This is a genomic window from Synechococcus sp. W55.1, from assembly GCF_047461655.1.
Taxonomy (GTDB): Bacteria; Cyanobacteriota; Cyanobacteriia; order Thermostichales; family Thermostichaceae; genus Thermostichus.
Genome location: NZ_JANSHN010000025.1, coordinates 1 through 54,199, shown reverse-complemented (window position 1 = coordinate 54,199; position 54,199 = coordinate 1). Strand labels below are relative to the sequence as shown.

Below are 54,199 nucleotides of genomic sequence, written 5' to 3'. Positions count from 1 at the left end.
CATCATAGGTAGCAAAGCCACCCTTGAACGCTTTGACCGGGCGGTTTTTCTGTTGTGCCACCTTGCGGGCAGACGCTACCCGTCTGCATATCTGTTGAGCCAAATTACTGGACAAGCCGAAACGGGCACGGATTTCGTAGTAGCACAGGGATTGGAGTTTCAGTGGGTTGACGACTTTCTCGGGTGTGTTTTGGTTGACCCAGTTCAAGGCTTGGCCGAAAGCAGCCAAGGTCTCGTCCAATTTGGCGGCTTGCGACTGGGACACCTTGAGCTTGCAAGAAACGGTCAGGACTTGGGTCATAGCCTTATTGCATTTTACTCACATTCCTCCCGACCCTTGCCCTGTGGGCAGAGAGCGGGGCTCCTGCGGTTTCTAGCTGACGGGCCAGCCAGGCAGTTAAATCCTCCAAGCTGTTGAAGTCCAACAGAGCTTCCCCCAGCGCCTCCAGTTGTGACGTTGACAAAGCCCAAATCTTATTCTCAAGGGCCGGGTCAAGGGATCCCAACTTCCGCCTGAGCAGCCGCAAAACCAGCGTTGCTTCCCCGTGTTGCAATCCCTGTTGTAATCCTTGTTGCAATCCTTGTTGTAGCCCTTGTTGCAGGCCCAGTTGTAGTCCTTCTCTGCGTCCTTCTTTGCGCCCTTCTTCCAGCCCCTCTCGCAGAGCTTCTGCCCGCCACTCTTGGTAGATCACCGATTCCCTCATATCCAAAGACCTCATGATTTGTCGAATCAAACCCCGATCCAATGCTAGTCCCGCCAAGACGGCTGTTGCGGCTGCCAATTCCCTTCTCTCACTGGGGTCTGCCAAGCTCTCTAGCTCACTGACCACCTCTCGCAAGGTTTCTGCTGGATCTTCCACCTGGCTTAGAACCCGAAACGGTAGCAGGGCTTGCCGATCCGCTCCGGCCCTCAAATCGCATTCCCACAGGCGGACAACATCAAACTCATGGCTCAGCCTCTCTAGACGAAAAGAGGTCTGGAAAACTCGCTCCGACCCCGTTTTGCGCAAGTCAATGACCACCTGCTGCACCGATAGGTGAGGATACCTCCGATAGAGTCGGAGCCGAGCCACTTCTCCCATGAGCCAGCGGGCAAACTGCTCTGGGAAACGCTCGGCCAGATATTTGCAGACGTTGTCATAGGCCATGTCGAGGTGGATCCCTGGAATTAGCGACCGCCCACGGTAATGGAATCTACCTTGATGTGAGGCTGCCCGACGGTGACGTAAATGCTGCCACTTACAGAGCCACAGAACCCAGCTGCCAAGCTGAGGTCCTTAGAACACATGGAAATTTTGGTCAAGATGTCTTTGGCTTCTCCGATCAGAGTGGCTCCCTTGAGGGGTTTGGTAATCTTGCCGTTTTCGATGAGATAGGCTTCTTCGACGGCGAAGTTAAATTGCCCAGTGGGGCCGACGCTCCCTCCCCCCATACGCTTGCAGTAAATGCCTTTGTCGATAGAAGCAAAAAGATCGTCCAATTCTGCATCTCCGGGGGCAATGTAGGTATTGCGCATACGGCTGGCGGGGGCAAAGGTGTAGTTTTGGCGGCGACCGCTGCCGGTGCGAGGGTGGCCGGTGCGCATTGAGCCAGCCCGATCCGCCAAGAAGTTTTTCAAAATGCCCTTCTCGATCAGCAGAGTGCGCTGGACGGGCATCCCCTCGTCATCCACATCCAGGCTGCCAAAGGCCCCTTCAGAGAGACCTTCATCCCAGGCGGTAAGGTTTTTGTGGGCAATCTTCTGGCCTTTTTTGTCGGCAAAGGGCGTGGTTTTGCGCTCAATTTGGGTGGTTTCCAACAAGTGGCCGCAGGCTTCGTGGAAAATGACGCCGCCAAAGGCGTTGGACATCACAATCGGGTAGGTGCCGGATTCCACATAGTCGGCATAGAGCATCTGGCCGGCGGCTTCTGCCAGTTCCCGGCTGTGGGCCTCCAGATCCCAACGGCGCAAAAAGTTGGGATCCCCCGTACCGCCGGAGCGTTGACTGACAGAGGCGCGATGGGATCCATCGGCACAGAGCAGCGTAGAGCTCACGGATTGGGTGAGGCGCACATCCCGCACAAAGGTGCCATCGCTGCAGGCCACCAGAATCTCTTGCCAATCGCGGAAATAGGTGGTGCGGCGGGACTGCACATGGCGGGCTTGGCGACCCAGTTGCTCGTTGGCTTTGAGCAGGATCTCCCCCATCTCCGCAATGGGGCTACATTCCTTCAACCAGCCATCTTTGCGGCGACGCTCGGCGTAGTCCTGCAGCATCTCCAGGTTGATGGCAGAAACCAGCGCTGTGGGGCCAGGAGGGGTGAAGCCCATCAGCGAAAGGCCCTTCTCCAGAGCAGCCTTGAGACCGGCAAAGGACAGATCGTTGGTGCTGACGTAGCAGTCGGCCAAGCCGCGAAACACCCGCACGCCGGCCCCGGTGGAGAGCCGTGGGGTGATGCTGGTGATGGCGTCATCTTCGGCCAGGCAACTGATGGAATTGCCCCGTTCTAGAAAAATCTCCACCAAATCGGCACCGGCAGCGCGCCCCCAGCCCAACAGGGCAGAGAGGGGATCCCGCCAATCCTCGTCGAAGCGCTGTAGAGTATGACGGTAGTTCAGGTTGGGCAGTTCTTTGGACAAAAGCAGCATGGCAGGCTCAGGGAGTAGAGACGAGCTAAGGCCGGCGCAAGTTTTCGTTTTCTCAGTTTAACAAGGAGTAAAGGTTCTCCCCTGCCGGCAGGTTGGCCTTGAGCTTGACAAGGGCGGGGGAGCAATCGAAGATCGCTGCACAAGGAAACCTCGACTTGCAATGGCTGCCAAGAAAAAACCGCCGGAGCTTCAGCCCAGCCTGTTTGACGATCCCATCGAGCCGCCAGCCCCGGCGGAGGAGACACTCCCCCAGTGGGATCAGATCCCCCTGTCGGCCCAGGTGCCCATCCCCCCCGGCACTTACAGGGATTTGGAGCAACTGAAGCAGCATTGTTTGGTATGCCAGCGCTGCGACTTGGCAGCCAGCCGTACCCATGTGGTGGTGCATCGGGGCAACCCCAAGGCAAGGATTTTAATCATCGGAGAGGGGCCAGGGGAAAGCGAAGACCTGCAGGGGCTGCCTTTTGTGGGCAAGTCGGGACAATTGCTGGATAAAATCCTGGCTTCGGTGGGGCTGGATCCCGAGCAGGACACCTACATCTGTAATGTGGTCAAGTGCCGCCCCCCTAACAACCGCGTGCCCACCCAGGAGGAGATGGACGCCTGCCGTCCCTATCTGTTGGAGCAGATTCGCCTGGTGGATCCCTGGATTATTCTGCTCACGGGGGCCACCTCGGTGCGCTCCCTTTTGGGCGAGAAGCGAGGGATCACCAAGATCCGCGGGGAATGGATCCAGTGGCAGGGACGCTGGTGTATGCCCATTTTTCACCCGGCCTATCTGCTGCGCAACCCAGACCGCACCCCTGGCAGCCCCAAGTGGTTGATGTGGCAGGATATTCAGGCGGTGAAGCAAAAGTATCTGGAACTCACCGGCACAGCACCGCCCCAGCCCAACTTTTGAGCCCATTTCCCCAAGCGCCCCTCCTCCCAAAGGAGAGCAAGGGATCCCTACCTTGGCTGATCCCCAGGTTTGAACCCAGTCAAGAGGCCAAAGCGGAGCAAGCCGGTGGCATAAGCCTGACGCATCAGGCCCAGCCCCAGCGCCCCGCGAACGGTAACCCAGCCGCTGCGCAGCAAAGCCGGGATCCAGCGCCAGTCGCGGGCGGAAGCGATCACCTCATCCCAGAAGGGGGCCACCCGCTCCGACCAGTCAGCACTGCGCAACTGCTCAAAGCCCACCTGTTGGGCCAGAACCTCGTAGCCGGAGAGGCTGATCACATAGGGTAGGCAGTACACCTCGTAGATTTTCTGCAAAAGCTGTTGATCCTGCCGACTCAGGGATCCCTCGCGGTGGCACCAGGTTACCACCATCACCTGCCCGCCCGGTTGCAAGACCCGCCAGCCCTCGGCCAGAAACTGCCGCTTATCCGGCATGTGCTCGCCGCTTTCCAGAGACCACACCAGATCAAAGGTGTTGTCTGCAAAGGGCATCTCCAGGGCATCGGCCACCTGAAATCGCACCTTGTTGCTCAGGCCGGCCTCTTGGGCGCGCTCCGTAGCCCGCTTGGCTTGGACGGGGCTGAGGGTAATGCCCGTAACCTGTGCCCCAAAGCGCCGGGCTAACTCCAAGCTGCTTCCCCCAATGCCACAGCCAAGATCAAGAATGTGCTGGGGAGGGCAGGGATCCCCGATCTGGCCCCACTGGATAACCCTATCAATCAAGTCAATCTGAGCTTGGCGGCGATCCTTACCGGTTTGGCCCGGCTCGTAATAGCCATGGTGCATGTGCTCCCCCCACACCCGCTCCCAGAGGCCGGAGGAGGCATCGTAGAAGTGGCGAATGCGTTGGTTGAGGGTGGAGGTCATGGCAACAGATCTCCATGGCTTTTTTATTTTGGATTTATTTTGGATCCTCTCGCCCGGTGAAATCTGATGGGGAACCCTTGTAACCCAACTCGCGCCAGCCGGACGGAGCCATAGTAACAGACCCTTTCCGGGCTCACCTTGGAGCAGAAAGCGATCCCAGCGCCCAAACCAACCGCTGCACAGCACTCAAGAGCACCAGAATCGCCATCAGCCCAAACAAGCCCACCATGTACTCCGGGAAAAGGAAAAACAAGCCGTAGAAAAAGATGGTTTCGCTGCCCTCGATAAGCCCCGACGGCATACTTAAGCTGGTCAGTTCATCCAGGGATCCCGCCCCGACAGTGCCATCCGTCCTTGTTGCTCCGCAACGCTGTCGCGAACGCCGTTTTTCCAACAGCCCTGCCAAATACATCCAGGAGCAAAGGTTGATGTAAAAGCTGGCCAGCATCAGAGCCAGAGAAGCATAGCCCAGCAGGGATCCCTGGTGAAAGGCCAGCCCCAGGGGAACGACTGCGTAGACCACCACGTCCAGCAGCATATCCAGGTAGCCCCCCAGATCGCTTTGCCGTCCCTGCAGACGAGCCAACGTGCCGTCCAGCCCGTCCATAAACCGGTTCAGCAACCACAGGCCCAGCCCCCACCTGTAGGCCCCGTAAGCTGCCGCTGTCCCAGAGGCCAGGCCCATGGCAAACCCCGACAGGGTAATGGCTAGGGGATGCACCTGTTGGAGAGGGGTTTGCAGCACTGGAGCCAACAGCCGCTCCTTCCACTGCCTAAGCACCTTATCCAGCAAGAAACACTCCTTTCTTATTGCTCTGCAACGCTGTTGCCGATGATCACCACCGGCTGGGATCCCAGAGGCCAGAGGCACAAAACCTCTGGATTCAATTTTCTTGCTCCGCACCGCCAACGCGATGGAAATCATCATCCCAGAATCATCCCAGATGATGAGAATGCTACTGAAGGGAGGTCAGAGCAAAGTGCTGTGCCTACGGCAAAGGAACCGCACCGCTGTTGCGAATGAAGCGGATACCTACGCGGAGTATGTTTGCTCTGGCCCCTTTCCTCTACTGGAAGTGCTGCGGCAAGCCTAGGCTGGGACAAAGCCTGTGGGTAAACTAAAGGTTAGGCTGGGTAGCCTATCGCCTGGCGGACTGTGTGCTCCTTAACTCGGTGTTCGCGGCACCTTTTTCTCCCTCAACTCCAACATACCTACGAGCGAGTCCATGAGCGAGACCCCCACTTCCCCAGCAGAAGCGTTCGCGGCACCAGAGCCGGTCATTGCCATCACCGGCCTGACCAAAACCTATCGCACAGGATTTTGGCTGAACAAGGTGGTCAGCCCCCTCAAAGATTTTTCTCTGACTGTGGCCCGCGGAGAAACCTTTGGGCTGCTGGGGCCCAACGGGGCCGGGAAAACCACCACCATCAAATGCCTACTGGGCATTGTGGAGCCCACCCGCGGCAGCGGCACTTTGCTGGGCAAACCCCTGGGGGATCGCTCCATCAAGCAACAGGTGGGATATTTGCCGGAGAACCCCTATTTTTACGATTACTTGACGGCATGGGAGTTTCTCCAGTTTGCCGGCAAGGTGTTTGGTCTGCCCAATAGCCTGTTGAAGGAGCGGATCCCGCAACTGCTGGAGCTGGTGGGGCTTTCTATAGATACGGCCCGCAAAAAACAACTGCGCACCTACTCCAAGGGCATGCTGCAGCGCACTGGCATGGCCCAAGCGCTGATCAACGACCCAGAGCTGGTGTTTCTGGATGAGCCGATGTCGGGACTGGATCCCATGGGCCGCTATCAAATGCGCGAGATCATTCTGTCCCTCAAGCAGCAGGGCAAAACGGTGTTTTTCAACAGCCATATCCTGGCGGATGTGGAAGTTATCTGCAACCGAGTCGGCCTGATCATCGGCGGCAAATTGGTGCATCAGGGAACTTTGGATGACTTGCTGGGAGAGAGCAAAAGCTATCGGGTACAGGGGCACGGTGGCGCCGTCGAACAGTTCCGCGACCGCCTAGAGCACTTCTCGATTCAGGGATCCCATTGGTCGGGGGAATGGAGTGGATCCCTACCGGAGTTGCTGAGCCTTTTGAACCAAGCGGGGGCACTGGTCACCGACTTGCATTGGCAACGGCAATCCCTAGAAGAATTCTTTGTGGAGCAAGTGCGGGCCATTGAAGGGGATCATCCGGTCTCTGCCTAGGCTGGCCGTTCGCACTGGTGCTATGGAGAACCCCGAGAGCAGGACGGAGTTCTGCCCTGAGTATTTCCCAGTAGGGGACTCTGTGCTCCGCACCGCTAATCGGCGGCAATAACAGCCCGGTAGTAGCCTTCCAACTGTTGGGTGGCTGCCGACCAGCTCCAACGTTCTGCCTCTTGGCGAGCTTGCTGTCGGAAGAGCTGCCGCTGCCCGACGCTGCTCAGGAGTTGCTGGGTAACCTGGACAAAGTCGCTATCCGAATTGGGATCGAACAGAAAGCCATTGCGCCCACTGTCCACCACATCGGTAATGCCGCCGCAGCGGGGGGCGATCACCGGACAACCGGCAGCCATGGCTTCCAACAGAACCAGCCCCAAGGTCTCGGTGCGGGAGGGGAACACGAACAAATCCGCCGAAGCAAAGGCCGCTGCCAGAGACTCCCCCTGCAGATAGCCCGTAAACACCACATCGTAGCCGGCAAAATGTTGCTCCAGGGATCCCCGCTCTGGCCCATCTCCCACAATAGCCAAGCGGGCTTGGGGGATCTGCTCCAACAAGACCCGGATCCGCCCCACTTCCTTCTCAGCCGAAAGCCGCCCCACATAGAGCAAAAGAGGCCGTTCCGGTTGCCCTGCGGTGAGCCGAGCCCGCATCTCTGGACTGGCAGCCTGGGGATGAAACAACTCCGTATCCACTCCCCGCTGCCACAGTTGCACCCGCTCAATGCCGTGGGCGCTCAGCTCCTGCATCATGGCCGTTGAGGTGCAAAGATTGACCCGCGCCAAATTGTGCCCCAGCTTCAGGAGATTCCACAAAACCCCTTCCAGAAAGCCCAGCCCATAATGCTTCAGATACTTCGGCAGATGGGTATGGTAGGACGCCACCAGTGGGATCCCCATCGTCTGGCTGTAGTAGAGGCCCCCCAATCCCAAAACCGCCGGGTTCACCACGTGGATCACATCCGGTCGGAAACGGCTGAGCAACTTACCGATGGCCGGGCCAGGGGCGGCCAGCTTCAACTCTGGATACAAAGGCAGTGGCATCCCCGGGATCCCGTAGACCCGTGCCCGTGCAAACCGCCGGGGGGCTCCCCGGGGCGCGACGATGAGCACCGAGTTGCCTCGAGCGGTTAGGTGACGCACCGTGTGGCAGAGGCGGGTAACGATGCCATCCACCTTGGGCAGAAACGTCTCCGTAAATAGGGCTATGCGCATCAGGGATCCCAAGCCTACCGTTCGCGCTACTCGGACGGAGCCCTTAAAGACTCTAGAATGAGTGTTGCACAAAACGGCAACGCTGCTACAACCTCCGTCAGCAGACTCAAGTACCTCATTCCACCGGTGCAGAGTAGGGCATCGGCTCAGGTTCGGTGAAAGTCTGCACCTGGCTTTGGCCCAGCGTGTCTGCGGCGGTTTTGCTGATCAACAGTAGGGTCGCCGCCAGGGCCAGCCCGATAATATCCCGCCACATGCTCCACTCCTCAGCTCCTCACTCCTCTTGCCCATTACTGTAGCGGCGGTTTTCTCGACTGGGCAGTGATGGAGGACGGATTTTTGCGTGACACAAATCACTGCCAAAATTGCGGCTTTGCCCCCCGCCGGTTAGTCTCGGAACGTCAGTTGCAAGCTGGTTATCAGCAGCACCAAAGAAGATACCGCCATCACCCCTCCCCAAAACCAGTAGGGCAAGAACAAGTTTTGGGCAATTTGGCTGGAATCGGAGTGGATCACCTGCCCATTGATCACGGCAGAGGCCGTAAACAAGTAGTCGAGCTGGTGGTAGGTGCTCACACAGGCCTGCACCCCCAAAAACTGTGCGGCAAAGCCCCGCAACCAAGGGGAAGCCCAGCAGCCCACCGCCAAGATCCCCAGCCCAATAGCCGGGATCAGCAACAGGCCAAATAGAGAGCGCACCCAGAGCACCGCCGACAGCAACAGCAGGGATCCCAAAGCCAACAACCCCAACTGGGCCGTACCTTGACGACGAGAAGCCAGGATAAAAACCGCCCCGGCCATTGGGGGCCCCATTGGCCCACCGGCGGCCACCAAAGCTCGACCCACCGGCCCCAAAAACAAGTGCCCACTGTGAAAGGCCAACCCCGACCCGTCGGGATAGATCTCCAGACGATGAAACTCCCCACCCAACAGCACTGCCGTCAAGCCGTGGCCCATCTCATGAAACCAGGTGGCCAGAATCGTAAAGGGGTAGAGGATATAGTTGCCCCAGGGGAGCTGCCAGAGCAAGACCGTCAGACCTGCAGCAGCCACCAACCAAACCAAGCTGTGCCGGCCAGGTTTCTCGGAAGGGGAGGGAGGCAGCTCAAACTGAGTCATAGAGCAGCAGTGGGTAGACAGAAAAAAGCCTAAAACGCCTCGTCTTCTTAGACGACTGCCGGCAGAGGAGAGTTCCAAGCCAACCCCGAGAAAATCCAGAAAAACATATGTCTCAAACCAGTTTGCAATGGATGTAGGTCAGGTAGGCTGAAAAAGACTCTGAGGGATCCCTGGCGATGGCCACCTTCCTGCGGGATTGGAGCTATCAATTTCCTTGGCTTTACCGCAGCATCAGTCGCGGGGCTGCCCTGGCAGTGGGCGGATATGAGCGGTTGCGGAGATTGCCCATGCAAGGGATCCAGATTCATCCCCAGGATCGGGTGTTGGATCTCTGCTGTGGCCCGGCTGAAGTGACCCCACTGTTGGCGGAGCTGAGCCAGCAGGTTATTGGGTTGGATGCTTCACCAAGAGCCCTGGCAGCGGCCCGCAAACGCCTCCCCAAGGTGGAATTTGTGGAAGCCTTTGCCCAGGATATGCCCTTTCCCAATGCCAGCTTTGATTGGGTGCATACCAGCTTGGCTCTGCACGAATTGTCCTTCGCAGATTTGGAGCAGGTGCTGCGGGAAGTGTGGCGGGTGCTCAAGCCGGGGGGAGGACTCTTGATTCTGGATCTGCACGCGCCTCGACAACCCTTGATCTGGCCTGGGCTGGCCCTCTTTTTGGCCCTGTTTGAAACCGAGACCGCCTGGGAGCTACTCAAGCTGGACTTGCCCGAGCATTTGCAGCAGCAGGGTTGGCAATCCATCCGGCAGACCCTCCACGCTGGGGGAGCTCTACAGGTTATCCAGGCGCGAAAGCCTGCCGCCTGAGCTGCACCCCTGAGAGCGACAGTCAGCCCTGGTGCCAAAAGGGAGTGCCGAGGACAGGCGTACTGGGCTGAGCTGTTTCCTGAGGGATCATGGCCCCGGCCAGGTAGGCTCGGCGGCCTGAGCGCACCGCTTCTGCAAAGGCCTCGGCCATGGCCACCGGATCCCGGGCCAAGGCCACCGCCGTGTTTAGCAGCACCCCGTCGAAGCCCCACTCCATCACCTGGCAGGCATGGGAGGGCAGGCCCAAGCCGGCATCCACGATCAGCGGCGCCTCGATCCGCTCCCGCAGCAGGCGCAAGTTGTAGGGGTTGAGGGGGCCTTTGCCGGTGCCGATGGGGGCCGCCCAGGGCATCACCACCTCACAGCCAGCATCCAAAAGCCGCTGGCAGAGCACCAGGTCGTCGGTGCTATAGGGCAGCACCTTAAAGCCGCGCCGGACCAGCTCAGCAGCAGCAGTGGGCAGTTGCACGGGATCCGGCTGCAGCGTGTAGTCATCCCCGATCAACTCCAGCTTGATCCAGTCGGTGCCGAACACCTCCCGCGCCATCTCCGCCGTCGTGATCACCTCCTGCAGGCTGTGACAACCGGCGGTGTTGGGCAGAACCGGGATCCCCATCTTCTGCAACAGGGCCCAAAACCTCTGGGAAGTTTCTGGCCCCAGTGCCCCTTGACGCCGCAGAGAAACCGTCAACAAACAGGGCTGCGCGCGAGCCACCGCCTGCTCCAAGATGGCCGGCGAAGGGTAGCGAGCCGTACCCAACATCAGACGGCTGGGCAATGGTTGGCCGTAGAGAACCAAAGGATCCTCATCGGCCAGAGTTGAGGGAGAGCAATGGAGAAGGGTGGACATGGCTGAGGCAGATAGAAAAGCGGACTTGAGCGCTAGCCGCCGGCAACCGGAGCGACGATCTCCACCTGGTCGCCTTCTTGCAGACGAGTTTGCTCGTATTGGGCACGCGGCACAAACTTCAGATTAACCGCTACCGCAAAAGGGCCGCTGGCCCCCACCTGAGCCACTGCTTCGGACAAAGTGGTGCCTTCCGGCAAATCGTAAGGCTTCTGGTTGATCAAGACACGCATGGCGACAGGGACTCACCGGAAAGAGGGGCAGCCTGCACCTGAAAGGGGATCCCAAGCTGCTGAGCCAAGCGACAACTGCCCTGGTGAAGATACTCCAAGACAGCATCGTGGATGGCCGGGGAGATCAGAAAGCCATGGCGATAGAGGCCGTTGATCTGCAACAGGCGAGGTGAGCGCTCCACCACGGCTGGCAGGTTATCCGCCAAGGTGGGACGACATTGGCTGCCCAATTCCAGGATACGCGCTTCTGCAAAGGCAGGATGTACGGCGTAGGCGGCGCTGAGCAACTCCAAAGCCGAGCGAACGCTCACCGGCGAGCGATCCTCAGATTCGATCTCGGTGGCTCCCACTACGAACAGGTGTCCCGGCTTGGGAGCGATGTAGATCGGATAGCGAGGATGCAACAGCCGGGTTGGGCGCCGCAAAGAGACTTCCGGGGCATACAGGCGCACCACCTCACCCCGAACTCCGCGCAGCAGTCTTGGCCCGCCCCATTCTTTTTGGGCCCCCAGGCCGCGGCAATCCAAAACCCAGCCTCCGGTTTGTTGCTGCCAGGCTTGGGCCTGCTTCAGATCCCAGGGGCAACCCCACTCCACCTCCACCTCGTGCTGCCGCAGCTTGGCCAGTAAAGCTGCCAACAGTTGGCGGTTGTCCAGTTGGCCCTCTTGGGGAAGATACAGACCCTGCACAAATCGCCCGGCTACCGACGGCTCCAGCTCGGCCAGAGCCTGAGCATCCAGAGGCTGGGGCTTAGGGAGAGCGGGAAGGCGCTCCACCACAGCGGCCAGCAGGGACGAGAAACGTCTGGCTTCCCCGGCATCTTGGCGGTGCCAGAGGATCAGAGTGCCTTCTTGCTGAAAGAAAACCGGCTGCGGCAAGCTGGCCAAAAGAGAGGGCCAACGAGAAAGGGCGTAGTATCCCTGGGCCACCACACTGGCTTCGGCGATGGCAGACTCGGCTAGGGGAGCCAGCATAGCAGCGGCAAAATGGGCAGCACTGCTCTCAACAGCAGCAGCAGGAGCCGCCTCCACAATGCGGACGGGATGCCCAACCTCGACAAGGCTGGCGGCCAACAAACGCCCCATCAGCCCAGCCCCGAGGACAAGGATGGGATCCCGCTGCGCTGCCCAAGGCAAAGTGATCCCTACTGCTGACGCAGCAGCGGATGGGCCCGTCAGGCTGGCTGCCGGATTTGTCAGAGAAGAGGAGGGTGGAAGGGTTAAAGTGCCCCGCACCACTGGCACGATGGATTCCATACTGGATCCCATGATAGGCTCTCGGGTTCTGCGATGAATCTGTTCCCACAGCATCCCAGGGGTGGGCACAGTGTTGTTCGACCACGACCCGACGGTCTACTTGAGTGGGCTGTGCGATAAAGCAAAAGCCGCTCTACTAGCTTGCTAAGGCCTACGGCCCACCAAGGGGAACCGCGTAGCGGTAGGGCGGAGCTTGTTCGCTTTAGCGGCGCGGAGCGCCAAACCCAGTTTTCTTGGTCACACCACCAGCAAAGAGAGATCCAAAGCCTTGGCCGAGTGGGTGAGAGCCCCGACGCTGACGTAATTCACGCCTGCCTCGGCCACTTGCCTGGCCCGTTCCGGGGTCATGTTGCCGCTGGCCTCGAGGGGAACTCTTCCTCCCACCCGTTGGACGGCTGTCTGGATTTCTTCCAGGGTGAAGTTATCCAAAAGGATGAGATCGGCTCCTGCTGCCAAAGCCTCTTCCAGTTCCTGGAGATCCCGCACCTCCACCTCCACCTTGAGGTGGTGGGGAGCGCCTTCCTTGGCCCGCTTGACGGCTGCCAAAACGCCTCCCGTGCCGCGGTCGCGACAGTGTTGCGTAGCAATAATGTGGTTTTCCTTAATCAAGATGCCGTCGAACAGCCCAAAGCGGTGGTTTTTGCCGCCCCCTACCCGTACTGCATACTTCTCCAGGGCGCGCAGGCCGGGAGTGGTCTTGCGGGTGTCCAGGAGCTGGGTTGAGGTTCCCCGGAGAGCCTCTACATAAGTGCGAGTGAGGGTGGCAATGCCGGACAGCCTTTGGAGAAGGTTGAGGGCCAGCCGCTCTCCTGCCAAGATGCCCCGCAGGGATCCCTTGAGGTGGGCCACTTCTTGACCGACAGCCACCCTGGCCCCTTCCTCCACCCCAGGGGTGAACTCTACCTGGGGATCCACCAGCCGAAAAACCCGCTTGGCAATCTCCAGACCGGCCAGGATCCCTGTCTCCTTGGCCAGGATTACCGCTTCACCCTCCAGTCCTGGGGGTAGGGTCAGCTCTGTGGTGAGGTCGCCGTGCCCCAGGTCTTCCCACAGCCAAGCGCGAAGGGTCTCCTCAGGTATGTAAACTTCTTCCATTTTCGGTTTGGTTTTAGGCTCCAGGATAAGCCCTACTTCTCAGCCTGAACAAGCAACAGGATCCCTCGCCTGCCCTGGCACCGCCTGTGGATTTTTCTCCCACCGGCAGGAATCTTCATCAACTGGGCAACTTGAAAGCCAATCTTGCCACTTGGATGCGGTTGGAATCTCTGCGCAATCCCTATCGAGTTCAAGTTTGGGGCAACCGTCTCGCGGCTTTGGAGATGACGCTGCGCTATGGAGAACAAACCCTGCTGAGGACATGAAGCTCCCCCCTTGCGCGACCCCATCCCATCTATCCCCAAAACTTCCCCAAAGCCGGAAAAAGCGGCTACGGGGTGTCTTTCGGCCTCTCCTCTGCTGGTTCGGGCGCTGTGTCCGGCTCCTGAGCAAGAGCAGAGTCCTCAAGGTTAGGCAAGGACTCCGTCCCGCTGGCGCGAACGGCTTCCGGGGAGGTTTCTGGCTCCTCGTTATCGCCAGGCGACGCTTCTGTGAGCACGTCGGCGGTGTGTGGCACTGAAGCAGGCTGGGCGGCAACAGGTTCCGGAGCAGAAGGAGGAGGGGCAGTTGGGATCCCGGCTTCTTCTTCAGGAACGACCGCAGGTGGTTGAGCAGCTTCTCTTTCTTCTTTTTCTTCCTTTTGCTGTTCGTAGCGGCGGCGTTTGTTGCCCTCGTCCACCAGCACGTACACCAGGCTGAGGAGAGAGAGCCCCGCTGTTCCAATCAAAACCCAAAGTAAATTGTTGTCTATGGTCATGGGGTGAGCTCCGTCAAACGCTGCTGGCGGTGGAGGGATGTTGCTCCTTAAGGCTTGATCTTACCGTTGAAGCCGCTCTGCCAAATCTTTCTGCCAAATCTTAAAGATTGGAAAGATTGGGTTCACCAGTTTTGTCATTTTGTGTGTCATGCGCTATCTCAAGTTTTACAAACCCTATGGCGTGCTCACCCAATTCACCGACCAAGCGGGACGGCCTACCCTCAAGTCTTTTATTCCGGTGCCCAAAGTTTATCCGGTGGGGCGGTTGGATCGCGACAGCGAAGGGCTGCTCCTGCTGACCGATGATGGTCGCCTCAATGCCCGCTTGATCGACCCCAAGTTCGGCCATGAGCGCACCTACTGGGTTCAGGTGGAAGGGATCCCCACCCCCCAAGCCCTGCAACAGTTGCAACAGGGGCTGATCATCCAAGGGCGAAAAACGCGCCCGGCCCAGGTTAAGGTCTTGGCTGAGGAACCCACCCTGCCGCCACGGGATCCCCCCATCCGCTTTCGCCGCTCCATCCCCACCACCTGGCTGGAACTGACGCTGCGGGAGGGTCGCAATCGCCAGGTGCGCCGCATGACTGCCGCCGTTGGGATCCCAACTTTGCGGTTGGTTCGGGTTGGACTGGGGCCTCTTTCTCTGGTGGGGCTTGCTCCCGGCCAGTGGCAAGATCTCAGCGAGGCAGAACTGGCCCAGCTACGGCAATATTGTTTTCCGTGACGTACTCCCGACTCCGACTGCTAGGTAGTACGGAGCAGGCTTCTCGCCTCAACGGGTAGCTATCGCAAGAACCCTCAGCGAGCAGACACAGGATGTCCCACCGCGTAGCTGCACCAGATTCCAACAAAGCTGTTCTGTACAGCTAGGTTGACCACAGCACAAAGACCGCCTTTCATCCCGACCCTCATGCTGATGCATAGAGGGCGAGGCTTCCCAGCGGACTAGCTAAACCATTGATTTTCTGACCCATTGCAGTTATTTCAAGTTAGATTAAGACGCTTTCAAAATGCTCCACGCTGCTTCTGCAACCACCCTCGGGCGGAAGACTTTCTCAGTGGCTCAGGCGTCTCACCCTAAACTGAAATGACTATAACTTACTGATCACTACAGTATTGTCCTTGTTCCCAATTGTGCTTGAGGCCCACTCAGTCGGGCATGAGGGCGTGGACGCGCTTGCCACCATTGGGATAGAGAAGGGCACGTTTGGGGCCGTGGATGGGATCTTCGACAATGATCGTCTGGTCGCGGCTGGCCCCTAAAGAAACAATGGCAATCGGCACCTGCATCAACTGCGCCAAAAACTTCAGGTAATCGTGGGCTTCGGGGGGCAAGTCTTGGATGGAGCGGCAATCTTTGGTGGAACATTTCCAGCCCGGCAGGGTTTCGTAGATAGGTTTGCACTGGGCGAAAACACGGGCATCGCTGGGAAAGTGACGAATTTCCCGACCCTGGTACTCGTAGGCAACGCACACCTTGATCTCATCCAAGCCATCCAGCACATCCAGCTTGGTGATGGCCAGGCAGTCTAGGCCATTGATCCGCACCGCGTAGCGCCCGATCACCCCGTCAAACCAGCCGCAGCGCCGTTGTCGTCCGGTGGTGGTGCCAAATTCAGCACCGGTTGCCCCTAGGTACGCCCCGATCTCATCTTTGAGCTCGGTGGGGAAAGGGCCTTCCCCAACGCGGGTGGTATAGGCTTTAGCCACCCCGATCACCCGGTCAATGCTGGTGGGGCCGATCCCAGCGCCAATACAAGCGCCACCGGCAATGGGATGGGAGGAGGTGACGTAGGGGTAGGTGCCGTAGTCGAGATCCAACAGGGTGCCCTGAGCCCCTTCAAACAGGATGTTCTCCCGGTCTTCGATGGCTTGGGTCAGAAGCAGGGCAGCGTCGGTAACATAGGGGCGCAGCCGCTCGGCATAGGCCAGGTATTGCTCGATGATCGGCTCGGGATCCAGGGGGGGCAGATTATAGATCTTCTCCAGCAAGACATTTTTGTAGGGAATGGCCCAACTGAGGCGTTCCCGCAACTGGTCAGGGTACATCAAGTCCACAACGCGAATGCCCATGCGCTCTGCCTTGTCGGCATAGGTGGGGCCAATACCCCGTCCGGTGGTGCCCAGCTTGTAGATGCCGCGCCGCTCCTCTTCTGCGATGTCGATGACCCGGTGGTAGGGCAGGGTAACGTGGGCTGTTTCGGCGATGAATAGGTTGTCGGTGGAAATGCCCAATTGATGCAGTTGGTCGATCTCGGCCAGCAAAACTTCGGGATCGATCACCGTGCCGCTGGCGATGATGCAGCGTTTGTCGGGGTAGAGAATGCCGGAGGGGATCAGGTGTAGCTTGAAAGTTTGCCCCGCCACCACCAGGGTATGCCCTGCATTCACCCCGCCTTGATAGCGGACGACCACATGCGCCTTTTCACTGAGGAGGTCGGTGATCTTCCCTTTTCCTTCGTCGCCCCACTGGGCACCGACAACCACGACGTTTGCCAAGAGCTTCTCCTACAGTCCGTAGACGGCACAAAAAATCCCCTTTGCGGGGGCTGCTGCACTAATCTACCGCATCGCTCCGGGCACTGTTGAGGGATCAGGACAAAAACGTTAACAATCGATTAACTTTTCTCCAGCAGGGGACAAGGTGGAGATGAACGGGATCCCCGAACCCTCTGACGAGCAAGCAGGGATCCTGCGTTGGCATGCCCCCTGCCTTTAGGCAGGGGATTCTGGTTCCTGGTTCTGCGACAGCACTTACCGTGTTGGGTTGCCCCTCCACGACAGCGGTGCTCATCTCCCCAGGCGTTACCCCTTGCAGGGCGGTTCCCTCTCGCGCCAGCGGGACGGAGTCCTTATGCCCTTAGGTACCGCTGCGAACAACCACTACAAAACCTATTGAAGCTGCATCCAGTCGTGAGACTGTTGGGTTTTTATAGCGCTCCGTGCCGCCGTAGGCGAGAGCAGTTAACTACCCTGCCACTGCGGGCAGCGTAGCACAAAGCCGCTTGGGCGCACCCTAGACGGGTTGGGAATAATCCGACAAACTCAGGCAGCGCTCTCGAATGGCCTGTAAGTTGAGGGCCAAATCTCGGCAAATGCGGCGCTCCACCAGACCGACAGGCATTCTGCGGGGGGGCTTGACCTGCAGGTGGTAGGTGAGCAAGGTCTGATGGGCCGACAAATCGGCCAGATCCCAAAACCCCTCGAAGATGAGAAAATCCCCTTCTGTTTTTTGAAAGCGAAGTTGCTGGGGAAAGATCTCCTCGATGGCCAGCACCACCGCAGCAGAAAATTGGGCAAACAAAACCTTTTGGGATCCCACTTGACGTACCAGTGTGCGGCCATCCTCACGGCCAATGACGCGGCTTTCCACCAAGTTGGGAATAAACTCTGCCAGATGGTCGTAGTCGGTCAAAACCTGCCAAACCTGCTGCCGCTCTGCCGGGATCCACACACTGCCTTGCAATTTTCGGCAGCGTTCCCCCAAATCCACCACCTCAATCTGAATATCTGACTGGATACCTGAGGACTCCGTCCCGCTGACGCAAGCAGGAATAGGGATCCCCTCTTCTGGGGTCAGGTCTTGGGGATCCCATTCAAGGTCAGAAGGCATGGCGAGAGCTTCAGTCGCGTAGGCGCTGTGGAGCAGCGCAGAAACAGGAGAGGAAACTGTCTTTTGACCAGACCGTTGTCCACCGGCTCCAACAGGCTGGCCTTGTGAGTTATCTATTGTATCAAAGGGCTGTGTAGCAGATAGCGAGACCCTAGGGGAAGAGCGCCTTGAACCAGCCGACGATCACCTGCCAAACCCGTTCCACAAAGGTAAAGGGATCCCGCAGCTCCTGCAGCACCTGCCGCGGGCCAATTCTAAAGACCACGTACAACACGGCCAAGATGATTACAATCCCCACCGTTGTCCAGATGGCCTCTCGAACCACCCGCACCCAAAAAACCAGCATAAAAATGGCGATGGCTACAGCGGCAACCAGCGGCAATGTGTCCAGTACCATCGGATCCCACCTCGTTTGGCTCAGATGTTTCAGATTTAACTCCACTGTAGCCAGCTTGAACTGAAAACAGGTGTTCGTAGATGTCCGTTGACAAGGGATCTCCTCTCGTAAAATGGGATCACCTCGAGATAACCCCTCTTTAGCTGGGCTAGACCTATGGACATCATCACCCTTGGCTGGATTGCCGTTCCCACCTTCTTCGTTCTTTCCATTGCCCTGGTGGTTTGGGGGCGCAACGGCATGTAGTTTGTCCCGCCTGGATTGATCCTCACCTCACATCCATCTTGTTGTCCCTGTCGCCGATATTGACAGGGCTACCCCCACTCACGCCATGGAAACCGATCTTCCCTTGGTCACACGCATCGCCTACGGAAGCATCTTTTTGCTGTTGACAGCCGTAACCCTGGGCGTTGGCTACATTACCTTCATCGACTGGCGGGATCGGCGGCGACGCAACGAAGTTGAGCGCAAAGCCCGTCGCTCCAAGCGCTAGGGCCGGTGTTGAGCCTGCTCAGGTTAATCTTCAACCCAACTCAGGGTGGGGACGGCTAGATAAGGCAAGGGATCCTGGGGTTGCAGTTGAGAAAGATGCCGCAGGATGCTCTGGTTGGCCTGCCACAGGGCTTGCACATCCCATCCGGCGTAGGTGGGCAGAAAGTCCGCCAGCTTGCGGTTAGCTTCCCCCAGCAGGATCATGCAGCCACGGCGATTGTCGTTCTGCAGGTGATAGTAGGCCACTGCCGTCTGCAATAGACCCTGGTAAAAACGCCGCTCTGGATCCACTGCTTCCATCCACAGGGCCTCTAGGGTGTCGTGGCAGGCGTAAAATTCCCCCCGGTTAAACTGCTCGGCGGCCAGACGCAGCGCTTCTGAGGGGGCGTCGCTCATGTCGCTAGGCACAGGCCAGGGGGGATGTCTGCACAGGCAGGGATCCCTGCGGCAACACCAGGGTAAAGCAGGTTTTGCCTTGAGAGCTCTCCACTGAGACGCTGCCCCCCAACCGCTGCATCCACTGCTTGACCAAAGCCAGGCCCAGGCCGGTGCCGCCCCGTTTCCAGGGATCCCCGCTGGGAATGCGGTAAAACTTCTCGAAGATGCGCTCCCACTCGCTGTGGGGAATTTCTACTCCCTCGTTGATCACCCGAATTTCCACCTGCTGCGGGCCAGAGCGCTGCGCTGTTACCCAGATGTTGCACCTTGGGGGAGTATACTTGCAGGCGTTGTTGACCAGCTCCTGCACCACCCGCTCCAGGCCGCCCCGATCGGTGAGCACCTTGCCCACATTTGGCGCAATCTGCCACTGCAACCGTTGCTGGTTGGCCTGGGCCCGCTGTAGAAACGGCTCCAGCACGCTGGGCAGCCAGGTTGCCAGCGGCACTTCTTCCAGATGGAGCGTTTTGGATCCCTGCTCCAACCGCTGCAGATCCAGCAGGTCGTTCACCAATTCCGCCTCCCGCTCACACTCCTGCTCCAAAATCTTGAGATATTGCTCTCGTTTTTGGGGGGCGCGGGCGGTTTTCAGCAGTTGGATGGCCATCCTCATGTTGGTGATGGGGGTGCGCAGCTCGTGAGAGACGGTGCTCAAAAAATCATCTTTGAGGCGGTTGAGGCGCTCCAGCTCACCAATTTGCTGCACAGAAGCCTGGTAGAGGCGGGCCTGGCGGATGGCAATGGCGCAGTGATCCGCCACCTGCTGCACCACCTGCACCTCCAGTTCATCAAAGCACTCGGCTGCCGGCTTCGCCAGCCAGAGATCCCCCAGCACCCCTTGGTCATCCCGCAGCGGGCACACCAGCAGGGTCAGCCCTTCCCGACGGGGGATCCAGCCCTGCCCAGGCAAATGGCAGAATTGCACCGCTTGACCCCCTTGCAGGTGCCGGTAAAGATCGGGGTAGTCGGCCAAGGTCAGGGTGATCCCACCGGCAGGTGGTAGAGCAGAGGTGTATTCATAGCGCACCGTCGCCTGGCCAGATGCCCAATCGTAGAGACAGAGATCGCAACCTTGAATGGGCAACCCCAGAGCCAACTCCTGCACCACTGCCCGCAGGATCTGGGCTTCCTCCAAACTGCTGCGCACCTGGTCGGTGACCCGCTGCAAGAGGGCATCCATAGCCAGAGATCGCTGCAGGGCCGCCGTCCGCTCCTGCACCTCCTGCTCCAGACGGGCGTTGAGGGTTTGCAACTGCCGGTAGAGCTGATTTTGCGTAATGGACAGGGCCAAATGTACCCCGACCCGACTCATCAGCTCTTGCTCTGCAGCTGACCAAGCCTTAGGCTCGTCAATTTTCAGCTCCCGCCAGGCAGCAAAAGAGATCAAAGGCAGTTCTTGTCTGGGATCCCCCTGGGTAAACCAACGGTAGCCCGCCCAGTGGGTTTCTTGGTAAACGGCCCCGCGAAACACGCTCAGCCAGCCCACCGGCTGGTCATTCCAGGCGAGCTGGGCCACCAGCAGGCCACGAATGGGTGTCTGCTTCATCTGCTCTTGCAGCTCCGGCCATTTCTCCAAGTGGGATAGCGACCACATCTTCACCCAGCCCCCCGCTCCTCCGGCCCTTCCGAGCTGCTCCTGTAGCCAGGTGTCGTAGCTTGCCGGGGGTTGCACACCATGACAACAGAGGGTGTCTGCGCCCATAAAGTGGATCCGCAGCCGCGCCCCGATCCCCTGCAAACCGGCAGCAAGCTGCTCCAGCACCGTAGTCAAGGTCGTCTCCGGGTGTAGGGGCGAATAAACCAGGGCAGCAATTTGGTTGATTAGGCGTTCCTGCTGCGCCTTTTGCCGCGCTTGCTCCAGCAATTCCGCCTGAGCAATGGCAATGGAAACTTGATCCGCCACCAACTGCACCACCTGCAGCTCTTCTGGAGAATACAGACGAGGCTCAGCATGATGGGAGACCAACAGCCCCCAAAGCTCTTGATGATGCATGAGGGGAACCACCAAGGAAGAGGCCACCCCCATGGATTTCAAATAGTGGACATGGCAGGGATCCACAGGCCGCTGCAGCGGCTCGCCCAGAGGAACCCTAGCAGACAACCCCCAGGACTCCGGCTGGCTGATGGAACGGCTTTGCGCCTCTACATCCACAATTACCCGCGCCTGGGCCGAACGAAACAACCGCCGCGCCTCCTCGGGAATGTCCCCTGCCGGGAAAGTCAGCCCCAAGAGCGAGGGCAGCCGCTCCCCTCCTCGTGCTTCCGCCACCACCGTCCCATGCCCTTCCGGGTCGAAGCGGTACACCTTCACCCGATCCGTTTCCAGAAAAGACCGTATCTCTTCCGCTGTTGCCTTGAGGATTTCCTCCAGCTCCAGGGATTGCCGAATCTGGTGGGTGATGCGGTTGATGAGGGCATCTCGGCTGGGTCGAGCTGCGGCAGCCCACGTTTCAGTATCCATAGTTGCAAGCCCCTAGCCCCTGGGATTAACGGGAAGTATCTAGAGATACATCCCTTTTTTCCAGCATAGGATGTCTTTGAGAAAGGTAAGCGGGCTCAAAAGAAAAGTTAAAGAAAAAGTTAAAGACGGCAACCCAAGGATCCTTCCCAGCTTGGTTCGTAGGCCCTAAGCCCAACAATCTAACGACTGGATCCAACCTAAATATGGTCATTTCAATTCAAACTAGGACACTGCGCCCATACCTAAAACTCTAAATGTTGAGTGGCCAAAGGTTTTTCTCAATAGCTCAGGCGTCTCACTCTAAACTGAAAAAGCCATAAATAGATAGGTTTTGTTGTGGTCTGCAAAGGTACCCCAAAGCATGGGGGAATGACTGGGGAGATAAGCACCGCTGTCGTGGAGGGGAGCTGTCTCTGTTCGCGTAGCGTTGCGAAGCGATACCAGCAACCAGAATCCTCACCCTATGGGGCAGGGAGTATGTCAAGCAAAGAGCTAGGGGAGAGGCAACTGAAACAGGCGAGCGGCATTTTGGCTGGTTTCTTCTGCCAGTTTTTCCGGCGGGATTCCCAACAGCTCCGCCAAGGTTTGGGCCACCCGCTGCACATAGGCCGGCTCATTGCGTTTGCCGCGGAAGGGGGTGGGAGCCAGAAAAGGGCAATCGGTTTCCACCAAAAGCTGGGATAGGGGCACCTCCAAGGCCGACCGGCGGACAGTCTCGGCATTTTTGAAAGTAACAATGCCGCTGAAGCTAATGAAGCAGCCCAGCTCGACAAACAGCCGCGTCTCCTCCGGGGATCCGCTCCAGCAATGCATCACCGCCCGCACTGGCCCCCCCGTGGCCATGGCCTCCTTGAGGATGGCGTAGGTGGCTGCTGCCGCCTCGCGGCAATGGACGATCAACGCCAGATCCTGCGCTTGGGCAATGGCAATCTGGGCCCAGAAGGATTCTTTTTGCCGCTCGATATCCGCCGGGTTGGACTTGTAGAAATCCAGGCCCGTCTCCCCGATAGCCACCACTCGCTCGTCGCTGGCGGCCAGGTGGGCGATCTTTTCGGCCAAATCGGGCTGCCACTGGCCCGCCTCCAAAGGGTGCAGCCCCACCGACAAAAATACTTCCGGATACTGGTCGGCAATGGCCTGCAACTGGGGGAATTCTGCTGGTGTTACACAAGAATGCACCAAACGCCGGATCCCCGTCTGACGCCAGCGCTCGGCCACTTGGGGCAGATCCGCGGCAAAATCGGGGTAGTTGAGGTGGACGTGAGTATCCACCAAAGGAGCAGCAGGTAAGACGGCGGTGCTCAAGGCTCAGCTCCCCAACAATCGTGTTGCCAACCTTATCCAATTGTAAAAGCTGTCCCCGGCCTGCTTGGGATCCCTTCTGGCGCTCCCGTTTGCCGGCGAGCTCCCCTTGCGACGGCTCCTGTGGGAGCAGGATGATCCACAATGATTGAGGAAACCTTACGCTGGAGGTTTGTTATGGCCCGTACCCCCTCAACCATGCTGCCTTTGGGCACCCCAGCCCCTGACTTCAGCCTGCCGGATGTGGTGAGCGGCCAAACCATCTCCCTCTCCACCTTTGCCGACAAGCCGGCCCTGCTGGTGATGTTCATCTGCCAGCACTGTCCCTATGTGAAGCACGTGCAAGAGGAGCTGGCCCGCCTTGGCAGAGATTACAAGGATCGCGGCGTCGGCATTGTAGCCATCAGCGCCAACGATGTGGAGAAATACCCGGATGACAGCCCAGAGAACTTGAAGAAGATGGCCGAGACCTTGGGCTTTACCTTCCCCTTCTGCTACGACGAAACCCAAGAGGTGGCCAAAGCCTTCACCGCCGCCTGCACCCCCGACTTTTTCTTGTTCGACGCGGATCGCAAGTTGGTCTATCGTGGTCAACTGGACGACAGCCGTCCCAGCCTGACCGATGTGCCGGTGACGGGCAAAGATTTGCGGGCGGCGCTGGATAACCTTCTGGCCGGCAAGCCCATCGATCCCGACCAAAAGCCCAGCCTGGGCTGCAACATCAAGTGGAAACCTGGCAATGAGCCTGCTTATTTCGCTGGGTAGATCCCGCTTTTTTGAATCGCGGCCAGGGCCTGTCGATGCAAGCTGGGGTTGGCTGCCGCCAACACTTCTCCCGTGGAGGTGCGGGTTAAGGGATCCCCTTGCCAATCGGTAATCACGCCACCGGATCCCTCAATCACCGGCACAAGGGCAGCAAAATCGTAGAGGGCAAGGCCACACTCCATCACCAGATCCACACAGCCGCTGGCCAGCAGGCCGTACTGGTAGCCATCGCCCCCATAGGAGGTAATGTGAACTGCTTGGCTGAGCCCCTGGAAGCACCGTTGTTGGTCGGGTTGGGTGAACAAATCAGGGGTGGTACAGCTCAAGTAGGCGCGGCTGAGGTCGGTATTGGCCTTGGTTTGAGCAGCCTGTCGGTGAGAGGGGGTCATCCATTGGGTGGGTTGTCCCCGCACCCCCAGCCAGCGTTCCCGCAACACCGGTTGATCGATGATGCCCAAAATGGGGCGGTCTTCTTCCAAGAGGGCAATCAAAGTGGCAAAGGTGGGCTTGCCGGTGGAAAAGGCGATGGTGCCATCCAAGGGATCCAGAACCCAAGTGTAGAGGGATCCCGTCTGGTGAAAACCAAACTCTTCGCCAAGGATGTTGTGTTCTGGCACTTGGGCCATGAGCAAAGCCCGCATAGCTCGCTCTGCCTCCCGGTCGGCCACCGTCACAATTGGGGAGCGGGCCTCTTTGTATTCGGCTTGCAGTTCTCCGCGAAACAGGGGGCGAATCACCGCTCCGGCAGCATCGGCCAGGGCCTGGGCCAGTTCAATCCACTCTGCCTTGACCACCTTTTGCCCACCCCATCTGCCCCTTCCCTTTCTTAGCATAGGGAAAAATTTCCTCTCGGTTTATGCGGTCTGGCTTGCTCTTAACTCCTCTGGAATGGCTTTGGACGGCGATTGGGGTCCTCCTGACCATTTTGGGCACCCTAACCCATTTGAGTTTTCCGCCGGAGCTGCCTGGGTTGGGGGGATACAGCTTCTCGCTGCAAATCGGGGGCGTGTTGCTGACGGCTTGTTTGGCGGGGCCGGTGGCAGCGGTGTGCGCCCAGATCGTCTATCTGGGGCTGGGGCTGGCAGGGCTACAGGTGTTTGCCCAAGGGGGAGGATGGCAGTACCTGTACCAGCCCGCCTTTGGCTACTTGCTGGGGTTTTTGCCGGGAGCTTGGGCCTGCGGGACGATCGCCTTTCGGCAACGGGATCCCTATCCACCCCCTTCTCCTCTGGCCCGCCAACGTGCTGTCGATGGGAAGCGGTTGGCAGGAGGGATCCCTTACTCCCCGGTGGGCCTCCAAGAGCTGGGATCCGGCAGCTTGGTGGCTTTGGCCTTGGTTCACCTGACCGGGATTCTCTACCTTTTGGCCACACAACCCTGGAATGGGGAGTTGCTGAGGTTGATAGGGCTTTACTCCGGCTATACTCTGCCGGGACAGATCATCGTGGCCAGCTTTGTTGCGGTGATAGCGTTGCTGTTGCGGCGCTTGCTGCTGCTCTGAAGCGGAGGAACCAACTGTGCGCAAAGGCCCATGCAGATTTAGGTCGTGGCGCATCTTTTCTCAAGCTGCAGAGGCAGAAAGTAACTTAGAAAAGTAACTTAGAGCTGTGCCGCTCAAGCGGTGGTACAGATTCTGGTCAAGTCTTGCCAGGATGGATGGGTTTGCGTGAGGAACTGCGGGATGCAACGGACTGCTCTCACCCTTTTGGCCACTGGCCTTTTGGCCACTGGCCTGGCTGCCTGTGGAGATGGCGGCAGCTCAGGGGGTTCGATCCTGCCCCCACCCCAAGGCCCAACGGTTTCGTTTATCAATGCGCCCACCTCGGTGCGGGTGGGCACCTCCACGCCGGCCTTCACGGTGCAGGTGAGTGTGCCGGGTGGTGCTCGTCCAACGCAGTTCCTCGAGCTGGAAACTTTCAACCCCAGCGGCGTGCGTGTGCAGAGGGAATTCTTCAGCCCGCAGCAGGCCGGCTGCAATCCCGGGGCCACCTTTTGTAGCTTCATCACCGACTTCCGCGTTGCCTTCGGGGATCCCGTTGGCGTTTGGCAGTTCCGGATCACCGCGTTTGACCAACAAAATCGCTCTGGATCCCAAACACTGCTGATTACAGCCTTCCAGTAGGCAAGCAGAGTTGCCGGTTTTGGGGTGAGGCCACTCACTCTAGAGGGGAATGCCCACCAGCGGGCCGAAGTCCGAACAAGGACTGAATCTCGCTCACCGCTGCTGCAACCCATGACCAGCAGCAACTTTGTCGCTACCCCGCCAGCAGGAGCTCCCTGGGCATCCGTTCTCCCATAGCTAGGGCAACCAGCAAGGTTCGGCAAAAACAGGGCCAGAGGCATGCTCCCTCAAGCGATGAGCCAGTTATCACTGGAGTTCGCAAGCTGCCCAAGGCGGGATCCCCTACTCCAGGTCTCGACGGTTGGGGTTGCGGGAGGGGTCGTTGCTCAAAAAACCAAACACAAAAAGCCCCACAAAAAAGATGACAACCGCGTAAACAGAGATTTTCAGTAACAGCATAGTTTCAGCAACCCGTTTCCGACTGAGTGAACTGATGAAGCGATAAGGCAATCGTAAAACAAGGGTGAACCACCCCAGAGAGGGGATCCCGTCAAACCTGAGACCCCGCAAAACTTCTTCACAACATCATACCTCTCAGAGGGCCTTTTTCCCGCAAATGGCCCCAGTCTCCCCCCGAGAGATCCTTTCATCCCACCCTCAGAAAAGGCTGCAAAGCCCGGCATGTCGGGGATCCCCGGCAAGAGCAGAGATTGTTAAGAAATATTTTGGACTGGAAACAAAGATTGCCGCTCCTCAGCGGCGGCAGCGCTCGCGGGCGACTGGGACATAGGAAGATAGGATTTGTGGCTTTGCCGGGTCTTGCCGGACGTGTGTTGGATTTGCCCATGCCTTTTGATCGGTTAGGTGACTTAGAGGCTCTGGATGGGCGGTCGGGAGCTCAGCCGCAAACTGCGTCGGGGATCTATCGGCCTCAGGAGTTGCCGCTTTCCGATGGGATCCCAGCTTTTCTGCACCACTGGCCCCAGGGATCCCCTTGCGGACGGGTGTTGCTTTTGCACGGTAAAGGGGATCACGGCGGCGGGTTTTGCCCTTTGGCCGGCGAGTTGGCTGCTCAAGGGTGGGAGGTTTTGGCTCCCGACATGCGGGGATTTGGTCGCTCCGGCGGGATCCGCTGCTGGATCGACCGTTTCAGCCAATATCAAGCCGATCTGGAGAGGATCACGCAGCAGATTTGGCCGCAGAAAGGGATCCCGCAGATCTGGTGCGGGTACAGCGCGGGGGCCAACTGGGTTACGGAATATGCCCTCGCCCATCCCGACCAAGTGCAGGGCCTGGTTCTCATCTCTCCGGCTTTTCGCATCGACCACTATTTCACCCCTTTTACCCACGCCCTTCTGCAAGTTTTGGACAGGGTTATTCCCCAGTTGGCCTTGACCGGCCTCTACGAGCCAGCGCGGGTGACTTCCCTACCCGAGCAGCAAGCCGCCTTTGCGGCGGATCCCCACATGTGTGGTGTAACGCGGGCCAGATTCACAGCCGAACTGGTGCGCAGTGGACAGCGCTGCCTCGACCAAGCCCATCGGCTCCGCCTGCCGGTTTTGCTGCTTTACACCTCTGCCGATATCGTCGTCAATCCTGCCGGAGCTGTGGATTTTGCCCGTCGGCTGCCCCAGGGAGAGATCCACGATTTTCCCCGGTCGCGCCACGATCTTTTGCACGACTGCCAAGCGGAAGCGGTAAAAGAGACCCTCCACCGCTGGCTGGCCCGGCATTTCCCCTCTGCCCCGGATGTCGCCCCTCGCCCAACGACCAGCTCAGCCCCTACCGACCTCATGGCAAAATAGAAACGCCCTCTTTCCTGCTGCTCCCATGAGCCAAGACCTGATCTACCGTCCCCGTCGGCTGCGGCGCACAGAAGCCTTCCGCCAGATGGTTCAGGAAACCCACCTGCGGGTGCAGGATCTGATCTATCCCCTGTTTGTCATGGAGGGGGAGAACCAGCGGCAGGAAGTAGAGTCAATGCCCGGCTGCTACCGCTACACCCTAGACCTGCTGCTGAAAGAGGTGGAGGAAGCCGCTCAACTGGGGATCCCGGCGGTGGCCCTGTTCCCGGTGGTGCCGGAAGAGAAAAAGGATCCCACCGGGCGGGAGTGCTTCAACCCGGAAGGCTTGATCCAGCGGGCGGTGCGGCGGATTAAACAGGAAATTCCCGAGATTTTGGTGGTAACCGATGTGGCCTTGGATCCTTACAACAGCGACGGCCACGACGGCATTGTGCGGGATGGGGTGATCCTCAACGACGAGACGGTGGAAGTTTTGGTCAAGCAAGCCCTCTCCCAAGCAGAGGCGGGAACGGATATTGTGGCCCCCTCGGACATGATGGACGGTCGTGTCGGCGCCATTCGGGAGGCCCTGGACGACCAAGGCTATACCGATGTGGCGATCCTGGCCTATTCTGCCAAATATGCCTCTGCCTTCTACGGCCCCTTCCGCGATGCCCTGGGATCCGCGCCCAAATTGGGAGACAAGAAAAGCTATCAAATGGATCCCGCCAATGCTCGGGAAGCCATCAAGGAAGTGGAGCTGGACGAAGCCGAGGGGGCGGACATGGTGATGGTGAAGCCGGCCCTGGCCTACCTGGACATCATCTACCGAGTCAAGGAATCAACGGATCTGCCCGTGGCCGCTTACAACGTCAGCGGCGAGTACGCCATGATCAAAGCCGCCGAACAAAAGGGCTGGATCGACGGCAAAAAAGTGATGTTGGAATCCCTGCTGGCCATGAAGCGGGCTGGCGCCGATATCATCCTCACCTACTTTGCCAAAGAGGTGGCCCTGCTTCTCAAACAAGCCTAGGCAGAGGCAGCCTACGGCCTGGCAGACGGCTGGGTGGACTGCCCGATCCAGGAAGGGTGGGTGTTCTTCTCGTCGTCCGCCACCCAGGTACTGGGATCCACCAAACGCACCTGAATTTGATTGCGTGGCACCCGATTCAGCCGTTCCTTGATCAGGGCCTCCTGCTGCAAGGGATCCATACCTCGATCCACCCCCTCCTGCAGCCGAGAAATCCGAGTGGACAAGACCTCGATATGCCGCTCCAGAACCTGGAGCCGGTGGTGCTGAGCCAACTGCACCGGCAAGAGGCGATACAAACCACTGAGGGCAGCCGCCGTAAACAAGACATTCACCCCGATGTGACAGGCCATCTCCCAGACTTGAGGCTCGTGGCCAGGTTCTTGCCGTCCGCGCCGGCGGGAGCGCTGGACAGGGATCGTCCGCCGACCGGAAATTGGGAGAGAGGAGGGAAACCCTGCCCGAACCAGGGATCCCTGCCCTTGGGAGCGATGCACTCGTGGAGCAACAGAGATGTCCAGCCGCGGCCCAGCAACCTGCTCTGCACGCATAGACACGTGGCGAGCCGGGGTACGGGAAGAAGACTTGGGTGTCACGGGTGAAGGGAAGAAAATAGGGGGACGATGAACCACCTCTGCTGCCAAGAAGCGCAGCTAGGGCCTATTGAAGCCGATTTTTCCAGGTGTGTCAGGCTTTGCCGCAAAACATTTTTATTCTTGGGCTTTCTTGGGCTCTGCCACTTCGCCAAGCTCAGCAAACGGATGGCGGGATCCCAGGCAATGGCCAACGCGGGGCAGGAAACGCGCTAGGCTAGAGGTTCGAATAGCGGAAAGGCTCTGCGCCGTTCAAAGGATGAGGGCGGGACAGAGCACACACAGATGCAAATTGGGTTCACATCATGCGCATTGCCATCACGGGGGGGAGTGGTTTTATCGGGCGTCGCTTGGTGGCCCGTTTGCTGGAGCAAGGGGATCAGGTTTTGGTCTTGACCCGCCGCCCGGAGCAAGCCCGCCGCATTTTGGGGGAATCCCCCAACCTCAAGCTGCTGCCCTACGATCCCTACCAACCGCAAGCCTGGGCAGCCGCCCTGGAAGGGTACGAGGGGATTGTCAACTTGGCCGGAGAGCCTTTGGCTTCTTCTCGCTGGACAGAGACCAAGAAAAAAGAAATCCGTCGTAGCCGTGTGGAAACCACCCAGGCCCTTGTCCAAGCCCTCGCCTCCCTCAACCAAAAGCCCCAGGTGATGATCAGCAGCTCGGCGGTGGGTTACTACGGATCCCATCCAGAAGGGGATCCCCTGACGGAGACGGATCCCCCGGCCCAAGATTTTCTGGCAGAAGTCTGTCAAGCTTGGGAAGCTGCCGCCCGGTCGGCTGAGGAGTTGGGGATCCGTTTGGCCATCGTGCGCACAGGGATTGTGTTGGGGCCGGATGGAGGAGCGCTGGGGCAGATGTTGGCTCCCTTCCAATTTTTTATCGGCGGAACGATCGGCTCCGGCAAACAATGGCTGTCTTGGATCCACCGCGAGGATTGGGTGAGCTTGGTCTGCTTCCTGCTGGAGCAGGGATCCGGAGTGTTCAACGCCACCGCTCCCAACCCGGTGCAGATGGAAGAGTTTTGCCGAACCTTAGGCCAGGTCTTGGGTCGCCCCTCTTGGTTGCCTGTGCCGGAGCTGGCGTTGGAACTGCTGTTGGGCGAGGCAGCTCAAGTGGTTTTGACGGGGCAGAAAGTGATCCCGCAAGCGGCTTTGCAGATGGGCTTTACCTTCCAGTACCCACAACTGAAAGAGGCATTACGACAGATCCTCCTCCCCCGCTGACTTCTCTCTACGCCAATTATTCTTCCGTGAAATCGGCTTCCACCACCCCTGAAGCAGAGCTGGGATCAGGGCTGGCAGCCGCAGTGGGTGCCGGAGCCGGTCGCGATGCCTGGGGCACTTGCACAATTTGGGGAGTAAAGATGAATAGGTTGTACACCGTGTTGCGGCGGATGTTGTCCATCATCTCCAGGAACAGCTCGTAGCCCTCGTTCTTGTACTCGATCAGGGGATCCTTCTGGCCGTAGCCTCGCAGGCCCACAGCTTCCCGCAGCGCCTCCATCTGCTGCAGGTGCTCCCGCCAGAGGGTGTCCACCTGTTGCAACAGGAAAAAGCGCTCCGCCTTCCGCATCAAACCGGGCTCAAAGGTATCCAGAAAAGCCTCTTTGGCCTCATAGGCCAGCTCTGCCTGCTTGATCAGGTAGTCCAAGATCTGCTCGTAGGAGAGATCCCGCAGATCCTCAACCTTGAGGTTCTGCTTCAAGAGCGGCACAAACTCCTGCATCTTGGCAGTCAGCTTGTCGATTTCCCACTCTTCCGGGGGCAGCTCCGGGTTGACATGAGCCCGCACAATCTCGCCGACGGTTTTGCGCACGTAGTCGAGGATCTTGGTCTTGAGGTTCTCCCCCTCCAAGATGCGCCGCCGCTCCGAGTAGATGGCCCGCCGCTGGTTGTTCATCACCTCGTCATACTCGAACACCTGCTTGCGCATGTCGAAGTAGTACACTTCCACTTTTCTCTGCGCGTTCTCCAGGCTGCTGCTGAGCAACGGGTGCTCAATGGGCATGTCCTCTTCCACCCGGAACATGTCCATGAGCTTGGCTACCCGGTCGCCACCGAAAATCTTGAGCAGGTTGTCTTCCAAGCTGAGGAAAAACCGCGAAGAGCCGGGATCCCCTTGCCGCCCGGCACGACCCCGCAACTGGTTGTCGATGCGGCGGGATTCATGGCGCTCCGTACCGATCACGTGCAGGCCCCCCAGCCTCACCACCTCTTCGTGCTCGGCCTCGGTAATTTTTTCGTACTCGGCTTTGATGCTGTTGTAAACCTCCCGCAGTTGCAAAATCAGCGGATCCTGCACCGGCGCTTTCTCCGACGCCACCGCAATAAGATCTTCCACCACCAGCTCCGGCAGACGGTTCAACCCGTACTTGGTCACCGCTGCCGCCACCACTTCGTCCAAGGCTTGGCTGGTGCGGGCCGACAGCTCACAGGGGTAAAAATTGGGGGAGACCACCGTCCAGGATTTTTTCGGCTTGGGTGTTGTCCCACCAAATCCTTGGCCGCCTCCCCGTCCTAGCATCTGAACGGATCCCAAGGGGTTGTCGGTGTCCAATTGGGCCAGCTTGGGCATCAACCGTTCCCGCAGCTTGAGGCGAGCCATGTACTCCGCATTGCCTCCCAGGATGATGTCCGTGCCTCGCCCGGCCATGTTGGTAGCAATGGTTACGGCACCTTTTCGCCCCGCCTGGGCAATGATCTCCGCCTCCCGCTCCACGTTTTCCGGCTTGGCGTTGAGGAGGTTGTGAGGGATCCCCATTTCCTTGAGCATGGTCGAGAGGCGCTCGGATTTCTCCACGCTGGTTGTCCCCACCAGTACCGGTCGCCCCCGCTCATGCATCTGGGCAATTTCCTCGGCAACCGCCTGCCACTTGCCCCTTTCGGTCTTGTACACCAAGTCGGGGGCATCTTTGCGGCGGATGGGTCGGTTGGTGGGGATCACCGTGACTTCTAGGTTGTAGGTTTTGCCGAACTCGGCCTCCTCGGTGCGGGCCGTGCCCGTCATGCCAGAGAGCTTGGGATAAAGCAGAAAAAGGTTTTGGTAGGTGATGGTGGCCAGGGTTTGGCTCTCGCTTTGAATCGGCACCCCCTCCTTGGCCTCCACTGCCTGGTGCAGCCCATCGGACCAGCGACGACCGGGGAGCACCCGCCCGGTGAACTCGTCCACGATCACCACCTCTTGGTTGCGGACGATGTAGTGGACATCCTTGATGAAGAGCTCTTTGGCCTTCACGGCGTTGAAGACAAAGTGCGCCCAGGGATCCTTGGGATCAAACAGGTCAGAGACTCCCAGCAACCGCTCGGCGGCTTCAAACCCCTCGTCGGTAAGGATGACGTTGCGGGCTTTTTCATCCACCTCATAGTGTTCATCCCGGATCAGCTCCCGCGCCACCTGGGCTGCCCGCAGATATTTTTCGGAAGGACGAGCCACTTGGCCGGAGATGATCAGGGGAGTACGGGCTTCATCAATCAGGATCGAGTCCACCTCGTCGATGATGCAGTAGTTAAAGGGCCGTTGCATCACCTCTTTGATGTCGGTGGCCATGTTGTCCCGCAGGTAGTCGAAGCCCAGCTCGCTGTTGGTGCAATAGGTGATGTCGCAGTTATAGCTGCGGCGCTTTTCTTCGGGCGACATGCCCTCTTGCACCAGACCAACCGTCAGGCCCAAGAAACGATGCACTTGTCCCATCCACTCCGAGTCGCGCCGCGCCAAGTAGCCGTTGACGGTAACGATGTGAACCCCCTTCCCAGTCAGGCCGTTCAAGTAGGCAGGCAGGGTGGCGACCAGGGTTTTCCCCTCGCCGGTTTTCATTTCGGCAATCTGGCCTTCGTGCAGCACCATGCCGCCGATGAGCTGTACGTCGTAATGGCGCAAGTTCAAAACTCGCTTGGCGGCCTCCCGCACCACGGCAAACGCCTCCGGCAAGAGATCGTCCAGAGATTCTCCTCTGTCCAAGCGCTGGCGAAACTCTGTGGTCTTGGCCTTGAGCTCCGCATCCGAAAGAGAGGCGATCTCGATCTCCAGCGAGTTGATCAACTTGACGACAGGACGGTACTGCCGGATCTTCCGATCGTTAGGATCCCCGAGGAGCTTTTGTAGGGTTTGGAGCATGGGCAAGCCTAGGCCAATGAAGAACATTGATTAATGATGCAATCTTACCATTTTGACTTGGCCGGCCAGGGAGAGGTGGGCCCAGATGAGCTGAGAGGAGAACACCAAAGCCAACCAAAGCCATCAGAATGGATGAGGAGAGCCGGCAGTTACTTGCAGTCCGCGGCAAGAAAATGTCACTCTAGGGAGGCGAAGGGATCCCGACCAAACCGTACTCTGCCGAGGCTCATGAATTTTTTGGGTGTTGGACTGCCGGAAATGTTGGTCATCTTTGCGGTGGCTCTCTTGGTTTTTGGGCCCCGCAAACTGCCGGAGATTGGTCGCACGCTGGCCAAAACCCTGCGCAGCCTGCAGGATGCTTCTAGAGAGTTCGAGGCGCAACTGAACAAAGAGGCCCAAGAGCTGGAGAAAGCCACCCGCGGGACAACGGCTGCTGCCACTCCCAAGGCTTCCCGAACAGCAGCCGCGGCTGAGCCCAAAGCCGAGTCGGTCGCCACAGCCGATACACCCACCTCAGAGATGGCTCCCCCCCCATCCGCAGCCGACGACGCTCAAACAGCAGACGCTGCCTAACCTATGGCCCGCTTCAACCCCCTTTGCTTCGGCCTGGAAATCACGCGCCTGTTCGAGCAAGGGCAGTCCTACTTTGCTCCTGCTAAGGTGGAGACCTGGCTGCGGCAGCATGGCCAAAACCCGTCTGACTATGAGATCTCGTTTCACCAGGAACTGCCCCCTGCCGGCTCTTCTGCGGCGATGTGGATTCGCATCGACTTGAAGCGTTGGGATGGCCAGCCGGTGGATCCCTGGCTATTGGAAGAGATCAACCGGGTAGATTGAGAATGGATTGCTCTTGGGGAGAGCCAGTCCCCACAAAGTTGAGGCTGTTGTCTACCGATGCCCAGTGCCACCCTGTTGGTATCTTGCCCCGATCAAAAAGGGTTGGTAGCCAAGCTCTCCAGCTTCATCTACAGCTACGGCGGCAACATCATTCACGCCGATCACCATACGGATCCCGAAGCAGGACTGTTCTTGAGCCGCATCGAGTGGGACTTGCAGGGCTTCCAACTGGAGCGAGCGGAAATTGTCCCCGCCTTTTCAGGCATTGCCCGTGGGATCCAAGCCAACTGGGAACTGCATTTTTCCGACACTCGCCGTCGCATTGCGTTGTGGGCCAGCAAGCAAAGCCACTGCCTTTTGGATCTGATCTGGCGGCAAAGGGCGGGAGAACTGCCCGCCGAGATCCCCTTGATCATCAGCAATCACCCCGACCTGGAATCGGTGGCCCGCTCCTTCGGTATCGATTACTACCACATCCCCGTTTCTCCAGAGGGCAAAGCCGCAGCCGAAGCCCGTCAGCTCGCTCTCCTGCAGGAATATCGAATTGACCTGGTGGTGTTGGCCAAGTACATGCAGGTCTTGAGTGGGTCGCTGCTCCGCCAAGCCCCGCCGGTCATCAACATTCACCATTCCACCCTGCCCGCCTTTGCCGGAGCCAACCCCTACCACCGCGCCCATCAACGGGGGGTGAAGATCATCGGCGCGACTGCCCACTATGCCACCGAAGATCTGGACGAAGGGCCGATCATCGAGCAAGACGTGGTGCGGGTCAGTCACCGCGATACCGTTGCCGACCTCGTCCGCAAAGGCCGCGATATGGAACGTCTAGTCCTGGCACGGGCAGTGCGGTATCACCTGGAGAATCGGGTGCTGGTATACCACAACAAGACGGTGGTGTTTGCCTGATCAGCCTGCGGGCGCAGCGTCGCTCAACGGGATCCCTTTCTGTTCTCGCAGGAGAGCCAAGATCTCGTCCTTCACCTCCTGAAAAGAAGAAGTGCGCTTGAGGCTGTAGTCGCGCCGGCTGGGGAAATCAACTCGGATCTCCCGTTTCACCCGCCCAGGATGGGACGTGAATACATAGATGCGCTGGGCCAAAAAGACGGCCTCTTCCACATCGTGGGTAATCATCAAAATTGAGGTGCGCGTGCGCTGCCAGAGATCCAGCAAAAACTCCTGCATGGTCTCCTTGGTTTGCACATCCAAAGCGCCAAAAGGCTCATCCATCAGCAAAATCTTCGGTTGGGCCGCCAGAGCTCGCGCAATCGCCACCCGCTGCTGCATACCGCCCGAAAGCTGCTTGGGCAGAGCCTTGGCAAAACGCTCCAGGCCGACGATCTCCAGAAAATAATCCACACGGGCTTCCCTTTCCTGCCGTTTTACCCCCTGCAATTTCAGGCCAAAGCCGACGTTCTCCGCCACGGTCATCCAGGGGTAGAGGGTGTAGGACTGGAACACGACTCCCCGATCCGCTCCCGGCCCAATCACCGGCTCCCCATCGACGCTGATGGATCCTCGGCTAGGCTGCTCCAACCCGGCAATCAGGCGCAGTAGGGTGGTTTTACCAGAGCCGGAAGCCCCCACCACACAGACAAACTCCCCCGACTCCACATGCAAATTCACCCCATCCAGAGCCAAGATAGGTCCACGACGGGTGGGGAAGGATTTGCTCAGGCCGACCACTTCCAAATGCACGACACCACCTCATAAAAAGGCCCAACGACAGGTCAAACGTACCAAGCGTCGCAGCAGCCAATCCAGCAGAAAGCCGATCAGCCCCAACACAATCAAGCACGCAAAAATCTCGTCGGTTCTAAAGAAGCGCTGGGCTAGCTGGATCCGCCTACCCAAACCCTCATTGGCGGCCACCAATTCTGCCACCACCACCAAGTTCCAAGAGGCAGCCATGTTGACGCGGAAGGTGTCGAGAATGTTCGGGGTGATGTATGGAGTGATCACCTGCAGCAACACCTGCCAGCGCCGCCCCCCCAAGGTGTAGGTGGCCTCGATCAGCTCTTTGGGAATGAACTTCACCGCATCCATGATCATCAGCATGTTGAAGAAAACGGTGCCGATGAAAATTAACCCGATCTTGGGGGCCTCATCCAAACCCAAGTAAATAATCAACAGCGGGGTGAAGGCAGGAGCGGGCATGTAGCGAAAGATGCCGCTAATCGGCTCGATCAAGGCGCGGATGCTGGCGAAGGTGCCCATGGCAATGCCGATGGGGGTCGCCACCACTGCTGCCAACAGAAAACCGCTGCTAACCCGACTGAAGCTGGCCAAGGTATCCTTCCACAGCAGGCCGTCTCGCCACAGGCGCAGCAGGGCCGCCCATACCGAAGGGGGAGAAGGCAAAAAACGCGGCGGTACCCACCCCGAGACCGATAGGCCCCACCACAAGCCGAAAGGCACCAGCACCGATAGCGCCGTCAGCAGCAAGGCCAAGGGGCGCGGGATCTCTTCGGCAATGCGCCAAAACACCGTCGGGGGCAGACTGGGGCGGGTGGGTGGAGGCGATTCAGCCGGAGCAGTCAGCATCGTACCTTACCTCACTGGTGGCCCATGAAGGGATCCCGGATATCTCTCACCGTCTAACACCCACCGACTCGGCATAGGCGCGAACGAAGCGGTCATCGAACAATGCCTCCAGATCCTTGGGCCCCTCCGAGATGAAGCCCACTCTCACCATGAAGTCCACCATTTGTCTGGCCGCATAGGGCATGTGCTGCATTCCCTCGCCGGGGCTGAAGGCTTTTAGGTTGTCTTCTATGGTGAAGAAACGAATGCCATCTTTGAACAGTTGCAGCTCCTCTGGGGTGACACCGGCACGTCTGGCCATGATTTCGTCGGCTCGCTGCGGGTTCTCCTCCATGAACTTCAGAATATCGAACCAGCTATTCACCAAAGCCTGCACCTGATCCGGCTGCTCGTCAATCAATTTTTGGCTGACCACCAACAAATCGGGAATGGCCCCTGGGAACTCCGCCGAAGAGAACAGCTCCTTGCTTCCAGGGCGCTCCAGGGCTGTCAACCAAAAGGGCGGAAAGGCTCCCACCGCATCCACCTGACCGGCAGCAAAAGCAGCGGCGGCGGCTCCGGTTTCCAAGGGCACAATGATCACATCGTCGCGGGAAAATCCCTCCCGCTCCAGCCCCAGCGTCAGCAGAAAGTCACCCACCACGCCTTCTTCCACAGCCACCCGCTTACCCACTAGGTCGGCAATGGTGTTGATCCCTTCCCGGACGATGATCTTGTCGTTGCCTGCCGAGTTGTCGTTGACCAGCACCACCACCTGACCATTCACAGATTTCGGCGCGAAGGAGAGCGTATCGTTCAGGGTTTGGGTATTGGCATCCAGTTGTCCGGCGGCAAAGGCTTCCATCGACTCAATGTAGCCATCGAACCAGCGCAACTGCACGTTGGCCCCATTTTTCTTGAAAATGCCCTCTTCTTCTCCAATGGCCCACGGCCACCAACCTGCCCAATTGCTGTAGCCCATCTGAATGGGGGGTCGGGCCAGAGCGGGAGAGGAGCTTCCCAGCAAAAGGGTGGGCAACAACCCCAGCACCCAGGACAAAAACCGGCGGCGACGCGAGATCTGTGGAGAAGAAGTCATAAGCCTGGAAGTTCAAGTAACTGTGCAGCCAGCTTGAGAATGGCTGTTCGCTGGCCTAGATTCTAGGGTCGGCTTGAGACGAGCAGCAAATAGTTAATTTGGCTACAAAATCCCCCAACTTGTTGCTTGGGTTGGCTTTGGATTTTCCGATCTTCCAGAGTGATGGGACTTAACCAAGGGGATCCCTCAGTACTCAAAGGTCATGGGCGGGAAGCGGGAAGGGCGGGATCTGAGCTGGGCGGGTTCAGAGGCAGGAGCGGGATCCCGGAAGGCTTTTGCCTCCTGCTGAAGGTGCTGCATGGCCTGCTCGATTTCCTGGAGTCGCGCGTGGATTTGCCCCTGCCGCTCTCGAATAAACTCCAGCTCCTGGTTGAGCCGCTGCTTTTCCACGGTGAGCTGCTGCATTTCGGCATAGAGGGCGGATTCGGTTTGGCGGCGAGGGATCGAGCGCAGCTTGGGGCGCGGTCGAGTTCGGGGCACACGGGGCAAGCTCATAAGGGGGGATCCCGGAAAACGGTTTGCGCCTATGCTAGCGTGCTCTTGGCGGCCCTTCCATTCCTGGGTAGGATCCGATTCGTCCGGCGTGGAAAACGGCGATGGTGGAAACTGGAGCGGAACTGTTGCAACGCTACGGCAGCGGTGAGCGCGACTTCAGCAACAGCCAACTGGCCGGGGCTGACCTGGCCGGGGCCGACTTGGCCGGGATCGACTTGGGGGGATCCATTCTCCAGCAGGCAAAGCTGGCTTCTGCCAACCTGGAGCGGGCCTACCTGAGCGGTGCCGACCTCAGCCAAGCGGATCTTCAGGGATCCAACCTGCGGCTGGCCAACCTAGAAAAAGCTAAACTGCAGGGATCCCGATTGCAGGGAGCCAACTTGCGTGGGGCCAACCTGGCGGAAGCGGACTTGAGCGAGGCCGATCTCAGCCAAGCGGACTTGGCGGGGGCCAATCTCACCGGGGCCAACTTGAGAGGATCCCTTCTGGCCCGGTGCAAACTCAAGCTGGCCAACCTGCGAGGGGCCTGCTACGACGCCACCACTCAGATGGAAGCGGATATCACTCCAGCAGAGCTGGGCATGGTTCAAGCCTAGAGGGGGAAATGGGGCTAGTCCTCCGGCTCCAAGTCCAGGATCTCCTGGATCTCAGCATCGGTATAGCCCACCGCCCGCAACTTCTCCGATACCGTCTGAATCTCCCCTGGAGACAAATCCTGCTGCCGTACCCGATCCCAGAGATTGGCCACAATCTGCAGCAGCAAACCGCTGCTCTCCGCCTCAAACAGCTCAAAAGCCGTGGCTAGCTCAATGGCCTGCAACACCTCCTCGGCACTGCCAATCGGCTGATCGAGGGATCGTTCCTCCAGCTCCACCAGCAACTGGCGCAGTTGGTTCAGGCCATCCCCAAGAGCAGACATACAGCAGGCTCCACAACGGCACTCGAACCCTCACCCTAGCAGACCCCTATCATTCCGCAAAAGGAATCCCGCCAATTCTGCGGCAGCTACAGCTATTCTGGTTAAAAGAGCGATCTAGCCGCAATCGAGGCGATTGTCGAGTCAGCATAGACAATCAACAACACCCAAACAACACCGAGAGGAGATGCATGAGTATGGCCCCAGTGAACGTCCTGCCCAATACCCCCCAGCCTTTAGCCGATGAGGGTGGCACCACCTTGGACTATGGCAGCGCGGTTTACCGGCAGGCCTACTCTCGCATCAACGGCATTGTGATCGAAGGGGAACAAGAAGCCCACGACAACTACCTCAAGCTGGCCGAGATGTTGCCGGAAGGGGCAGAGGAGCTGCACAAGCTGGCCAAGATGGAATTGCGGCACATGAAAGGCTTTCAATCCTGCGGCAAAAACCTGCAGGTAGAGCCGGATAGGGAGTTTGCCCGCACTTTCTTCGCCCCTTTGCGCAACAATTTCCAAAAAGCGGCAGCAGCCGGAGACCTAGTTACCTGCTTGGTCATTCAGTCCCTGATCATCGAATGCTTTGCCATTGCCGCCTACAACATCTACATCCCCGTCGCCGATGAGTTTGCCCGCAAGATCACCGAGGGGGTGGTCAAGGATGAGTATCTGCACCTCAACTTTGGCGAGCGCTGGCTAGGGGAGCATTTTGGCGAAGTCAAAGGGCAGATCGAAGCGGCCAACGCCCAGAACCTGCCTTTGGTGTGGCAGATGCTGCAGCAGGTGGACAAGGATGTGGAAGCCATCTACATGGATCGCGAGGCCATTGTCGAGGACTTTATGATTGCCTATGGCGAGGCGCTGGCCAACATCGGCTTCAGCACCCGCGAGGTGATGCGCCTCTCTGCCCAGGGTTTGCGGGCAGCATGACCCACCTCCATCCTCTGCTGGCGAATTGGGTTTCCGGCCCGGCTGTAGGGATCCCTACCTCTCGTGGGTATGGGCATGTTTTGATGGGATCCGGACGGGATCCATTAGTTATCCAAGCGGGTAAATCTCTATGTTCGGCCTGATCGGGCACTTGACCAGCCTGGCCCATGCGAAGCGGGTGGCAGACAAGCTGGGTTATTCCGAATATGCGGAGAGCGACCTGGAGTTCTGGTGCATGGCTCCCCCTCAGGTGGTGGACGAGATCACAGTGACCAGCATTACCGGCCAAAAGATCCATGGGCAGTACGTCGAATCCTGTTTCTTGCCGGAAATGTTGGCGGGGGGACGGGTAAAGGCCGCCTGTCGGAAAGTGTTGAATGCGATGGCTCTGGCCCAGCGGCGCGGCTTGAACATTACGGCTTTGGGGGGATTCAGCAGCATCATTTTTGAGACTTTTCGCCTCGACAGTCTCAGGCGAGTCCGCAACATTGACTTGGAGATCCAACGCTTTACCACCGGCAATACCCACACCGCCTACATCATCTGCCAGCAGCTACAGTTGGCGGCCCGGCGCTACGCCATGGACTTGGCAGCCGCTACGGTTGCGGTGGTGGGGGCGACCGGAGATATCGGCAGCGCCATTTGTCAATGGTTGGTGGCCCGCACTCACTTGGGCAAGTTGTTGCTCATCGCTCGAGAGCGGCGGCGCCTAGAGGAATTGCAGGCCAACCTCAAGCAGGGGGAGATCTGTTCGCTGGAAGAGGCCCTGCCCCGCGCCGACTTTATCGTTTGGGTGGCCAGCATGAGCCAAGGCATGGTTCTCGATCCCCAAGTTTTGCCGGATCCCTGTGTCATCATCGACGGTGGCTACCCGAAGAACATCGCCTCCAGCTTGCATCGGAAGGGGCTCTACGTCATTGACGGGGGGATGGTGGAGCACTCTTTGGACATTGAATGGAACATCATGCAGTTTTTGAATGTGGCCAACCCGGCCCGTCAGCTTTTCGCCTGCTTTGCCGAGTCCATGCTACTGGAGTTTGAGGGGCTGCACACCAATTTCAGTTGGGGCCGCAATTTGATCACCCTTGAGAAATTGGATCTGATCGGGCAGCTTTCTCGCAAGCATGGGTTCCGCCCCCTCATGCCCGAAGCCTAATTGAGATTCAAAATGAAGAGAGTCTCAGCCACAGCAGAGGTGCTGCCCCCGGTTAGGTCAATCAGCCCTCGACCGAAGCCGGACAAAACCCGAAGACCAAACGCCGAGAGACGGTCGCCATGCCCCAGTCCTTTACAGCCCACCTTTGGCAAGCCATTCAGCCCATCTACAAGCAGATCATCGATCACCCCTTCAACCGAGAGTTGGCAGCGGGCAGCCTATCGCGGCAGCGGTTCCAGTTTTATTTGCAGCAAGATGCTCTTTATCTCACGGATTTTGCCCGCGCTCTGGCCTTGATCGGAGCTCGTTCCGAAGGGGCTGAGCAAGTGGTGAGTTTCTTGAACTTTGCCCTAGGGGCCATTGTGGCCGAACGCAGCCTCCATGAAAGCTATTTTCGCCTCTACGACATTCAACCCGAAACGGCCTATGCTCCTGCTTGTTTTACCTATACCCGTTTTTTATTGGCTGCGGCGGCTTTGGATCCCTATGAGGTGGCCATTGCTGCTGTGCTGCCCTGCTTTTGGATCTACCGAGAGGTGGGATCCGCCATCTATCGCACCGCGCAGCCTGACAATCCCTACCAACAGTGGATCGACACCTACGCCGGGGAAGAATTTGCCCAAGTGGTGCAGCAGGCTTTGGACATCACCGACTCCGTCGCTCAGCAGGCTACAGAACCGCTGCGGGAAAAGATGAGGGCAGCTTTTGTCACTGCCTCCCGGTTGGAATGGCTGTTTTGGGACAGTGCCTATCGCCTCGAATCTTGGCAACCCGCCTAATGCTCAGCCGGTCGGGCTGGCTTACCAGACAGCAACTGCTGGGCTTGCGCGAAAACGGCATCCAACATCGGCTCCGTCAGCAGCCGTGTGGCGGTGTTGCGCCGGCTGGGATGGTAAGACGCCAGCAAATAGCGACCCTCTGCCAGGGGAATAACGCAGTTGTGGCCAAAGCGGGGACGGGGCCTGAGAGGCGACAAGAGCATCAGAGCGTGTTGGAAGGCAAAATGCCCCAACGTCAGGATCACTCGCACCTGGGTTAGCAGCTCCAGCTCTTGCTTCAGGTAGCCCAGGCAGGCCTTGGCTTCTATGGCGGTGGGGCGATTGTCTGGGGGAGCGCAGCGCACCACGGCTGAGATGTAGCAATCCTGCAGATGCAGGCCATCCTCTCGGTGGGTAGAGGTGGGCTGATTGGCAAAGCCAGCTCGGTACAAGGCGCGAAACAGCCAGTCCCCACTGGGATCCCCGGTAAACACCCGCCCGGTGCGGTTGCCCCCATGAGCTGCCGGTGCCAACCCGATCACCCACAGCCGCGCCTGCGGATCCCCAAATCCCGGAACGGGCTTGCCCCAGTAGGACTGCTCCCGAAAACGGGCCACCTTCTGAAGGGCGACTGCCTCTCGCCAAGCCACCAAGCGGGGACAGCGGCAGCAACTGACGATTTCAGCTTGCAAAGTGGCCCACTCCTGGATCCCCAGCGCCCTACTCCTCCTCGTCGTCGTCATCCTCCTCCAGCTCGTCGAAGGCAGGGGTGGAATCGTCGATCAACTGATCGTCTTCCAAGATCAAACGAGGCGGCAGCTCCGGCAACACTGCAGGCTCTTCTTCCTCTTCGTCAGGCTCCGGTTCGGGGGTGATCTCCTCGTAGGTGGTGAAGCCCGTGCCGGCGGGGATCAGGCGCCCGATGATCACGTTTTCTTTCAACCCGCGCAGCCAGTCGGATTTGCCCTCGATGGCCGCCTCTGTAAGCACGCGGGTGGTTTCCTGGAAGCTGGCCGCCGAGATGAAGCTGTCGGTGTTCAAGCTGGCCTTGGTGATCCCCAGCAGGACGGGCGTATATTTGGCCGGCGCCCCTCCGGTAATGGCCATGGTGGCGTTGGTCTGCTGGATTTCCCGCAACTCCACCAGCTCGCCCGGCAGCAGGATGGTGTCGCCGCCATCATCCACCCGCACCTTCGAGGTCATCTGGCGCACCACGATCTCGATGTGTTTGTCGGAGATCTCCACCCCCTGGGAGCGGTAGACGTTCTGCACTTCGTTCACGAAGAAGCGCTGCACCTCCCGCAAAGCCAACCGCGCGGCTTGGTCATCTCCAAAGGTTTGGCGATGGTACTCGTAGTAGATCTCCAAGAGGTCGTGAGGGTTGGCAGGGCCATCGGTAAGGGGATCCCCCACCCCCACCGGCTGTCCGTCCACCACCATCAAGCTTTGCCCCGGCAGCACAGGATAGTCTCTAACGGTGCCATCGGCTTCGATGACCTTCAAATCCGGCTCCTCTCCCCGCCAGCTCAGTTGAACGGTGCCGGGCCGCTTGGCCAGAACACACATTTCCTTGGGCTTGCGGGCCTCCAGCAGCTCCTCAATCCGCGGCAGACCCTGGATGATGTCCCCCGTCTTGGCCCGCTCAAACACCAGGAGGGCCAGGGAATCCCCCCGCTGCACCAGATCGCCATCTCGTACCTGCAGAATGGCACCCGCAGAAACCAAGTAGGGCCGCGCTATCCGCAACACCACTTGGCCGTCCGTTATCTGCATTACCTGTCCCGACTGTGGAGAAGGGATCCCAGGCGCCAGCTCATCTCCGGTCCGCACCAGCGCCCCTACCGCCACGCTGGCTGAACCTGTCAGGGGCACCTGCACCAGATCGTCGTCGGTAATCACCAGCACCCGCCGCACCACTTCCGCTCCCTGGCGGATCCCTTGGACGATCCCAGCCTTTTTGGCTTGGATTTCGGTTCGGGCAATAACACCTCCCCTGGAGATGGAGTCTCCTTCGCTCACCAACAGCCGCGTGTGGGTACTCCCCTGCGTCAGATCCGCTTCCACATCGCGGCGCAGCAGCAGGGTTTCCAGAATCACCAGTTGCAGGCGGCGAATGTCGGGATCCTTCTCGTCTTGGATTAGCTCGATATCGGCCTTCAGTTGTGGGGCGTCGGTATCGATCTCCAGCACCAGTTGGGTGCGTAGGAGTTCTACAGGGCCTACTGACTTCACCCGCTCCCCATCTTTGAAGGGAACGCGCTGCACCGCCCGCAGACGAATGGAGCGACCGGACTCGCTGGTGGACTCTTGAGTGGGCACCAAGGGCCGGTCGGGGATCTCGTACTCCTGCACCGGACGCAGCAGCAAGCCTGGGCCTTCGGGAGTTTCCACGTGTTCCAGGTAGACCAGTCGGTCGGGAACGATGCTGCTGAGCACCGGTTGCCCTGGCTGGATTAGGGTGCCACTTTTCACTTCCAAGTCGGCGGGGTTGTCCACCAGATGCAGGGATCCCGGCTTGATGACAATCTCCCGCAGAATGTCGTTCTTCTGGATGACTTCGACAACACCGGCATTCTGGCAAAAGATGTCTTTCACCACCTCAGTGCCCGCTTCCACATACTGGCCATCGTCCACGTTCAGCAGGGAGATGTCCTTGTTCACCTCGTGGGTCTCTTCTGGGATCCACAGCAGGGTGCCGCCCTGGATGACTTCGTAACCTTGCTTGGCCTTGCCGCGCCGTGCCACCTCAATGCCGGCGAACTTCACCAAGCCTCCCGTCTGACTGCGGAAGTGGTTGTCGATCAGCTCCGCCACCACCTCATCGTTGCCCACTTTGGTGCCCGGAGTAGCCTTGAGAACAAAGGTCTGCCCACTGGAAGTGTCCAGCAAAAATTGTTCCCGCCCCTGGTGGGATTCCACCCGTACCCGTGCTTCCCGCAACACCACCGAAGCGTTGATGATCTCCACCTCGCGCCCACTTCTGGTGTCGCTGCGCTCCGGTAGCCGCACAATGCCGCCATGCTCCGTCACCAGCGAGGTTTCGGCGATCACATCCCCCGCCTGCACCCGATCCCCGTTTTTCACCACCGGCTCGGCCCCCGGAGGCAGGTTGTACACCTGTCCAGACATCACCCAGATCAATCCCTGCCGCTGGGCAGTGTAGGTGGTGTTACCCTGGCGGTCAGTCTTCTCCTCGATGGGCAGATCGGCAAAGCGAATTTCTCCAGCCAGGTCGGCCACCACCTCTTTCTGGGCTTTCTCGGTGCTCTTACGGCTGGCCTTGGCCAGGGACACCTCTGCAATCAACTGATCCCGCTGCACCTGGGCTCCGTCCCGCACCAGCAGGGTGGATCCCTGAGTCATGTCGAAGGACTCCCGTTGACCGTCTGGGCCTTCCAAGATGATTTGGTTGTTTACCTCCACTTGTAGAGCATCGTCGCCGTGGCGGGTACGGAAGGGGCGGGTGCGCAGATTTTTCGGGAACCGCACCACACCCGCAAAGGGGGCGCGAATTTGGCGGGCCACCTCCCCTGTAAACACGCCTCCCGTGTGGAAGGTGCGCATGGTCAACTGGGTGCCCGGCTCCCCAATCGATTGGGCGGCGATGATCCCGACCGCTTCCCCCAGATCCACCAGGCGGGAGTGGGCCAAGCTCCAGCCATAACACATCCGGCACACGGAGCGGTTGGCTTCACAGGTGAGGGGAGAACGCACCATCACCTGGCGGATGCCAGCCTCTGCAATGGTTCTAGCCAAGTCGTGATCCACTTCTTGGTTGCGGCGGGCGAGGATCTCCTGGGTTTGTGGATGCACCACGTCGCGCGCCAACACTCGGCCCACCAAGCGCTCCTCCAGAGACACCACCACCTTGTCCCCGTCCATCAGGTATTCCAGAAGGATGCCCTGCTCAGTGCCGCAGTCAGATTCCCGCACGATCACATCCTGAGACACGTCCACCAAGCGGCGGGTGAGGTAGCCAGAGTCGGCGGTGCGCAGGGCCGTATCCACCAAGCCCTTGCGGGCCCCATAGGAAGAGATGATGTACTCGGTAACGGTCAGGCCCTCGCGGAAATTGGTTTTGATGGGCAAATCGATGATCTCCCCCTGGGGGTTGGCCATCAGGCCGCGCATGCCCACCAACTGCCGTACCTGGGAGACATTCCCCCTCGCCCCCGAGTTGGCCATCATGTAGACGGAGTTAAGGGGATCGTTCTGGCGGAAGTTGCTGAGCATCTCCTCCTTAATTTGGTCGTTGGTTTGGTTCCAGGTGTCGATCACCTTTTGGTAGCGCTCCACCTCTGTGATTTCCCCGCGGGTGTAGCGCTCGGTGGCCGCCTCGATCTCGGCTTCCGCTTGCGCCAACAACTGCCGCTTGCTGGGGGGAACGCGCAGATCTTCGACGCTGATGGAGACGGCTGCCTGGGTGGCGTATTTGAAGCCCAGGGTCTTCAGAGCATCCGCCATCTGAGCGGTGCGGGCTGTGCCGTAGCGGGCAAAAGACCAGGCAATCAGGTTACGCAGCTCTTTTTTGCCAATTTGATAGTTGCGAAAGGGCACAGGGGGCAAAGGGGCGTCGGCTTTGTTGCCGTCGGCAGCCTGCCGCGACAGGCCAGCGGAAAATCGTCCTTTTTCGCTCATGATGCCTCGCTAGAGAGAAGGGGAGAGAAGAGCCGTCCTACGGCAGAGGGTAACTACGCAGACAAAATATCCTGCACGGTCTTGTTAAAAATGATCCGGCCCGGCGTGGTGCGAATGTACTGGCTGATCACGTTGCCGTTTTGATCTTCGCGGATACGGCGGTAGTTGGTGATCTTGAGGCGGATGCCGCCCGCTTCTTCGATAATTTGCGGCTCGGACTCTTTTTCGCCCTTGCCCAACTCCATCGGGCCGTGGTAGCGCACCCAGACCTTGCTGTGCAGGCCGATGGCGCCGCGGTCGTAGGCGATGAGAGCATCTTCCAAGCTGGCGAAGAAGCGATCGCCAATATCTGGCGCGTGGGGGTTGTCCGCCGTCAGGTAGTAGCACCCCAACACCATATCTTGGCTGGGGGTGATGATGGGAGCGCCGGTGGCCGGGGAGAGGATGTTGTTGGTGGCCAGCATCAGCAGGCGCGCTTCCGCCTGGGCTTCCAACGACAGGGGCACATGCACAGCCATCTGGTCGCCGTCGAAGTCAGCATTGAAGGCGGGGCAAACCAGAGGGTGAAGTTGAATCGCCCTTCCCTCCACCAGGATCGGTTCAAAGGCTTGGATCCCGAGGCGGTGCAGCGTGGGAGCGCGGTTAAGCAAAACCGGGTGGCCGTCGATCACGTCCTCCAGCACATCCCAAACCTGCGGGTCGTTGCTCTGGATCATCTTTTTGGCAGCCTTGATGTTGTTGACAATGCCCCGCTTGATCAATTTGTGGATGACAAAGGGCTGGAACAGCTCGATGGCCATCTCTTTGGGCAGGCCACACTGGTGCATGCGCAGGTTGGGCCCCACCACGATCACCGAACGCCCGGAGTAGTCCACCCGTTTGCCCAACAGGTTTTGCCGGAAGCGCCCCTGTTTGCCCTCGATGATGTCGGAGAGGGACTTGAGGGGACGGTTGTTGGCCCCCGCCACTACGCGCCCCCGCCGACCGTTGTCGATCAGCGCGTCCACCGCCTCCTGGAGCATGCGCTTTTCGTTGCGCACAATGATCTCCGGCGCCATGATCTCCTGCAGCCGGGCCAGACGGTTGTTGCGGTTGATCACACGACGGTAGAGATCGTTGAGGTCGCTGGTGGCAAAGCGGCCCCCATCCAACTGCACCATGGGACGCAAATCCGGCGGGATCACCGGCAGCACCCGCAACACCATCCACTCCGGACGGGATCCGGTGGCGATGAAGTTGTCGATTACCCGCAGCCGCTTGATCAGGCGCGCCCGCTTTTGGCCGCGAGCACTGGTGATCTCCTCCCGCAGTTGCTCCGCCTCTTTTTCCAGGTCGATATCCTTGAGCAGGCGCTCGATGGCCTCCGCCCCGATCATCGCCCAGTTCTCCGGCAGTTGCAGTTCGGATCCCTCCTCGTACATCTGATCTTCGATCTCGAGGAATTGATCCTCCGTCAACAGTTGCTTGTAAGAGAGATTCTGGGCATTGCCCGGATCCACCACTACGTAGGCGTTGAAGTACACCACTTGCTCCACATCCCGCAGCGGCATGTCCAACAGCGTGGCAATGTGGCTGGGGATCCCTTTCAAATACCAAACATGGGTGACGGGGGCAGCCAACTTGATGTAGCCCATGCGGTGGCGGCGCACCCGCGACTCGGTTACCTCCACCCCACAGCGCTCGCAGACGATCCCCCGATGCCGTACCCGCTTGTACTTGCCGCAGTGGCATTCCCAGTCTTTGGCCGGCCCAAAGATGCGCTCGCAAAAGAGACCATCCATCTCCGGCTTGAGGGTGCGGTAATTGATGGTCTCAGGCTTGGTGACTTCCCCCACCACTTGACCATTGGGCAGGGTGCGCTGGCCCCACTCCATGATCCGCTCTGGAGAAGCCAAGCCAATTTTGACGTAGTCAAAGCGTTGCTCTGTTTTGGCCATCGCCATTCTCCTCCTGACTTGCTGCCCTGGCACCTAAACCCAAAGGAAAGGCAAACCCCGCCCTCCTTCGCGGGCTGAATGGGATCCCCGTCGCGTTCGCGTCAGCGGCACGGAGCCCTCTCAACACTCAAAAGTCATCTTCCTCTTCTCCGTCCTCATCTTCCTCACGGCTACGGCTGGCATTCGCGTCAGCGGTGCGGAGCACTCTGGTAAAGGCTGGTGATGGCGAGAGATCCTCAGACGTAACCGATTCATAAGTGGGTCGAGAGGGAGTATGACGGTTGGAGGTATCGGCCATCAGATCCACTTCCACATCGTGGGTTTGCCCTTCGCTGTCCACCTCCACCTTGTGTACCGACACATCCAGGCAGAGGGACTGCAGCTCCCGCACCAGCACCTTGAAGGACTCCGGCGTGCCGGGTCGAGGGATGGGCTTGCCCTTGACGATGGCGTTGAGAGCCTCGTTGCGCCCCACCATGTCGTCGGACTTGACGGTGAGCAGCTCCTGCAGGATGTAGGCCGCCCCAAACGCCTCCAAAGCCCACACCTCCATCTCCCCAAAGCGCTGGCCGCCCTGCTGCGCCTTGCCCCCCAGCGGTTGCTGGGTCACCAAAGAATAGGGGCCGGTGGAGCGGGCATGGATCTTGTCATCCACCAAGTGCACCAGCTTCAGCATGTAGGCGCGGCCCACCGTAACGGGCTGGTCGAAGGGCTCCCCGGTGCGACCGTCAAACACCTGGATTTTGCCGCAGTACTTGCCTTCCGGGTTAAAAATCCAGTCCTTGCCGGTCTTCTCTCGGGCTTCCCTCAGCTTGGCCTCCACCGTCAGACGGGAGGCTTCCAAACCGTGCATCTCGTCGAAGGGCATCAGCTTGAAGCGCACCCCCAGATGCTCTGCTGCCCAGCCCAGCAGGCACTCGTACACTTGGCCCACGTTCATGCGAGAGGGCACCCCCAAGGGGTTGAGCACCACATCCACCGGTGTGCCGTCCGCCAGGTAGGGCATGTCCTCAATCGGCAAGATGCGGGAGATGATACCCTTGTTGCCGTGACGGCCCGCGATCTTGTCCCCCACCTGGATTTTGCGCTTGAGGGCGATGTAGACCCGCACCACCATGTTGGCGCCCGGAGGCAGCTCATCTCCCTGTTCGCGGGTAAAGATGCGCACATCTACCACCCGACCGCGCTCGCCGTTGGGCACCCGCAGGGAGTTGTCCCGCACATCCCGAGCTTTTTCCCCGAAAATGGCCCGCAACAGCCGCTCCTCTGGCGGTTGATCAGACTCCCCTTTGGGAGTGACCTTGCCCACCAGAATATCGCCGGCTTCCACCCAAGCCCCAATGCGCACAATGCCGTTTTCATCCAGGTCGCGCAGGGCATCTTCCCCCACGTTGGGGATCTCGCGGGTGATCTCTTCCGGGCCTAGCTTGGTTTGCCGGGCCTCGATCTCATGCTTCTCGATGTGTACCGAGGTGAAGACATCGTCGTAGACCAGCCGCTCGCTGATCAAGATGGCATCTTCGTAGTTGTAGCCCTCCCAGGGCATATAGGCCACCAACACGTTTTGGCCCAAAGCCAGCTCGCCACCCTCGGTAGCCGGGCCATCCGCCAGCACCTGGCCAGCCAATACCCGATCCCCCGTATAGACAAGGGGGCGCTGGTTGAGACAGGTATCTTGGTTGGAGCGCTGATACTTCTGCAGGCGGTAGACAATCGGATCGCCGCCGTCATCTGGCCGAACCACGATTTCGTCGGCGGAAACGTAGGTCACCACGCCATTGGTGCGCGACACCACCACCATGCCGGAGTCCCGTGCCGCCTGCGCTTCCAAGCCCGTGCCCACGTAAGGCCGATCCGGCTTAAGCAGGGGTACCGCCTGCCGCTGCATGTTGGCTCCCATCAAGGCGCGGTTGGCGTCGTCGTGCTCCAGGAAGGGGATCAAGGAGGTGGCCACAGAGATAACCTGCACCGGTGCCACCTGGACGTAGTGGACTTCTGTGGGGTGAGCGGTGGTGAACTCCTGGCGGTAGCGCACCGGCACCAAATCGGCAGTGATGCGGCCTTCGGCATCCACCGGCACATCCCCAGGGGCTACGCGGTACTCGTCCTCTTCATCGGCAGTGAGGTAGACCATGCCCAGATCTTTGCGCACCACGCCGTTCTCGACCCGGTAATAGGGGCTTTCGATAAAGCCGTACTGGTTGACGCGGGCGTGGGTGGCCAGGGATCCGATCAACCCGGCGTTGGGGCCTTCTGGGGTTTCGATGGGGCAGATGCGCCCGTAGTGGCTGGGGTGGATGTCCCGCACGGCAAAGCCGGCCCGTTCCCGACTCAGGCCGCCGGGGCCCAGGGCAGATAGCCGCCGCTTGTGGGTCAGCTCCGCCAGAGGATTGGTCTGATCCATGAACTGGGAGAGCTGGCTGGAGCCGAAGAACTCTTTAATAGCCGCCACCAAGGGTTTGGGGTTGACCAAAGAGGCCGGGGTGAGGTTTTCCGACTCGGAGACCGTCATCCGTTCTCGGATGATCCGCTCCAGGCGATTTAGGCCCACCCGCACCTGGTTTTGCAGCAGCTCACCCACAGAACGCACGCGGCGATTGCCCAGGTGGTCGATGTCGTCCACATGGCCGATGTCGTACTCCAAGTTGATCAGGTAGTCGATGACGGCCAAGATGTCGGGGACGGTAAGCACCCGCACATTTTCCGCTACGTTGAGGTTTAACTTTTTGTTCAGCTTGTAGCGCCCTACCCGGCCCAGATCGTAGCGTTTGGGGTCGAAGAAGCGGGATTCCAGCAACTGCTGGCCACCCGATACAGTGGGAGGTTCGCCGGGCCGCAACTTGCGGTACAGCTCCATCAGGGCCTCTTCTTCGCTGTAGGGCCCCTCTTTCTCCATGGTCTTCTGGAAGAATTCGGGGTGGCGCAGGTTGTCGTAAATCTCGGAGTCGCTCAGGCCCAGGGCTTTCAGCAAAACTGCCGCCGAGAGCTTGCGGGTTTTGTCGATGCGCACCCAAACCAGGCCGTTTTTGTCGGTCTCGAACTTCAGCCAGGCACCACGGTTGGGGATCAGGCTGGCGCTGTAGGTACGACGCCCGTTTTTGTCCAGCTCCGACTTGTAATAGACGCCGGGGCTGCGCACAATTTGGTTGACGATCACCCGCTCAGCGCCGTTGATGATGAAGGTGCCGCGATCCGTCATCAAGGGCAGTTCGCCGATGAAGACGTCCATGTCCTTGATCTCGCCGGTCTCCTTGTTGATGAGGCGGGTGGGCACCCGGATTTGCGCTTGGTAGGTGGCGTCTCGCCGCTTCGCCTCCTCGGGGTCGTAGCGGGGGCGGTTAATCTTATACCCTTTGGAGGGATCCCCAGGGCGATATTCGGGCAGGAAATGCAGTTCCAGCTTGCCGGTGTAATCGACGATGGGGGAAAAGCTGAGAAGCTCCTCTTCAAACCCTTCTCGCAAAAACCACAAGAAACTCTCCCGCTGAATCTCTACCAGGTCAGGAAAGGTAGGAGCGACAGGGGATGGCACTGCTAATTGTGTCATGCGTTGCTCGGGAGGGGTCGCGCTGCAGTCAGGCTTCTCATTATAGAAACCCCGCCAACGATCGTCAACGAACGTTACAAAGGTCGAGGGGCTGTCCGGATCCCTTGAGGGCTCACTTGGAAAATCTCGGCAAAACCGCTGGGGATCCCCTTTTGGCTGCCGGGGCAGGGGCGGTTTCCGCCATGCCTTAAGGATTGTTCACATCCATTCACACTCAAGCAGATTATTCTAATCTTTAACCGTTTTTGCGGATCATCCGCTGCTCCAGCTCGGATTTCCGGTCAACCTTGGGGATCGGAGGGGTGGCTCTGACAGGCTCAGCCGGTCGACAGAGTGGACTTGGCGCCGGTTTGCGTCGCTTTTGAGATGCACGCTGTTGATGCAGGCTAGGGGGCAAGACGCGGAGCCATCAATCATGAGAAAGGATCGGGAATGGGTTTACAAAGCTTCTCAGGCTGGGGGAACCTCGGGATGGCTTGCGGGTGATCTGCGGGTGATCTAATGAAGCACAGTTTGTTGGCGAGGAGGGTTTTGTGAGTCAAAGTCAGAACAATCAGAATAAAAAAAGTGATCTGTATAACCGGGACCACAGCTTGTCGGCCCAGTTGCGAGAGGGCACCAAGCAGTCCCACACCATGGCCGAGAACATGGCCTTTATCAAGTGTTTCCTGAAGGGAGTGGTGGGTAAACGGGCCTACAGCCGCTACCTGGGCAATTTCTACTTTGTCTACAGCGCTTTGGAAGAAGGCTTTGCCCAACTGCGAGAGCACCCCCTGGTGGGCCGGCTCTACTACCCAGAGCTGTGGCGCAAGGCCAGCCTGGAGAAGGATTTAAATTATTTTGTTGGCCCCAACTGGCGCTCTTTGGTCAAGCCCTCCCCTGCCTGCCAGGTCTATGTCAACCGCATTCGGGAAGTGGTGGAAAAAGATCCGCTTCTGCTGATCGCTCACGCCTACACCCGCTACATCGGCGACCTGTCGGGCGGTCAAATCCTCAAAAACATTGCCCGCCGGGCCATGGGCTTGCCGCAGGGGGAAGGAACGGCCTTCTACGATTTCGAGCAGATCCCTCATGAGGGCAAATTCAAGCAGCGCTACCGCGCCCAGCTGGATGCGTTGGAGCTGGATCAAACCACCATCGACCGCATTGTGGCAGAGGCCAACTATGCCTTCAAGCTGAACATGGATCTGTTTAGGGAGTTGGAGGGCAATTGGCTGTTGTCGATGGCCCGCTTGGCCTGGAACTCTCTGCTCAGCCAGTTTCAACGCAAGCCCGCCCGTTCTGAGGCAGCCGCTCCCAGCTCCTAAAATCCGGATTCCAGAGGGCAGTGAGGCGATGGGTTCTGCTGCCTATCTCCCCTCTCCCTCTGGGAGAAGAGCCGGGGGTGAGGATCAGTCACATTCAAGAGTGTCGCGGGTGGCCCGACCGGTTACAGGGTTAACGCCGGTGGCCCGTTCGCAAAGGATGGAGAGGGCGTCTTGCCGTATCAACGCATTGGTGAAATCCGCCCCATCAATTTGGATCCCTTCGACTCGGGCCAGCCACATCATGCTGTCCTGCAGTTGCGCTTCTCGCAGATCCGCACCCTGTAGGTTGGCCATGTCCAAAGTGGCCCCGCGCAAGTCGGCTCCGCGCAAGTTGGCTTTGCTGAGATTGGCCCCGAACAGGTTCGCCCCTGCCGCCTTCACATGGCCGAGATCGCTTTGGCGCAGGTTGGCCTTGAGAAACTTCCAGCCGCTCAGGTCTTGCCCTGCAAAGCTCACCCCCTGTAGATCTCGTTTGGTGTAGTCTTCGGCGTGGGCCGGGGATCCCAGCGGAGTAACCCCCAGGCAGAGTATCAGCCCGCAAAGCACCATCCCCCGCAGGAAACGGCTCAGCCAAGACCGCCTCGCCAGAACCGAAGCCAGCCAAGCAACAGACATCGTGGATCCCTCCCTCAAGGAAACCTCTATGGCTTGGGAATTGCTTCTGGTTTTATCTTACCGGATAGGGATCCCGCCGGCAGATTGGGCTATCATGAACTACCCCACCGCATAGGCGGATGGGGTTTCTGATGCCCCATTCGCTTGACGGTGAAGTTTCTGTCTCTTCCTCTGCCCCAGGTGCTTCATAGCCCCGCAGGACTTTGAAGTAGAGCTGAAGCATCCAAGACTCACGAGGCCGGTTCCCAACCCCGGTTGCCGATTAGTGGCAACGTTGTGCATCACCATCACCGAGCCCCGATCCCTGGGGATTTCAAACCCACAAGCCGAGCAGACATGATAACGGTTGCTCAAGTCCGCCCACTCCTTGTGGACTGCCCCACATTGGGGACAGCGTTGGCTCGGTTTGAGGGTCTGAGT

The 54,199-nt window shown here is 59.1% G+C and carries 54 protein-coding genes and 1 pseudogene; 21 read left to right on the top strand and 34 right to left on the bottom strand.

The genetic code is table 11. The features are described 5' to 3' along the window. The 3 genes and pseudogenes from NW816_RS11920 to NW816_RS11910 form a co-directional block, all read right to left on the bottom strand. Positions 1–301, bottom strand: a pseudogene (locus NW816_RS11920) (RNA-guided endonuclease TnpB family protein); the annotation flags it as partial. A 4-nt stretch (positions 302–305) separates the two neighbouring features. Then, positions 306–1,148: a DUF4351 domain-containing protein gene (locus tag NW816_RS11915; RefSeq protein WP_414409289.1), complete on the bottom strand. Its 843-nt coding sequence runs from the start codon at positions 1,146–1,148 to the stop codon at positions 306–308. Positions 1,149–1,168: 20 nt separating this feature from the next. Continuing rightward, a complete protein-coding gene (locus NW816_RS11910; protein WP_414409288.1) occupies positions 1,169–2,629 on the bottom strand; it encodes a TldD/PmbA family protein in 1,461 nt (486 codons plus the stop codon). A gap of 280 nt (positions 2,630–2,909) precedes the next feature. Here NW816_RS11910 and NW816_RS11905 point away from each other — a divergent pair, with 280 nt between their 5' ends. Beyond that, positions 2,910–3,530 carry a uracil-DNA glycosylase gene (locus NW816_RS11905; protein WP_414407449.1) on the top strand — a complete coding sequence of 207 codons (621 nt, stop codon included), beginning with the start codon at positions 2,910–2,912 and terminating at the stop codon, positions 3,528–3,530. A gap of 47 nt (positions 3,531–3,577) precedes the next feature. On the opposite strand, the gene NW816_RS11900 is transcribed toward NW816_RS11905, so the two are convergent. Next, positions 3,578–4,435, bottom strand: a complete 858-nt coding sequence (locus NW816_RS11900; protein WP_414409287.1) for a methyltransferase domain-containing protein — start codon at positions 4,433–4,435, stop codon at positions 3,578–3,580. Between the two features lie 133 nt (positions 4,436–4,568). Next, positions 4,569–5,363: a CDP-alcohol phosphatidyltransferase family protein gene (locus tag NW816_RS11895; protein ID WP_414409286.1), complete on the bottom strand. Its 795-nt coding sequence runs from the start codon at positions 5,361–5,363 to the stop codon at positions 4,569–4,571. A 298-nt stretch (positions 5,364–5,661) separates the two neighbouring features. Between NW816_RS11895 and NW816_RS11890 the strand changes: the two genes are divergently transcribed. Then, positions 5,662–6,645: an ABC transporter ATP-binding protein gene (locus NW816_RS11890; protein WP_414344385.1), complete on the top strand. Its 984-nt coding sequence runs from the start codon at positions 5,662–5,664 to the stop codon at positions 6,643–6,645. 95 nt (positions 6,646–6,740) lie between these two features. Here the strand turns inward: NW816_RS11890 and NW816_RS11885 are convergent, their stop codons facing one another. From NW816_RS11885 to NW816_RS11875, 3 genes are all read right to left on the bottom strand, one after another. Continuing rightward, positions 6,741–7,856, bottom strand: coding sequence for a glycosyltransferase family 4 protein (locus NW816_RS11885; protein ID WP_414409285.1), 1,116 nt, complete (start codon positions 7,854–7,856; stop codon positions 6,741–6,743). Positions 7,857–7,971: 115 nt separating this feature from the next. Continuing rightward, positions 7,972–8,112, bottom strand: coding sequence for a hypothetical protein (locus tag NW816_RS11880; RefSeq protein ID WP_414344387.1), 141 nt, complete (start codon positions 8,110–8,112; stop codon positions 7,972–7,974). A 131-nt stretch (positions 8,113–8,243) separates the two neighbouring features. Beyond that, positions 8,244–8,975, bottom strand: coding sequence for a M50 family metallopeptidase (locus NW816_RS11875; protein WP_414344389.1), 732 nt, complete (start codon positions 8,973–8,975; stop codon positions 8,244–8,246). Positions 8,976–9,151: 176 nt separating this feature from the next. Here NW816_RS11875 and NW816_RS11870 point away from each other — a divergent pair, with 176 nt between their 5' ends. After that, complete coding sequence (locus tag NW816_RS11870) at positions 9,152–9,784, top strand: class I SAM-dependent methyltransferase (RefSeq protein ID WP_414409284.1); 633 nt, start codon at positions 9,152–9,154, stop codon at positions 9,782–9,784. A gap of 22 nt (positions 9,785–9,806) precedes the next feature. Here the strand turns inward: NW816_RS11870 and NW816_RS11865 are convergent, their stop codons facing one another. From NW816_RS11865 to nadC, 4 genes are all read right to left on the bottom strand, one after another. Then, the gene (locus tag NW816_RS11865) at positions 9,807–10,634 is read right to left on the bottom strand and encodes a thiazole synthase (protein WP_414409283.1); all 828 of its coding nucleotides are present in this window, start codon (positions 10,632–10,634) and stop codon (positions 9,807–9,809) included. 32 nt (positions 10,635–10,666) lie between these two features. Continuing rightward, complete coding sequence (gene thiS, locus NW816_RS11860; RefSeq protein WP_414357500.1) at positions 10,667–10,864, bottom strand: sulfur carrier protein ThiS; 198 nt, start codon at positions 10,862–10,864, stop codon at positions 10,667–10,669. Then, entirely contained in the window at positions 10,852–12,120 is a 1,269-nt protein-coding gene (locus NW816_RS11855; RefSeq protein ID WP_414409282.1) for an FAD-dependent oxidoreductase, read from the bottom strand. Before NW816_RS11855 ends, thiS begins: the two co-directional genes overlap by 13 nt. 237 nt (positions 12,121–12,357) lie before the next feature. Continuing rightward, positions 12,358–13,215 (bottom strand): carboxylating nicotinate-nucleotide diphosphorylase, encoded by an 858-nt coding sequence (gene nadC / locus NW816_RS11850; RefSeq protein ID WP_414357502.1) that lies wholly within the window; start codon positions 13,213–13,215, stop codon positions 12,358–12,360. 86 nt (positions 13,216–13,301) lie between these two features. Between nadC and NW816_RS11845 the strand changes: the two genes are divergently transcribed. Continuing rightward, the gene (locus tag NW816_RS11845) at positions 13,302–13,481 is read left to right on the top strand and encodes a hypothetical protein (protein ID WP_414409281.1); all 180 of its coding nucleotides are present in this window, start codon (positions 13,302–13,304) and stop codon (positions 13,479–13,481) included. 65 nt (positions 13,482–13,546) lie between these two features. Here the strand turns inward: NW816_RS11845 and NW816_RS11840 are convergent, their stop codons facing one another. Continuing rightward, complete coding sequence (locus tag NW816_RS11840) at positions 13,547–13,972, bottom strand: hypothetical protein (protein ID WP_414374820.1); 426 nt, start codon at positions 13,970–13,972, stop codon at positions 13,547–13,549. Between the two features lie 148 nt (positions 13,973–14,120). Here NW816_RS11840 and NW816_RS11835 point away from each other — a divergent pair, with 148 nt between their 5' ends. Continuing rightward, the gene (locus NW816_RS11835) at positions 14,121–14,696 is read left to right on the top strand and encodes a pseudouridine synthase (RefSeq protein ID WP_414374822.1); all 576 of its coding nucleotides are present in this window, start codon (positions 14,121–14,123) and stop codon (positions 14,694–14,696) included. Between the two features lie 425 nt (positions 14,697–15,121). Here the strand turns inward: NW816_RS11835 and NW816_RS11830 are convergent, their stop codons facing one another. The 3 genes from NW816_RS11830 to NW816_RS11820 all read right to left on the bottom strand — a co-directional run bounded on the left by NW816_RS11830 (position 15,122) and on the right by NW816_RS11820 (position 17,982). Beyond that, positions 15,122–16,471 (bottom strand): adenylosuccinate synthase, encoded by a 1,350-nt coding sequence (locus NW816_RS11830; RefSeq protein WP_414357505.1) that lies wholly within the window; start codon positions 16,469–16,471, stop codon positions 15,122–15,124. Positions 16,472–16,988: 517 nt separating this feature from the next. Next, the gene (locus tag NW816_RS11825) at positions 16,989–17,585 is read right to left on the bottom strand and encodes an SRPBCC family protein (RefSeq protein ID WP_414409280.1); all 597 of its coding nucleotides are present in this window, start codon (positions 17,583–17,585) and stop codon (positions 16,989–16,991) included. A 151-nt stretch (positions 17,586–17,736) separates the two neighbouring features. Beyond that, positions 17,737–17,982: a hypothetical protein gene (locus NW816_RS11820; protein WP_414409279.1), complete on the bottom strand. Its 246-nt coding sequence runs from the start codon at positions 17,980–17,982 to the stop codon at positions 17,737–17,739. A gap of 156 nt (positions 17,983–18,138) precedes the next feature. On the opposite strand from NW816_RS11820, the gene NW816_RS11815 reads away from it, so the two are divergent. Both NW816_RS11815 and NW816_RS11810 read left to right on the top strand, forming a co-directional pair. After that, complete coding sequence (locus NW816_RS11815) at positions 18,139–18,228, top strand: cytochrome b6-f complex subunit PetN (protein WP_244349857.1); 90 nt, start codon at positions 18,139–18,141, stop codon at positions 18,226–18,228. Between the two features lie 85 nt (positions 18,229–18,313). After that, positions 18,314–18,475 (top strand): hypothetical protein, encoded by a 162-nt coding sequence (locus tag NW816_RS11810; protein WP_414357507.1) that lies wholly within the window; start codon positions 18,314–18,316, stop codon positions 18,473–18,475. 23 nt (positions 18,476–18,498) lie between these two features. Here the strand turns inward: NW816_RS11810 and NW816_RS11805 are convergent, their stop codons facing one another. From NW816_RS11805 to NW816_RS11795, 3 genes are all read right to left on the bottom strand, one after another. Continuing rightward, positions 18,499–18,870 (bottom strand): DUF309 domain-containing protein, encoded by a 372-nt coding sequence (locus NW816_RS11805; RefSeq protein ID WP_414409278.1) that lies wholly within the window; start codon positions 18,868–18,870, stop codon positions 18,499–18,501. A gap of 4 nt (positions 18,871–18,874) precedes the next feature. Beyond that, positions 18,875–21,373, bottom strand: coding sequence for a GAF domain-containing protein (locus NW816_RS11800; protein WP_414409277.1), 2,499 nt, complete (start codon positions 21,371–21,373; stop codon positions 18,875–18,877). 492 nt (positions 21,374–21,865) lie between these two features. Further along, positions 21,866–22,678 (bottom strand): TatD family hydrolase, encoded by an 813-nt coding sequence (locus NW816_RS11795; RefSeq protein ID WP_414409276.1) that lies wholly within the window; start codon positions 22,676–22,678, stop codon positions 21,866–21,868. Positions 22,679–22,852: 174 nt separating this feature from the next. Here NW816_RS11795 and NW816_RS11790 point away from each other — a divergent pair, with 174 nt between their 5' ends. After that, positions 22,853–23,440, top strand: coding sequence for a thioredoxin family protein (locus NW816_RS11790; protein ID WP_041437584.1), 588 nt, complete (start codon positions 22,853–22,855; stop codon positions 23,438–23,440). Here the strand turns inward: NW816_RS11790 and hisN are convergent. Beyond that, positions 23,425–24,234 carry a histidinol-phosphatase gene (gene hisN, locus NW816_RS11785; RefSeq protein ID WP_414409275.1) on the bottom strand — a complete coding sequence of 270 codons (810 nt, stop codon included), beginning with the start codon at positions 24,232–24,234 and terminating at the stop codon, positions 23,425–23,427. The two genes, NW816_RS11790 and hisN, sit on opposite strands and share 16 nt — an antisense overlap. A 62-nt stretch (positions 24,235–24,296) precedes the next feature. Between hisN and NW816_RS11780 the strand changes: the two genes are divergently transcribed. After that, entirely contained in the window at positions 24,297–24,941 is a 645-nt protein-coding gene (locus tag NW816_RS11780; RefSeq protein WP_414409274.1) for a biotin transporter BioY, read from the top strand. A 180-nt stretch (positions 24,942–25,121) separates the two neighbouring features. Next, positions 25,122–25,562 carry a hypothetical protein gene (locus tag NW816_RS11775; RefSeq protein WP_414409273.1) on the top strand — a complete coding sequence of 147 codons (441 nt, stop codon included), beginning with the start codon at positions 25,122–25,124 and terminating at the stop codon, positions 25,560–25,562. 282 nt (positions 25,563–25,844) lie between these two features. Here NW816_RS11775 and NW816_RS11770 read toward each other — a convergent pair whose 3' ends face one another. Beyond that, positions 25,845–25,961, bottom strand: coding sequence for a photosystem II reaction center protein I (locus NW816_RS11770; RefSeq protein WP_011434021.1), 117 nt, complete (start codon positions 25,959–25,961; stop codon positions 25,845–25,847). 386 nt (positions 25,962–26,347) lie between these two features. Between NW816_RS11770 and NW816_RS11765 the strand changes: the two genes are divergently transcribed. After that, positions 26,348–27,307, top strand: coding sequence for a lysophospholipase (locus NW816_RS11765; protein WP_414409272.1), 960 nt, complete (start codon positions 26,348–26,350; stop codon positions 27,305–27,307). Positions 27,308–27,332: 25 nt separating this feature from the next. Then, positions 27,333–28,319, top strand: a complete 987-nt coding sequence (gene hemB / locus NW816_RS11760) for a porphobilinogen synthase (RefSeq protein WP_414409271.1) — start codon at positions 27,333–27,335, stop codon at positions 28,317–28,319. 11 nt (positions 28,320–28,330) lie between these two features. On the opposite strand, the gene NW816_RS11755 is transcribed toward hemB, so the two are convergent. Continuing rightward, positions 28,331–28,867 carry a hypothetical protein gene (locus tag NW816_RS11755; protein WP_238376986.1) on the bottom strand — a complete coding sequence of 179 codons (537 nt, stop codon included), beginning with the start codon at positions 28,865–28,867 and terminating at the stop codon, positions 28,331–28,333. A gap of 347 nt (positions 28,868–29,214) precedes the next feature. Here NW816_RS11755 and NW816_RS11750 point away from each other — a divergent pair, with 347 nt between their 5' ends. Next, positions 29,215–30,135, top strand: coding sequence for a TIGR01777 family oxidoreductase (locus NW816_RS11750; protein ID WP_414409270.1), 921 nt, complete (start codon positions 29,215–29,217; stop codon positions 30,133–30,135). A gap of 16 nt (positions 30,136–30,151) precedes the next feature. On the opposite strand, the gene secA is transcribed toward NW816_RS11750, so the two are convergent. Next, entirely contained in the window at positions 30,152–33,025 is a 2,874-nt protein-coding gene (gene secA / locus NW816_RS11745; RefSeq protein WP_414409292.1) for a preprotein translocase subunit SecA, read from the bottom strand. Positions 33,026–33,253: 228 nt separating this feature from the next. Between secA and NW816_RS11740 the strand changes: the two genes are divergently transcribed. From NW816_RS11740 to purU, 3 genes are read left to right on the top strand one after another with little or no spacing between them, the layout of a single operon-like run. Next, a complete protein-coding gene (locus NW816_RS11740; RefSeq protein ID WP_011434012.1) occupies positions 33,254–33,598 on the top strand; it encodes a TatA/E family twin arginine-targeting protein translocase in 345 nt (114 codons plus the stop codon). Between the two features lie 3 nt (positions 33,599–33,601). Further along, on the top strand, positions 33,602–33,862 hold the full coding sequence (locus NW816_RS11735) for a hypothetical protein (RefSeq protein WP_414409269.1): 261 nt from the start codon (positions 33,602–33,604) through the stop codon (positions 33,860–33,862). A gap of 57 nt (positions 33,863–33,919) precedes the next feature. Continuing rightward, on the top strand, positions 33,920–34,768 hold the full coding sequence (gene purU, locus NW816_RS11730; RefSeq protein ID WP_414409268.1) for a formyltetrahydrofolate deformylase: 849 nt from the start codon (positions 33,920–33,922) through the stop codon (positions 34,766–34,768). Here purU and NW816_RS11725 read toward each other — a convergent pair whose 3' ends face one another. From NW816_RS11725 to NW816_RS11710, 4 genes are all read right to left on the bottom strand, one after another. Continuing rightward, positions 34,769–35,557: an ABC transporter ATP-binding protein gene (locus tag NW816_RS11725; RefSeq protein ID WP_414409267.1), complete on the bottom strand. Its 789-nt coding sequence runs from the start codon at positions 35,555–35,557 to the stop codon at positions 34,769–34,771. It lies immediately after the preceding gene. A gap of 9 nt (positions 35,558–35,566) precedes the next feature. Continuing rightward, on the bottom strand, positions 35,567–36,403 hold the full coding sequence (locus tag NW816_RS11720; RefSeq protein WP_414343731.1) for an ABC transporter permease: 837 nt from the start codon (positions 36,401–36,403) through the stop codon (positions 35,567–35,569). Between the two features lie 46 nt (positions 36,404–36,449). Continuing rightward, entirely contained in the window at positions 36,450–37,481 is a 1,032-nt protein-coding gene (locus tag NW816_RS11715; RefSeq protein WP_414409266.1) for an ABC transporter substrate-binding protein, read from the bottom strand. Between the two features lie 186 nt (positions 37,482–37,667). Next, positions 37,668–37,976, bottom strand: coding sequence for a gas vesicle protein GvpV (locus tag NW816_RS11710; RefSeq protein ID WP_238376787.1), 309 nt, complete (start codon positions 37,974–37,976; stop codon positions 37,668–37,670). A 101-nt stretch (positions 37,977–38,077) separates the two neighbouring features. On the opposite strand from NW816_RS11710, the gene NW816_RS11705 reads away from it, so the two are divergent. After that, positions 38,078–38,572 carry a pentapeptide repeat-containing protein gene (locus tag NW816_RS11705; protein WP_414409265.1) on the top strand — a complete coding sequence of 165 codons (495 nt, stop codon included), beginning with the start codon at positions 38,078–38,080 and terminating at the stop codon, positions 38,570–38,572. 14 nt (positions 38,573–38,586) lie between these two features. Here the strand turns inward: NW816_RS11705 and NW816_RS11700 are convergent, their stop codons facing one another. Continuing rightward, positions 38,587–38,895, bottom strand: a complete 309-nt coding sequence (locus tag NW816_RS11700; RefSeq protein WP_414330858.1) for a hypothetical protein — start codon at positions 38,893–38,895, stop codon at positions 38,587–38,589. Positions 38,896–39,089: 194 nt separating this feature from the next. Between NW816_RS11700 and NW816_RS11695 the strand changes: the two genes are divergently transcribed. From NW816_RS11695 to tenA, 3 genes are all read left to right on the top strand, one after another. Beyond that, entirely contained in the window at positions 39,090–39,821 is a 732-nt protein-coding gene (locus tag NW816_RS11695; RefSeq protein WP_414356740.1) for an aldehyde oxygenase (deformylating), read from the top strand. 130 nt (positions 39,822–39,951) lie between these two features. Beyond that, entirely contained in the window at positions 39,952–40,977 is a 1,026-nt protein-coding gene (locus NW816_RS11690) for a long-chain acyl-[acyl-carrier-protein] reductase (RefSeq protein WP_414356729.1), read from the top strand. 119 nt (positions 40,978–41,096) lie between these two features. Then, positions 41,097–41,756, top strand: coding sequence for a thiaminase II (gene tenA / locus NW816_RS11685; RefSeq protein WP_414409264.1), 660 nt, complete (start codon positions 41,097–41,099; stop codon positions 41,754–41,756). On the opposite strand, the gene NW816_RS11680 is transcribed toward tenA, so the two are convergent. The 4 genes from NW816_RS11680 to rpoB all read right to left on the bottom strand — a co-directional run bounded on the left by NW816_RS11680 (position 41,753) and on the right by rpoB (position 51,857). Beyond that, positions 41,753–42,478 carry a uracil-DNA glycosylase gene (locus NW816_RS11680; RefSeq protein WP_414409263.1) on the bottom strand — a complete coding sequence of 242 codons (726 nt, stop codon included), beginning with the start codon at positions 42,476–42,478 and terminating at the stop codon, positions 41,753–41,755. The two genes, tenA and NW816_RS11680, sit on opposite strands and share 4 nt — an antisense overlap. Next, a complete protein-coding gene (locus NW816_RS11675) occupies positions 42,456–46,292 on the bottom strand; it encodes a DNA-directed RNA polymerase subunit beta' (protein WP_414409291.1) in 3,837 nt (1,278 codons plus the stop codon). Before NW816_RS11675 ends, NW816_RS11680 begins: the two co-directional genes overlap by 23 nt. Before the next feature lie 134 nt (positions 46,293–46,426). After that, a complete protein-coding gene (locus tag NW816_RS11670; protein WP_414409262.1) occupies positions 46,427–48,310 on the bottom strand; it encodes a DNA-directed RNA polymerase subunit gamma in 1,884 nt (627 codons plus the stop codon). A 127-nt stretch (positions 48,311–48,437) separates the two neighbouring features. Next, complete coding sequence (gene rpoB, locus NW816_RS11665; RefSeq protein ID WP_414409261.1) at positions 48,438–51,857, bottom strand: DNA-directed RNA polymerase subunit beta; 3,420 nt, start codon at positions 51,855–51,857, stop codon at positions 48,438–48,440. Between the two features lie 593 nt (positions 51,858–52,450). On the opposite strand from rpoB, the gene NW816_RS11660 reads away from it, so the two are divergent. Continuing rightward, positions 52,451–53,164, top strand: a complete 714-nt coding sequence (locus NW816_RS11660; RefSeq protein WP_414409290.1) for a heme oxygenase (biliverdin-producing) — start codon at positions 52,451–52,453, stop codon at positions 53,162–53,164. A gap of 84 nt (positions 53,165–53,248) precedes the next feature. Here NW816_RS11660 and NW816_RS11655 read toward each other — a convergent pair whose 3' ends face one another. Both NW816_RS11655 and NW816_RS11650 read right to left on the bottom strand, forming a co-directional pair. Further along, on the bottom strand, positions 53,249–53,779 hold the full coding sequence (locus tag NW816_RS11655) for a pentapeptide repeat-containing protein (protein ID WP_414409260.1): 531 nt from the start codon (positions 53,777–53,779) through the stop codon (positions 53,249–53,251). A 99-nt stretch (positions 53,780–53,878) separates the two neighbouring features. Next, positions 53,879–54,199 (bottom strand): zinc ribbon domain-containing protein (locus NW816_RS11650; RefSeq protein WP_414409259.1); only part of this gene is annotated, 321 nt, incomplete at its 5' end.

Excerpts from the sequence above, each read along its gene's own strand:
- rpoB (WP_414409261.1), bottom strand. The coding sequence starts at position 51,857 with ATGACACAATTAGCAGTGCCATCCCCTGTCGCTCCTACCTTTCCTGAC.
- NW816_RS11715 (WP_414409266.1), bottom strand. The coding sequence starts at position 37,481 with ATGACTTCTTCTCCACAGATCTCGCGTCGCCGCCGGTTTTTGTCCTGG.
- NW816_RS11840 (WP_414374820.1), bottom strand. The coding sequence starts at position 13,972 with ATGACCATAGACAACAATTTACTTTGGGTTTTGATTGGAACAGCGGGG.
- NW816_RS11820 (WP_414409279.1), bottom strand. The coding sequence starts at position 17,982 with ATGGTACTGGACACATTGCCGCTGGTTGCCGCTGTAGCCATCGCCATT.
- NW816_RS11720 (WP_414343731.1), bottom strand. The coding sequence starts at position 36,403 with ATGCTGACTGCTCCGGCTGAATCGCCTCCACCCACCCGCCCCAGTCTG.
- NW816_RS11900 (WP_414409287.1), bottom strand. The coding sequence starts at position 4,435 with ATGACCTCCACCCTCAACCAACGCATTCGCCACTTCTACGATGCCTCC.
- NW816_RS11700 (WP_414330858.1), bottom strand. The coding sequence starts at position 38,895 with ATGTCTGCTCTTGGGGATGGCCTGAACCAACTGCGCCAGTTGCTGGTG.
- NW816_RS11680 (WP_414409263.1), bottom strand. The coding sequence starts at position 42,478 with ATGACGACGACGAGGAGGAGTAGGGCGCTGGGGATCCAGGAGTGGGCC.
- NW816_RS11750 (WP_414409270.1), top strand. The coding sequence starts at position 29,215 with ATGCGCATTGCCATCACGGGGGGGAGTGGTTTTATCGGGCGTCGCTTG.
- NW816_RS11695 (WP_414356740.1), top strand. The coding sequence starts at position 39,090 with ATGGCCCCAGTGAACGTCCTGCCCAATACCCCCCAGCCTTTAGCCGAT.
- tenA (WP_414409264.1), top strand. The coding sequence starts at position 41,097 with ATGCCCCAGTCCTTTACAGCCCACCTTTGGCAAGCCATTCAGCCCATC.
- nadC (WP_414357502.1), bottom strand. The coding sequence starts at position 13,215 with ATGGAAGAAGTTTACATACCTGAGGAGACCCTTCGCGCTTGGCTGTGG.
- NW816_RS11885 (WP_414409285.1), bottom strand. The coding sequence starts at position 7,856 with ATGCGCATAGCCCTATTTACGGAGACGTTTCTGCCCAAGGTGGATGGC.
- purU (WP_414409268.1), top strand. The coding sequence starts at position 33,920 with ATGCCCAGTGCCACCCTGTTGGTATCTTGCCCCGATCAAAAAGGGTTG.
- NW816_RS11705 (WP_414409265.1), top strand. The coding sequence starts at position 38,078 with ATGGTGGAAACTGGAGCGGAACTGTTGCAACGCTACGGCAGCGGTGAG.
- NW816_RS11865 (WP_414409283.1), bottom strand. The coding sequence starts at position 10,634 with ATGTCCACCCTTCTCCATTGCTCTCCCTCAACTCTGGCCGATGAGGAT.
- NW816_RS11895 (WP_414409286.1), bottom strand. The coding sequence starts at position 5,363 with ATGATGATTTCCATCGCGTTGGCGGTGCGGAGCAAGAAAATTGAATCC.
- NW816_RS11770 (WP_011434021.1), bottom strand. The coding sequence starts at position 25,961 with ATGCTGTTACTGAAAATCTCTGTTTACGCGGTTGTCATCTTTTTTGTG.
- NW816_RS11915 (WP_414409289.1), bottom strand. The coding sequence starts at position 1,148 with ATGGCCTATGACAACGTCTGCAAATATCTGGCCGAGCGTTTCCCAGAG.
- NW816_RS11835 (WP_414374822.1), top strand. The coding sequence starts at position 14,121 with ATGCGCTATCTCAAGTTTTACAAACCCTATGGCGTGCTCACCCAATTC.
- NW816_RS11880 (WP_414344387.1), bottom strand. The coding sequence starts at position 8,112 with ATGTGGCGGGATATTATCGGGCTGGCCCTGGCGGCGACCCTACTGTTG.
- hemB (WP_414409271.1), top strand. The coding sequence starts at position 27,333 with ATGAGCCAAGACCTGATCTACCGTCCCCGTCGGCTGCGGCGCACAGAA.
- NW816_RS11655 (WP_414409260.1), bottom strand. The coding sequence starts at position 53,779 with ATGTCTGTTGCTTGGCTGGCTTCGGTTCTGGCGAGGCGGTCTTGGCTG.
- NW816_RS11890 (WP_414344385.1), top strand. The coding sequence starts at position 5,662 with ATGAGCGAGACCCCCACTTCCCCAGCAGAAGCGTTCGCGGCACCAGAG.
- thiS (WP_414357500.1), bottom strand. The coding sequence starts at position 10,864 with ATGCGTGTCTTGATCAACCAGAAGCCTTACGATTTGCCGGAAGGCACC.
- NW816_RS11805 (WP_414409278.1), bottom strand. The coding sequence starts at position 18,870 with ATGAGCGACGCCCCCTCAGAAGCGCTGCGTCTGGCCGCCGAGCAGTTT.
- NW816_RS11870 (WP_414409284.1), top strand. The coding sequence starts at position 9,152 with ATGGCCACCTTCCTGCGGGATTGGAGCTATCAATTTCCTTGGCTTTAC.
- NW816_RS11690 (WP_414356729.1), top strand. The coding sequence starts at position 39,952 with ATGTTCGGCCTGATCGGGCACTTGACCAGCCTGGCCCATGCGAAGCGG.
- NW816_RS11810 (WP_414357507.1), top strand. The coding sequence starts at position 18,314 with ATGGAAACCGATCTTCCCTTGGTCACACGCATCGCCTACGGAAGCATC.
- NW816_RS11800 (WP_414409277.1), bottom strand. The coding sequence starts at position 21,373 with ATGGATACTGAAACGTGGGCTGCCGCAGCTCGACCCAGCCGAGATGCC.
- NW816_RS11755 (WP_238376986.1), bottom strand. The coding sequence starts at position 28,867 with ATGCGTGCAGAGCAGGTTGCTGGGCCGCGGCTGGACATCTCTGTTGCT.
- NW816_RS11910 (WP_414409288.1), bottom strand. The coding sequence starts at position 2,629 with ATGCTGCTTTTGTCCAAAGAACTGCCCAACCTGAACTACCGTCATACT.
- NW816_RS11790 (WP_041437584.1), top strand. The coding sequence starts at position 22,853 with ATGGCCCGTACCCCCTCAACCATGCTGCCTTTGGGCACCCCAGCCCCT.
- NW816_RS11670 (WP_414409262.1), bottom strand. The coding sequence starts at position 48,310 with ATGGCCAAAACAGAGCAACGCTTTGACTACGTCAAAATTGGCTTGGCT.
- NW816_RS11855 (WP_414409282.1), bottom strand. The coding sequence starts at position 12,120 with ATGGAATCCATCGTGCCAGTGGTGCGGGGCACTTTAACCCTTCCACCC.
- secA (WP_414409292.1), bottom strand. The coding sequence starts at position 33,025 with ATGCTCCAAACCCTACAAAAGCTCCTCGGGGATCCTAACGATCGGAAG.
- NW816_RS11825 (WP_414409280.1), bottom strand. The coding sequence starts at position 17,585 with ATGCCTTCTGACCTTGAATGGGATCCCCAAGACCTGACCCCAGAAGAG.
- NW816_RS11735 (WP_414409269.1), top strand. The coding sequence starts at position 33,602 with ATGGCCCGCTTCAACCCCCTTTGCTTCGGCCTGGAAATCACGCGCCTG.
- NW816_RS11765 (WP_414409272.1), top strand. The coding sequence starts at position 26,348 with ATGCCTTTTGATCGGTTAGGTGACTTAGAGGCTCTGGATGGGCGGTCG.
- NW816_RS11780 (WP_414409274.1), top strand. The coding sequence starts at position 24,297 with ATGCGGTCTGGCTTGCTCTTAACTCCTCTGGAATGGCTTTGGACGGCG.
- NW816_RS11875 (WP_414344389.1), bottom strand. The coding sequence starts at position 8,975 with ATGACTCAGTTTGAGCTGCCTCCCTCCCCTTCCGAGAAACCTGGCCGG.
- NW816_RS11710 (WP_238376787.1), bottom strand. The coding sequence starts at position 37,976 with ATGAGCTTGCCCCGTGTGCCCCGAACTCGACCGCGCCCCAAGCTGCGC.
- NW816_RS11775 (WP_414409273.1), top strand. The coding sequence starts at position 25,122 with ATGCAACGGACTGCTCTCACCCTTTTGGCCACTGGCCTTTTGGCCACT.
- NW816_RS11740 (WP_011434012.1), top strand. The coding sequence starts at position 33,254 with ATGAATTTTTTGGGTGTTGGACTGCCGGAAATGTTGGTCATCTTTGCG.
- NW816_RS11815 (WP_244349857.1), top strand. The coding sequence starts at position 18,139 with ATGGACATCATCACCCTTGGCTGGATTGCCGTTCCCACCTTCTTCGTT.